This is a genomic window from Clostridium sp. 2218st1_F5_2218SCRN_220325 (genome assembly GCF_039062665.1).
Classification (GTDB): Bacteria; Bacillota; Clostridia; order Peptostreptococcales; family Peptostreptococcaceae; genus Intestinibacter.
Genome location: NZ_JBCLNH010000019.1, coordinates 1 through 57,671, shown reverse-complemented (window position 1 = coordinate 57,671; position 57,671 = coordinate 1). Strand labels below are relative to the sequence as shown.

General features: G+C 28.0%; 53 protein-coding genes and 2 pseudogenes. 34 read left to right on the top strand and 21 right to left on the bottom strand.

Annotated elements, in window-relative coordinates; all coding sequences use genetic code 11:
• Positions 1–65 precede the first annotated feature (65 nt).
• Positions 66–2,660, top strand: coding sequence for an ATP-dependent chaperone ClpB (gene clpB / locus ABCM86_RS11330; RefSeq protein WP_343004035.1), 2,595 nt, complete (start codon positions 66–68; stop codon positions 2,658–2,660).
• Between the two features lie 97 nt (positions 2,661–2,757).
• On the opposite strand, the gene ABCM86_RS11325 is transcribed toward clpB, so the two are convergent.
• A complete protein-coding gene (locus ABCM86_RS11325) occupies positions 2,758–3,081 on the bottom strand; it encodes a thioredoxin family protein (RefSeq protein WP_064774003.1) in 324 nt (107 codons plus the stop codon).
• Between the two features lie 23 nt (positions 3,082–3,104).
• Complete coding sequence (locus ABCM86_RS11320) at positions 3,105–3,407, bottom strand: hypothetical protein (RefSeq protein ID WP_007286995.1); 303 nt, start codon at positions 3,405–3,407, stop codon at positions 3,105–3,107.
• Between the two features lie 298 nt (positions 3,408–3,705).
• Here ABCM86_RS11320 and ABCM86_RS11315 point away from each other — a divergent pair, with 298 nt between their 5' ends.
• From ABCM86_RS11315 to ABCM86_RS11275, 9 genes and pseudogenes are all read left to right on the top strand, one after another.
• Entirely contained in the window at positions 3,706–4,641 is a 936-nt protein-coding gene (locus tag ABCM86_RS11315; RefSeq protein WP_343004034.1) for a hypothetical protein, read from the top strand.
• Positions 4,642–4,669: 28 nt separating this feature from the next.
• Complete coding sequence (locus ABCM86_RS11310; protein WP_343004033.1) at positions 4,670–6,187, top strand: discoidin domain-containing protein; 1,518 nt, start codon at positions 4,670–4,672, stop codon at positions 6,185–6,187.
• A gap of 154 nt (positions 6,188–6,341) precedes the next feature.
• Positions 6,342–6,446 (top strand): annotated as a pseudogene (locus tag ABCM86_RS11305) (MBL fold metallo-hydrolase); the annotation flags it as partial.
• A gap of 194 nt (positions 6,447–6,640) precedes the next feature.
• A complete protein-coding gene (locus ABCM86_RS11300; protein WP_227792496.1) occupies positions 6,641–7,759 on the top strand; it encodes an AI-2E family transporter in 1,119 nt (372 codons plus the stop codon).
• Between the two features lie 121 nt (positions 7,760–7,880).
• Positions 7,881–8,522 (top strand): histidine phosphatase family protein, encoded by a 642-nt coding sequence (locus tag ABCM86_RS11295; protein WP_055087776.1) that lies wholly within the window; start codon positions 7,881–7,883, stop codon positions 8,520–8,522.
• A gap of 6 nt (positions 8,523–8,528) precedes the next feature.
• Complete coding sequence (locus ABCM86_RS11290; RefSeq protein WP_343004032.1) at positions 8,529–9,767, top strand: NAD(P)/FAD-dependent oxidoreductase; 1,239 nt, start codon at positions 8,529–8,531, stop codon at positions 9,765–9,767.
• 27 nt (positions 9,768–9,794) lie between these two features.
• The gene (cmk, locus tag ABCM86_RS11285) at positions 9,795–10,442 is read left to right on the top strand and encodes a (d)CMP kinase (protein WP_343004031.1); all 648 of its coding nucleotides are present in this window, start codon (positions 9,795–9,797) and stop codon (positions 10,440–10,442) included.
• Between the two features lie 18 nt (positions 10,443–10,460).
• Positions 10,461–11,069, top strand: a complete 609-nt coding sequence (locus tag ABCM86_RS11280; RefSeq protein WP_343004030.1) for a lysophospholipid acyltransferase family protein — start codon at positions 10,461–10,463, stop codon at positions 11,067–11,069.
• A gap of 93 nt (positions 11,070–11,162) precedes the next feature.
• On the top strand, positions 11,163–12,002 hold the full coding sequence (locus ABCM86_RS11275; RefSeq protein ID WP_007286989.1) for a 4-hydroxy-3-methylbut-2-enyl diphosphate reductase: 840 nt from the start codon (positions 11,163–11,165) through the stop codon (positions 12,000–12,002).
• Positions 12,003–12,046: 44 nt separating this feature from the next.
• Here ABCM86_RS11275 and ABCM86_RS11270 read toward each other — a convergent pair whose 3' ends face one another.
• A complete protein-coding gene (locus ABCM86_RS11270; protein WP_343004029.1) occupies positions 12,047–12,949 on the bottom strand; it encodes a LysR family transcriptional regulator in 903 nt (300 codons plus the stop codon).
• Between the two features lie 168 nt (positions 12,950–13,117).
• Here ABCM86_RS11270 and aroD point away from each other — a divergent pair, with 168 nt between their 5' ends.
• The 8 genes from aroD to ABCM86_RS11230 all read left to right on the top strand — a co-directional run bounded on the left by aroD (position 13,118) and on the right by ABCM86_RS11230 (position 23,385).
• Positions 13,118–13,882, top strand: a complete 765-nt coding sequence (gene aroD / locus ABCM86_RS11265) for a type I 3-dehydroquinate dehydratase (protein ID WP_343004028.1) — start codon at positions 13,118–13,120, stop codon at positions 13,880–13,882.
• A 146-nt stretch (positions 13,883–14,028) separates the two neighbouring features.
• Positions 14,029–14,901, top strand: a complete 873-nt coding sequence (locus ABCM86_RS11260; RefSeq protein ID WP_195931692.1) for a shikimate dehydrogenase — start codon at positions 14,029–14,031, stop codon at positions 14,899–14,901.
• 233 nt (positions 14,902–15,134) lie between these two features.
• On the top strand, positions 15,135–16,454 hold the full coding sequence (gene brnQ / locus ABCM86_RS11255; protein ID WP_195931693.1) for a branched-chain amino acid transport system II carrier protein: 1,320 nt from the start codon (positions 15,135–15,137) through the stop codon (positions 16,452–16,454).
• 156 nt (positions 16,455–16,610) lie between these two features.
• Complete coding sequence (locus tag ABCM86_RS11250; protein ID WP_343004027.1) at positions 16,611–17,702, top strand: hypothetical protein; 1,092 nt, start codon at positions 16,611–16,613, stop codon at positions 17,700–17,702.
• A gap of 256 nt (positions 17,703–17,958) precedes the next feature.
• On the top strand, positions 17,959–18,666 hold the full coding sequence (locus ABCM86_RS11245; protein ID WP_295734507.1) for a response regulator transcription factor: 708 nt from the start codon (positions 17,959–17,961) through the stop codon (positions 18,664–18,666).
• Positions 18,635–19,888, top strand: coding sequence for a HAMP domain-containing sensor histidine kinase (locus ABCM86_RS11240; protein WP_295734510.1), 1,254 nt, complete (start codon positions 18,635–18,637; stop codon positions 19,886–19,888). Before ABCM86_RS11245 ends, ABCM86_RS11240 begins: the two co-directional genes overlap by 32 nt.
• 239 nt (positions 19,889–20,127) lie before the next feature.
• A complete protein-coding gene (locus ABCM86_RS11235) occupies positions 20,128–20,805 on the top strand; it encodes an ABC transporter ATP-binding protein (RefSeq protein WP_022071555.1) in 678 nt (225 codons plus the stop codon).
• On the top strand, positions 20,806–23,385 hold the full coding sequence (locus tag ABCM86_RS11230; protein WP_343004026.1) for an FtsX-like permease family protein: 2,580 nt from the start codon (positions 20,806–20,808) through the stop codon (positions 23,383–23,385).
• A gap of 728 nt (positions 23,386–24,113) precedes the next feature.
• Here ABCM86_RS11230 and ABCM86_RS11225 read toward each other — a convergent pair.
• Entirely contained in the window at positions 24,114–25,226 is a 1,113-nt protein-coding gene (locus ABCM86_RS11225) for a site-specific integrase (protein WP_337814682.1), read from the bottom strand.
• A 458-nt stretch (positions 25,227–25,684) separates the two neighbouring features.
• Between ABCM86_RS11225 and ABCM86_RS11220 the strand changes: the two genes are divergently transcribed.
• The 5 genes from ABCM86_RS11220 (at position 25,685) to ABCM86_RS11200 (ending at position 28,792) form a co-directional block, all read left to right on the top strand.
• Entirely contained in the window at positions 25,685–25,885 is a 201-nt protein-coding gene (locus ABCM86_RS11220; protein WP_295575915.1) for a hypothetical protein, read from the top strand.
• 120 nt (positions 25,886–26,005) lie between these two features.
• Positions 26,006–26,560, top strand: a complete 555-nt coding sequence (locus tag ABCM86_RS11215; protein WP_343004025.1) for a GNAT family N-acetyltransferase — start codon at positions 26,006–26,008, stop codon at positions 26,558–26,560.
• A gap of 90 nt (positions 26,561–26,650) precedes the next feature.
• A complete protein-coding gene (locus ABCM86_RS11210) occupies positions 26,651–26,989 on the top strand; it encodes a Fe-S cluster assembly protein HesB (RefSeq protein ID WP_195931327.1) in 339 nt (112 codons plus the stop codon).
• A 232-nt stretch (positions 26,990–27,221) separates the two neighbouring features.
• Positions 27,222–27,866 carry a tRNA (guanosine(46)-N7)-methyltransferase TrmB gene (trmB, locus tag ABCM86_RS11205; protein ID WP_195931798.1) on the top strand — a complete coding sequence of 215 codons (645 nt, stop codon included), beginning with the start codon at positions 27,222–27,224 and terminating at the stop codon, positions 27,864–27,866.
• Positions 27,867–28,018: 152 nt separating this feature from the next.
• The gene (locus ABCM86_RS11200; protein ID WP_195931797.1) at positions 28,019–28,792 is read left to right on the top strand and encodes a hypothetical protein; all 774 of its coding nucleotides are present in this window, start codon (positions 28,019–28,021) and stop codon (positions 28,790–28,792) included.
• A 212-nt stretch (positions 28,793–29,004) separates the two neighbouring features.
• Here the strand turns inward: ABCM86_RS11200 and ABCM86_RS11195 are convergent, their stop codons facing one another.
• Entirely contained in the window at positions 29,005–29,286 is a 282-nt protein-coding gene (locus ABCM86_RS11195) for a hypothetical protein (RefSeq protein ID WP_195931796.1), read from the bottom strand.
• A gap of 210 nt (positions 29,287–29,496) precedes the next feature.
• On the opposite strand from ABCM86_RS11195, the gene ABCM86_RS11190 reads away from it, so the two are divergent.
• Complete coding sequence (locus ABCM86_RS11190; RefSeq protein WP_195931795.1) at positions 29,497–30,000, top strand: hypothetical protein; 504 nt, start codon at positions 29,497–29,499, stop codon at positions 29,998–30,000.
• Positions 30,001–30,089: 89 nt separating this feature from the next.
• Here the strand turns inward: ABCM86_RS11190 and ABCM86_RS11185 are convergent, their stop codons facing one another.
• Positions 30,090–30,440 carry a PH domain-containing protein gene (locus ABCM86_RS11185; protein WP_295575903.1) on the bottom strand — a complete coding sequence of 117 codons (351 nt, stop codon included), beginning with the start codon at positions 30,438–30,440 and terminating at the stop codon, positions 30,090–30,092.
• 409 nt (positions 30,441–30,849) lie between these two features.
• On the opposite strand from ABCM86_RS11185, the gene ABCM86_RS11180 reads away from it, so the two are divergent.
• On the top strand, positions 30,850–31,110 hold the full coding sequence (locus ABCM86_RS11180) for a stage V sporulation protein S (RefSeq protein ID WP_195931899.1): 261 nt from the start codon (positions 30,850–30,852) through the stop codon (positions 31,108–31,110).
• Between the two features lie 67 nt (positions 31,111–31,177).
• Here the strand turns inward: ABCM86_RS11180 and ABCM86_RS11175 are convergent, their stop codons facing one another.
• The gene (locus ABCM86_RS11175) at positions 31,178–31,975 is read right to left on the bottom strand and encodes an SDR family oxidoreductase (protein ID WP_343004024.1); all 798 of its coding nucleotides are present in this window, start codon (positions 31,973–31,975) and stop codon (positions 31,178–31,180) included.
• A gap of 246 nt (positions 31,976–32,221) precedes the next feature.
• Here ABCM86_RS11175 and ahpC point away from each other — a divergent pair, with 246 nt between their 5' ends.
• From ahpC to alr, 3 genes are all read left to right on the top strand, one after another.
• Positions 32,222–32,785 (top strand): alkyl hydroperoxide reductase subunit C, encoded by a 564-nt coding sequence (gene ahpC / locus ABCM86_RS11170; protein ID WP_343004022.1) that lies wholly within the window; start codon positions 32,222–32,224, stop codon positions 32,783–32,785.
• A gap of 193 nt (positions 32,786–32,978) precedes the next feature.
• A complete protein-coding gene (locus ABCM86_RS11165; RefSeq protein WP_195931897.1) occupies positions 32,979–33,560 on the top strand; it encodes a thymidine kinase in 582 nt (193 codons plus the stop codon).
• A gap of 1,377 nt (positions 33,561–34,937) precedes the next feature.
• Positions 34,938–36,089, top strand: coding sequence for an alanine racemase (gene alr / locus ABCM86_RS11160; RefSeq protein WP_343004021.1), 1,152 nt, complete (start codon positions 34,938–34,940; stop codon positions 36,087–36,089).
• Between the two features lie 455 nt (positions 36,090–36,544).
• On the opposite strand, the gene ABCM86_RS11155 is transcribed toward alr, so the two are convergent.
• Positions 36,545–36,907, bottom strand: coding sequence for a C-GCAxxG-C-C family (seleno)protein (locus tag ABCM86_RS11155; protein ID WP_195930901.1), 363 nt, complete (start codon positions 36,905–36,907; stop codon positions 36,545–36,547).
• 202 nt (positions 36,908–37,109) lie between these two features.
• On the opposite strand from ABCM86_RS11155, the gene ABCM86_RS11150 reads away from it, so the two are divergent.
• Positions 37,110–38,375 (top strand): tyrosine-type recombinase/integrase, encoded by a 1,266-nt coding sequence (locus tag ABCM86_RS11150; RefSeq protein WP_343004020.1) that lies wholly within the window; start codon positions 37,110–37,112, stop codon positions 38,373–38,375.
• A 202-nt stretch (positions 38,376–38,577) separates the two neighbouring features.
• Positions 38,578–39,219: a transcriptional repressor LexA gene (lexA, locus tag ABCM86_RS11145; protein WP_195930902.1), complete on the top strand. Its 642-nt coding sequence runs from the start codon at positions 38,578–38,580 to the stop codon at positions 39,217–39,219.
• A 361-nt stretch (positions 39,220–39,580) separates the two neighbouring features.
• Here lexA and ABCM86_RS11140 read toward each other — a convergent pair whose 3' ends face one another.
• The 6 genes and pseudogenes from ABCM86_RS11140 to ABCM86_RS11115 form a co-directional block, all read right to left on the bottom strand.
• On the bottom strand, positions 39,581–39,988 hold the full coding sequence (locus ABCM86_RS11140) for a hypothetical protein (RefSeq protein WP_343004019.1): 408 nt from the start codon (positions 39,986–39,988) through the stop codon (positions 39,581–39,583).
• 504 nt (positions 39,989–40,492) lie between these two features.
• Positions 40,493–41,212 carry a purine-nucleoside phosphorylase gene (gene deoD, locus ABCM86_RS11135; protein ID WP_195930903.1) on the bottom strand — a complete coding sequence of 240 codons (720 nt, stop codon included), beginning with the start codon at positions 41,210–41,212 and terminating at the stop codon, positions 40,493–40,495.
• Between the two features lie 341 nt (positions 41,213–41,553).
• Entirely contained in the window at positions 41,554–42,693 is a 1,140-nt protein-coding gene (locus ABCM86_RS11130) for a HAMP domain-containing sensor histidine kinase (RefSeq protein WP_295735284.1), read from the bottom strand.
• The gene (locus ABCM86_RS11125) at positions 42,683–43,378 is read right to left on the bottom strand and encodes a response regulator transcription factor (RefSeq protein ID WP_195930905.1); all 696 of its coding nucleotides are present in this window, start codon (positions 43,376–43,378) and stop codon (positions 42,683–42,685) included. Before ABCM86_RS11125 ends, ABCM86_RS11130 begins: the two co-directional genes overlap by 11 nt.
• Before the next feature lie 279 nt (positions 43,379–43,657).
• Complete coding sequence (locus tag ABCM86_RS11120; protein WP_295677692.1) at positions 43,658–44,083, bottom strand: hypothetical protein; 426 nt, start codon at positions 44,081–44,083, stop codon at positions 43,658–43,660.
• Positions 44,084–44,151: 68 nt separating this feature from the next.
• Positions 44,152–45,043: pseudogene (locus ABCM86_RS11115) on the bottom strand (RtcB family protein).
• 299 nt (positions 45,044–45,342) lie between these two features.
• Here ABCM86_RS11115 and ABCM86_RS11110 point away from each other — a divergent pair.
• Positions 45,343–46,341, top strand: coding sequence for a glycosyltransferase (locus ABCM86_RS11110; RefSeq protein WP_343004017.1), 999 nt, complete (start codon positions 45,343–45,345; stop codon positions 46,339–46,341).
• A gap of 25 nt (positions 46,342–46,366) precedes the next feature.
• On the opposite strand, the gene ABCM86_RS11105 is transcribed toward ABCM86_RS11110, so the two are convergent.
• From ABCM86_RS11105 to ABCM86_RS11095, 3 genes are all read right to left on the bottom strand, one after another.
• A complete protein-coding gene (locus ABCM86_RS11105; protein ID WP_195930909.1) occupies positions 46,367–46,888 on the bottom strand; it encodes a cob(I)yrinic acid a,c-diamide adenosyltransferase in 522 nt (173 codons plus the stop codon).
• 59 nt (positions 46,889–46,947) lie between these two features.
• Positions 46,948–47,880 (bottom strand): alpha/beta hydrolase, encoded by a 933-nt coding sequence (locus ABCM86_RS11100; protein WP_195930910.1) that lies wholly within the window; start codon positions 47,878–47,880, stop codon positions 46,948–46,950.
• Positions 47,881–48,326: 446 nt separating this feature from the next.
• Positions 48,327–48,626, bottom strand: a complete 300-nt coding sequence (locus tag ABCM86_RS11095) for a phage holin family protein (RefSeq protein WP_295572047.1) — start codon at positions 48,624–48,626, stop codon at positions 48,327–48,329.
• A gap of 151 nt (positions 48,627–48,777) precedes the next feature.
• On the opposite strand from ABCM86_RS11095, the gene ABCM86_RS11090 reads away from it, so the two are divergent.
• Together ABCM86_RS11090 and splB are read left to right on the top strand one after the other, a co-directional pair.
• Positions 48,778–49,092: a hypothetical protein gene (locus ABCM86_RS11090; RefSeq protein ID WP_195931229.1), complete on the top strand. Its 315-nt coding sequence runs from the start codon at positions 48,778–48,780 to the stop codon at positions 49,090–49,092.
• Positions 49,093–49,158: 66 nt separating this feature from the next.
• The gene (gene splB / locus ABCM86_RS11085; RefSeq protein ID WP_343004015.1) at positions 49,159–50,181 is read left to right on the top strand and encodes a spore photoproduct lyase; all 1,023 of its coding nucleotides are present in this window, start codon (positions 49,159–49,161) and stop codon (positions 50,179–50,181) included.
• A 263-nt stretch (positions 50,182–50,444) separates the two neighbouring features.
• On the opposite strand, the gene ABCM86_RS11080 is transcribed toward splB, so the two are convergent.
• A complete protein-coding gene (locus ABCM86_RS11080) occupies positions 50,445–52,691 on the bottom strand; it encodes a S8 family serine peptidase (protein WP_343004014.1) in 2,247 nt (748 codons plus the stop codon).
• Positions 52,692–53,169: 478 nt separating this feature from the next.
• Between ABCM86_RS11080 and ABCM86_RS11075 the strand changes: the two genes are divergently transcribed.
• Positions 53,170–54,408, top strand: a complete 1,239-nt coding sequence (locus tag ABCM86_RS11075; RefSeq protein WP_343004013.1) for a PocR ligand-binding domain-containing protein — start codon at positions 53,170–53,172, stop codon at positions 54,406–54,408.
• A 120-nt stretch (positions 54,409–54,528) separates the two neighbouring features.
• Here ABCM86_RS11075 and ABCM86_RS11070 read toward each other — a convergent pair whose 3' ends face one another.
• The 3 genes from ABCM86_RS11070 to ABCM86_RS11060 form a co-directional block, all read right to left on the bottom strand.
• Positions 54,529–55,458: a GTP-binding protein gene (locus ABCM86_RS11070; protein ID WP_343004012.1), complete on the bottom strand. Its 930-nt coding sequence runs from the start codon at positions 55,456–55,458 to the stop codon at positions 54,529–54,531.
• Positions 55,459–55,675: 217 nt separating this feature from the next.
• Positions 55,676–57,052 carry a methyltransferase MtaB domain-containing protein gene (locus tag ABCM86_RS11065; RefSeq protein WP_343004011.1) on the bottom strand — a complete coding sequence of 459 codons (1,377 nt, stop codon included), beginning with the start codon at positions 57,050–57,052 and terminating at the stop codon, positions 55,676–55,678.
• A gap of 53 nt (positions 57,053–57,105) precedes the next feature.
• Positions 57,106–57,671: corrinoid protein (locus ABCM86_RS11060; RefSeq protein ID WP_343004010.1), on the bottom strand; the 566-nt coding region annotated here is incomplete at its 5' end.

Here is a 57,671-nt window from a genome sequence, read left to right as displayed (position 1 = left end):
ATTTTAGGTAAAGCTATATCTATTTCTCTTTATTTAGGACATAATATATAGATGGAGGGATTAATATGGATATAGAAAAAATGACCGTAAGAGTTCAAAAAAGTTTAAACGACGCCTACAATGAGGCAGTTAAACACCACAACCAACAAGTAGATGTTATTCATCTATTTTCTGCATTAGTAAACCAAGAAGATGGTTTAATTCCAAATATTTTTGAAAAAATGAATGTATCTGTAGCAGCATTAAAAAGCACTATAGACGAAGAATTAGGTAAAATACCTCAAATATACGGAGAAGGTATATCATCACAAGGCGTCACTGCTTCTAGAAGAATTGAAGAAGTACTAATTAAGGCCGAAGAAATATCTAAAGATTTCAAAGACTCATATATAAGCGTTGAACACGTAATGCTTGCTATGATGGAAACTGAATCTAAATCTGTTGTAGGAAAAATACTTAAAATGTACGGAATTAACAAAAACGACTTCTTACAAGTTTTATCAAGTGTAAGGGGTAGCCAAAGAGTAGATTCTAACGATCCAGAAGGAACTTATGATGCACTAGCTAAATTCGGTACAAACTTAGTAGATTTAGCTAAAAAACATAAACTAGACCCTGTTATAGGTAGGGACGAAGAAATAAGAAGAATCATAAGAATATTATCAAGAAGAACTAAAAACAATCCAGTTTTAATTGGTGAACCTGGTGTTGGTAAAACTGCTATAGTTGAAGGTTTGGCAGAAAGAATAGTTAGAGGAGATGTTCCAGAAGGATTAAAAGATAAAATAATCTTCTCACTTGATATGGGTGCATTAATCGCTGGTGCTAAATACCGTGGTGAATTCGAAGAACGTCTAAAAGCAGTATTAAAAGAAGTTCAAAATGCTGAAGGTAAGATAATACTATTTATAGACGAAATTCATACAATAGTTGGTGCTGGTAAAACTGAAGGTTCTATGGATGCTGGTAACTTAATTAAACCTATGCTTGCTCGTGGTGAATTAAACTGTATAGGTGCGACTACATTTGATGAATATAGAAAATACATCGAAAAAGATAAAGCACTTGAAAGACGTTTCCAACCAGTAATAGCTGAAGAACCTACTGTAGAAGATACAATATCAATACTTAGAGGTTTAAAAGAACGTTTTGAAATACATCACGGAATAAGAATTCACGACAATGCTATAGTAGCTGCCGCTAAATTATCTGATAGATATATAACTGATAGATTCTTACCAGATAAAGCTATCGACTTAATAGATGAAGCTGGCGCTATGATACGTAGTGAAATAGATTCTTTACCAACAGAACTTGACATAGTAAGAAGAAAATTATTTACTTTAGAAACTGAAAGAGAAGCACTACTTACAGAAGAAGATGAAAAAAGTAAAAAACGTCTTGAAGTACTTGAAAAAGAATTAGCTGAATTAAAATCTAAAGATGACGAAATGACAGCTAAATATGAAAAAGAAAAAAATCAAATACTACAAGTTAGAAACTTAAAAGCACAACTTGATGATTTAAAAGGACAAGTTGAAAAATACGAAAGAGAATACGACTTTAACAAAGTTGCTGAAATAAAATACGGTGAAATTCCAAAACTTGAGGCTCAAATAAAACAATACGAAGAAAAAATAAGCAGTGGATACGATACAGCTTTACTTAAAGAAGAAGTTACTGAAAATGAAATTTCTGAAATAGTATCTAAATGGACTGGTATACCTGTAACTAAATTAGTTGAAGGCGAAAGAGAAAAACTTCTTAAACTTGAAGATGAGCTTCACGAAAGAGTTATAGGACAAAACGAAGCTGTTACAGCAGTATCAAATGCAGTAATTCGTGCAAGAGCAGGACTTAAAGATGAAAACAAACCAATCGGTTCATTTATATTCCTTGGACCAACTGGTGTAGGTAAAACTGAACTTGCAAAAACTTTAGCGCGTTCATTATTTGACAGCGAAGAAAACATAATAAGAATCGATATGTCTGAATACATGGAAAAACACTCAGTATCTAGACTTGTAGGACCACCTCCAGGATATGTAGGATATGAAGAAGGTGGACAATTAACAGAAGCAGTTAGACGTGCTCCATATTCAGTAATATTATTCGATGAAATCGAAAAAGCTCATGAAGATGTATTTAACATGTTCTTACAAATACTAGATGATGGTAGACTTACAGATAACAAAGGTAATACAGTAGATTTTAAAAATACTATAATCATAATGACATCAAATATAGGTAGTAGCTACTTATTACAAGATCAAGGTAAGATAACAGAAGAAACTAAAGGCCTTGTAATGGGCGAAATGAAGAGAAGATTTAAACCAGAATTCTTAAACAGAGTTGACGACATTATAATGTTCAAATCTCTAGACAAAGAAGAAATCAAGAAAATAATAGATATATTTATGAATAGCTTAGCAAACAGATTAAAAGATAAAGACATAAATATGGAAGTTACAGATGCTGCAAAAGATATTATGGTAAGAGAAGGTTATGACCCAGTTTATGGTGCAAGACCACTTAAGAGATATATAGGAAACACTCTTGAAACTATAATAGCTAGAAAATTAATAGCAGGACAAATTAGAAATGGCGATACTATAGTTGTCGATGGAGATGGAGATAATATAGATATAGTTGTTAAATAATATATGTAATCCTTTTAAGGTATATCGCAGATAATTGCGATATACCTTTTTGTTTTGAAATTAAAAAAGCATAAGCTAATTAGCTAGCCTATGCCATTTAATAAATCATATTATAATACCTATCAATACTTCTTTCCAAACTCAATAAATCAACATGTCTTCCAGTCCTAATACTTTCTTTTCCTTCTATAAATAAAAGAAACACAGGCATAGAAAAAACACTATATTTATAAGCTATTTTTGTATTTTCCTCGCCATTTATTTCATATGCTTTTATATTAGGATAGTTTTCTAAAAAATTTTCAATTTTTTCTTTTATAACCTCACAAGCACCACATGAGTTGCCTGTGAAGTAAACTACTGTCATTTTATTTTGATTTATATTATTTTGTACTGATTCAAAAGTATCTAATTTTATCAATATTATCACCCTATTAAGATATTTTAATAATAGAAATTAAAATCAGCTTCTACGCAAAATGCGTTTCTGCTTAATAATCCTCCATATGATATAGTTATGTAGTTCATTTGAGAATCTAATACTTTGTTTATTATTACTTTATATCCATCTACATCATAACAGTTGTCATTTGCATTTGGTTCGTCTAACTCTAAGTCTATTTTAGCCTCAGTTGTCATAGTTATATGTCTTGTAAGAATTCTTATACAAGTTTTATCACTATTTTCTAGAAGCTTATCTAATTCTCTTTTTGCTTCGTTTGTTATTAAAATACTCATCTCTTCCATTTTGTCATTCTCCTTAGTATTGTCTTTATTTTTTTATTTTATCATAAATTGACTATAAATATGTACAAACTTATTGTTTTTTATTATATTATGACTTAACAGTTAAGTTTATATGTCTTTTTTACAGTTTTATTTTATTAAAATATCAAAATACAAAGATTTATTATACTAATTAAGATTTTTTATAAAAATACAACTAAAAACATTTGAAAACTAAATAAAATATGGTAAACTTTGTATAAGTGTAACACTTACAATTTACTATATAAAAATAAAAATTTTATAGAGAGGGAATACAATGAAAATAATAATAATTGAAATTTTATTCGGTTGTTTTGTATTTATACTTAATATATCTCTTCAAATATTAAATCCTTATTTTATTGCAGAAAGTATAATAAGCATGAATGAATCAAACAAACTCAAAGAAAAAAGTATTTTAAGAGTAACAATCAGTATTTTTTTTGCTATTATAAGTATTGTTAGCTTTACTAAATATATTTTTAATTTCATATATACTATAGTCAATATAGTTGTAGTTCAAATTTTTTCTATAATTAATCTATTTTTCAATCTACTTTTAAATAGATTATCTTTTTTGAATATATTGCCATTTGAAATAAAAGCAGAAGATGAATCTTTTTCAACTATGGTAAGTGTATGCTTAGTTATTTTGATATTCTATTTTATATACACAAGTGTATTGTCTATATTTTTGCCAGGCTTTAGCATAGAAAAAACATTTTTAAATGAATTGCCAAATGATATCTCTAAAATTTTAAATAATAATTCAGACTTTTTATATACTGTATTTGCTATAATTGCAGTTACGCTATTGAGATTTCTTCAATTTTTACAACAAATTTTTTCGGGGACATCATTTTTACTGTCACTAGTAGGTTTTATTATTATTAACATAATATACGCTGGTATTATATATCACGGAATATACGAAATTGGACAAATAGAAGATAATAAAAAAGGTATTTTTAGAATTAAATCACTTAATTTTATTAATTTAATGAAAATGATTTTTATAGGGTTAGTTATTTGTTTATTCCTAAAGATAATAATTAAATACAATTTTTTAAAATCGTTTTTTATCATTAAAAATGCATTTGATATAGAACTTAATTTAGGTTCTTTTGCAGTAACAGTAGTACCATTAAAAATTACAGAGGTTGCTGTAGATATATTTTGGGGAAATGGTTATACAAAAAAATTAAAACAATAATAAAATTTTGTAAAGGGGAAAAGAAAATATGAATCTAAAAAAATATTTATCAATTTTAACTATTTTTATAATTTGTTTATCGATGGTGGGTTGTTTTAAAAAAGCAGAAACTAAAAAAACTACTCTATCATCAAGTGTAGAGGAAAAATCACAGCAAGAACAAGATCCTATAAATACACTTGCAACTCAAAAAAATTATATCGTATATTCGGCTGAAGCATCTAATTATTTTAAAAAATCTCAAGTAGATGATTACTCTCCAGCAAATGTTTTAGATAATGACAGCAATAGCAGTTGGGTGTTAAATGATAGTGAAAAAAAGGGCATAGGTGAGTGGATTAAAATAAGTTTTAGTGACAAAATTGAAGTTAATAAATTATATATATTAAATGGCCTAGGATACAATAGCGATAACAAAAAAAGTTATCATAAGGACAATAGAGTAAAGAATTTAGAAGTAGAGTTTTCTAATGGTCAAAAACAAGAAATAGATTTAGAAGATGATAATATTGAAGAACAAGAAATTGTTTTAAATAAACCAGTAGAAACAGACTATGTTAAATTTACAATAAAAGATATATACGATGGCAATGAAAGACCAAATTTAACTTGCATTGGTTCAATTGGAATAAACTACCCTAGAGTCAATAGTAATGAAGGAAAAACAAATAATTTTAAAATCAATGGTAATAAAGAAAAAACAAATAATGTTGTTGGATTTTATGGGAATTATGGCAGAAAAGATGAAAAAATTAAAAATAATAAAAAAGTTAACCTATCTCAAATTACAAAATACATAGATTTTAAAGAAGGTTTACCTATTGAACAAAAGGTTCAATATTTAGCTAATATGTTGGTTTCTTCAGATGAAAGTATAAAAATTTTAAAAGATGACAATAATAAACTAACTGCTAAATTAGAAGGAGAATATTTAATAAGTTTATTTAGAGATGCAGCCTGTGATGGTGTAATTGAAAAGGCCTTTATTGAGGGCAATTTACTTCAATATTTTTATGAAGGTGACGATTGGATTGACAGTATTCAAATTGATTGTGGTGAGGAGACTTTCAATATCGATAAATCTGATTTTAAAAAGGATTTTTTAGATAATAAGGAGAATTATAATTATTTAATTACTCCAAAAACTGATGAAGAAGTAACTTCTCAACCTTATAATAGAAATAATGAATTAGAAAAAGAATTTGATGATTTTTTAGAATCTGAAGAATATTTAAATGATGAAAATCTACCTATTGAATGCAATGAGAATGATTGCTATAACATAAATTATGATATAAATAAAGCAGTAAAAAAAATAGAATCAGTTTTTGAAAATATAGCACTTGTTGAACCTTATAATTCTAATTTAATGAAATATTATTATTTTAAAGATTCTACTTATAAAATAGGCTATAGTTTTATAATTAGAATTAAAGGAGAAAGTAATACTGCTGTAGCAAGACAATGTTTTGTAGATGCTTATACAGGAAAAGTATATGCTATGGACCTTTTTTATAATTATATAGGTTATCCTTTATCTGAATAAATTTTCAATCTTCGAAAAATAAAGTTAGATAGATAATTTTCTATTTAACTTTATTTTTTATATACTTTAATAAAATATTTATAACTAAACAAAATGATTGTTTTTTACATTATAATGACTTAATATTAAAGTTATAAGAATGGAGGGAATTAACTTGAAAATAACAGTTTTGATGGCTAACAATACATATATAGATAAATAGTATTTAGGAGAACCTGCAGTAAGTTATTATATAGAAGTCGATAATAAGAAAATTCTATCCATGCCACTGCGTATCATTAAAAGCCAAATCTGAGATGATGAAAAAGTTAGGTGTAGAAGAAGTAGATTTTGAACTCGAAATAAATATGTAACATATAATTCATAAACTTAGTATATATTTCATAAATCTGGTATATGATTATAGATACAGATATTTGTTTAATAAATTTTCACATATTGGGAGGTACTATTGTGCACGAAAAACAAATAAGAAAAATATTTGAAGGAATTATATTTTTAATATTCCTCGTTTTTATTTTATATCGAATTGGAGATATATTTGGCATTTTTACAAATATACTTTCTATAGTAGAACCATTTTTAGTAGGTGCTGCAATTGCATTTATTCTGAGCATACCTATGAACTTTTTAGAAAGAAAATTTCCAAGGCTAAAAAGACCGCTTAGCCTGTTGCTTACATTTTTAATATTTATATTAGTAATATTAGTTTTAGTATTTTTAATTGGGCCAAAACTAATAGATACTATTACAAATATAGTAAATACTGTTCCAGAGTCAGTAGAAAGCTTACGCAAACTGCTACAAGATACAAATATAAACTGGGACTGGGTTCAAGATTATCTTGCAAGTGTTGAAATAGACTGGCAAAGCATTAGCAACAAAGTGTTAAGCTTCTTCAAAGACTCTTTTAGTAGTTTATTTACTTCTACATTTGGAGTAGTTACAGGCGTAGTTTCAACAATTATAAGTACAATAATAAGCTTTATATTTGCAGCTTACATACTTATTTCAAAAGAAAAATTAAGCGTTCAATTAAAAAAATTACTATATGCATTTTTACCTGAAAAAATAGTAGATAAAATGGTTGAAGTGGGCAAATTAACACATAAAACATTTACAAACTTCTTTACATATCAATGTATTGAATGTCTTATACTTGGAAGTATGTTCTTTGTAACTATGGTAATACTAAAAATTCCATATGCACTTTTAATAAGTGTTATGATTACAATAATGGCTTTAATACCTATTTTCGGTCTTTGTATAGCATTTATTATAGCGTCAATACTTATTGTTATGGTAAACCCTATAAAAGTAATCGTATTTGCAATCTTATTTGCAGTATTACAACAAATAGAAGGAAACTTAATATACCCTCGAGTTGTGGGTAAATCAATAGGACTTCCACCTATATGGGTTATATTTGTAATAACTTTAGGTTCAAAACTTATGGGTATTGTCGGTATGATATTATTTATTCCTCTAAGCTCTGTAATTTACACACTTCTTAGAAAATCAGTGTATAAGAGAATTCAAAATAGAAAAATACCAAATGATAAATGGCTTTAAATTCAAAAACTATCTCATTTATATAAGTGAGATAGTTTTTATGCTTTATAATACATATGAAATTATATTTATTTATGATATAATTAAAATTTGAGAGAAACAAACAAAGGAGTGGAAATAGTTGACAAATACAATATATATAGTTAGACATGGACAGACTGAATGGAACTTACTTGGCAAAACACAAGGACATGGAAATTCAGATTTAACACCAAAAGGTATAGAACAAGCTGAACTTTTAGCAGATAGTATGACTAAATATCCAATAGATTATATCTACAGTAGTGATTTAGGAAGAGCTTATCAAACTGCCGAAATTATCGGAAACAAATTAAGTATAGAAGTTGAAAAAACTGAAGCTTTAAGAGAAATGAATTTTGGGACTTGGGAAGGAAGAATTATAAAAGATATAATTGAAGAAGATCCTGAGTTATATAAAATGTGGAGAAATGAACCACATCTAGCAAAAATTCCTCAAGGAGAAACACTTTCTCAAATAAAAGAAAGAACAGATGCTTTTATAAAAGAAATAAATGAAAAATACGATGGAAAACACATAGTTTTAGTAACTCACTCTCTATGTGCAAGAATTATGCTTTTATCATTCTTAGATTCAGATGTTAAAAACATATACAGAATAAATCAAGCAAATACTGCTCTAAACATAATCGAACTTAGAGATTATGGTCCTGTAGTTATGAAAATGAACGATACTACACATATTATAAATGATACAAAATTAGAAAACAGTGCATTGGAGTAGGATATAATGGCTAAAGTAATAGTTGTAGGAGGCGGACCTTCTGGAATAATGGCAGCTATAAGTGCTGCAAAACAAAACCACAGTGTAACTTTAATCGAAAGAAACGAATTTTTAGGAAAGAAGCTTAAACTTACTGGTGGTGGAAGATGTAATATAACTAATAATAGATATATAGAAGACTTTTTTGATAAAGTTGTAAACAACAATAAATTTTTATACAGCAGCTTCTATTCATTTACTAATGAAGATTTATTAAACTATTTAAGCAGTATAGGTGTAGAATATAAAATCGAAGAAGAAAACGACTTAAAAGTATACACTAAAAACGACAAGGCTTTAGATTTAATAAAATCGCTAGAAGATGATTTAAAAAGAAAAAACGTAGAAATTATATACAATAAAAAAGTAACTGATTTAATAATAGAAGATAATGAAGTTAAAGGTGTTTTAATAAGTGATAATGAAGAAGAAAACACAATATCACAACCTATATATGCTGATAAAGTAATATTATCTACTGGTGGTAAGAGCTACGCTCATACAGGCTCTGATGGAAATATCTATCAAGTTTTAGAAAAATATGGGCATACTATAACTAAGACATTACCAGCTCTATGTCCATTAAAAACAGCAGAGACTTGGGTTAAAAATCTTCAAGGTATATCTATGAAGAATGTAAAAATCTCTACAAAGCTTAAAAAGAAAAAAATAAGCAAATGTGGCGATATGATATTTACTCATTTTGGAATAAGCGGTCCTGTAGTACTTATAATAGACTCATATATAAACAAAGTACTAGCAGGAGAACATGTAGAGATATTTATCGACTTTATGCAAGATACATCAAAAGAAGAAATAGTAAGCTTAATTAGAAATAACCCAAATAAAAATATATCTACTAACTTAAAGACAATTCTTCCTGATGGATTTGTAAAAGAGCTTCTAAACATCTTAAATTTAAGCGATGTCAAAGGAAACTCACTTACAAAAGAAGATGAAAACTCTATAGTAGAATATATTAAAAATATGAAGCTTACAATAACATCATCACTAGGATTTAAAGGTGCAATGGTGACATGTGGCGGTGTAAGCACAAAAGAAGTAGATGCATCTACTTTAGAATCTAAAAAAATAGAAAACTTATTTATAACTGGTGAATTACTTGATTTAGATGCTGAAACAGGAGGATACAATCTTCAAATAGCATTTTCAACAGGATATTTAGCAGGACTTAGTTTAAACTAATATTTATTTAAAAATAGGAGAAACACAATGGAAAATATAATAATAGCAGTAGATGGACCTGCAGGAGCAGGTAAAAGTACAATAGCTAAAATAATAGCTAAAAGATTAAACATAAATTACATAGACACAGGAGCAATGTATAGAGCTGTAACTTTAAAATGCCTTCAAAATAACTTAGATGTTAAAGATGAAAATGCAGTAATCGAAATGGCTAAAAAAACATCAATAGATTTTAGAGATAACAATATATATCTAGATTCAAAAATAGTAAACGATGAAATAAGAACTTTAGAAGTGAGCAAAAACGTATCAGATGTTGCAAAAATAAAAGAAGTTAGATACTTAATGGTAGATTTACAAAGAGAAATCGGGAAAAACAATGCAGTAATACTAGACGGTAGAGATATCGGTTCTTATGTATTCCCAAATGCAGATTATAAATTCTTCTTAGTAGCAACTCCAGAAGAAAGAGGCAAAAGACGTTATATCGAGTTAAAAGAAAAAGGATATGACGGAACTTTAGAAGATATAATAAACGATATAATAAGAAGAGACGAAATCGATTCAAACAGAGAATTCGCTCCACTTGTAAAAGCAGAAGGCGCTATAGAAATAGACACAACAGGAAAAGACATTGACCAAGTTGTAGATTTAGTACTACAAAAAATTAAATAGATTAAAGGGGAGATAAATTTGAGTTTTTATAATTTTATGCTAAAGCTTTTTAGTATATTTAGCAAGACTTTCTTTAAATTTGAAGTAATCGGTACAGAAAATATCCCAAGCGAGGGTAATTTGATTATAGCTGCAAATCACAAATCAAACTTAGATCCTATATTTGTAGCAAGTGCCGTAGATAAAAAAAGAAAGATGACGGCAATAGCAAAAGAGGAATTATTTAAGAATAAGATTTTATCAAAAATATTAAATAAAGTAGAAATTATACCTATTAATAGACAAAACCCAGGTCTTGGGACTATAAAGAGAATTCTTAAATACATAAAAAATGATTATGCCCTTGTAATGTTCCCAGAAGGAACAAGAAGTAAAACTGATGATTTTAACAATGCAAAAGCTGGGCTTTCATTATTTGCAACAAAAGCAAAAGCAGAAATTGTACCATGTACAATATACTCTAGCTATAAATTATTTAAACCTGCTAAAATATACTTTGGTAAACCTATATCACTTGAAGAATACTATAAACAAAAATTAACTAGTGAAGATCACGAACGTATATCAGGCGAGGTTATGGATATCATAAAACAAAATTACTATAAGCTTGAAAAAGGCGAAATCTAGAAAATAAGTCTTCATCATTGATGATGGAGGCTTTTTTGATATAATGAATTTAATAAAATAAAAATAGATATAAAATATAATAGGAGGACTTATATGGAAATTAAAATTGCTAAAAATGCTGGATTTTGTTTCGGTGTAAAAAGAGCTATGCAAATGGCAAGTGATGAACTTGACGATAAAAGCACAGAAGTTTACTCACTTGGTCCATTAATACACAATAAACAAGCCGTAAGCAAATATGAAGAAAAAGGACTTAAAGTAGTAGAAGAAATAGAAAATATACCATCTAACGAAAGAGTTATTATAAGATCACACGGAGTTGGAGAAATTGTATACAACGAAGCTGAAAACAAAAGTGTAAAAATAGTAGACACAACATGTCCTTATGTGAAAAAAATTCATAAAATAGTAAATGATTTTTATAAAAAAGGATATAAAATCATAATAATAGGAAATAAAATACACCCAGAAGTTGTTGGAATAAATGGATGGTGCGAAAACTCTGCTATAGTAATAAAAAATGTAGACGATATAGACAATATAGAATTTGATAAAGATGCAAAATACTGTGTAGTAAGCCAAACTACTGTAGATATAGATAATTACGAAAAAATAGTAGAAAAACTAAATTCTATTTTAAAAGATACAGTAATGAAAAACACAATATGCTCTGCAACAAAAGAAAGACAACTTTCAGCTAAAAATCTAGCAAAAGAAGTTGATTGCATGATAGTAATAGGGGGCAAACACAGCTCTAACACACAAAAGCTAGTTAATATATGCAAAGATTTAACAAATACATTTGCAATAGAGACAAAAGACGAACTTAATAAAGAAGAACTTAAAAACTATAAATCTATAGGTATAACAGCAGGAGCTTCAACTCCAGATTGGATTATATCTGAGGTTATAGAGTTTTTAGAATCTATATAGTAAAAGGTAAGCAAGGAATTATAGTACTTGCTTACCTTTTTATTTTATTTATCATTTATAAAAATATCCTTAGAAGTATCATTTATATATTTAATAAACTTCTTCACAGCAGGTACTTGATATGTATTTTTCTTATACGCCATATATATACATCTATCACAGGCAGAATTATTTATTTTAATCTTCTTTATATTAAAATTATCATAATTTACAATATCGGCGACAACAGCTACCCCAAATCCTTCTGATACAAGCCCATATATTCCATTTTCATCTTCACCTTCACAAATTACTTTTGGATTTATACCAACTTTTTTGAAAATATCTTTAGTTATTTTGCCAAGAGCTGTATTTTTATCATATACTACGACAGGATAAGAAGCTATATCCTTTAAATCTATACTTTCAACTTTGCTAAGTGGATGACCTATTGGAACTATTAATATAAGTTCATCTTTAAATAGCAAATCAAATACTATATCTTCTTCATTTTCTACATAAGAGCAAAAGACTACATCGTATTTTGAATCTTTAAGCCCTTTTATCAAATCAGATGTTATCCCCTGTCTAAATGAGAAGGTTATATCTTTATTTTTTTCTAATTCTAAAAATGATCTTACTTTTTTAGGTATAAAATAAGGTGCAAGTGGGTATATATAAGCGATATCGATATGGCCTTCTGTCTCACTTGTTATTTGTCTTAATTTCTTTTCTCCGACTTCGAGTATCGATAAAGCTTCTTCAACATATTCTAAATAAAGCTTGCCGTATTTTGTAAGTGTTACATTTCGTCCCTGTCTTTCAAATAAATAGGTCCCCAAATCTTTTTCCAAATTTGAAATTGCAAGGCTTAAACTAGGCTGCGATACATTCAATTCATTTGCTGCTTGTCTAAAATGTTGAAGTTTTGCGACTGTTTTAAAATAATAAAGCTGATTTAAATTCATTTTCTCACGTCCTATATCTTATTTGACTTTAGTATAACATAATTGATAGTTAAAACCTATCAATATTGATGAAAAATAATATTAGAATTATCATGATTGGCGTATTATAATAGAAGTATAACAAACGACAAAAAATTAACGAAGTTTAAATAGATAAGGGGAAATAAAATGGCAAACATAGTTGAAGTAAGAAATTTAAAATTAGGTGAAGGTATCCCAAAAATATGTGTACCTTTAGTAGGAAAAACAAATGAAGAAATTCTAGAAGAAGCTAAATTCTTAAAAAATGTGAAATTCGACTTAATCGAATGGAGAGTTGATCACTATAAAGATGTAGAAGATATAGAAAAAGTCAAAGAAATAGTTAAAGCTCTTAGAGATGAAGTTAAAGACGTTGTTATATTATTCACCTTCAGAAGCAAAAAAGAAGGTGGAGAGCTAGAAGTAAGTACTGAATATTATTCAGAGCTTAATAAAACAATAGCACAAACTAAATTAGTCGACTTAATAGATGTAGAATTATTTACAGGAGATGAAATAGTAAAAGATATAGTCGAAACAGCTCACAAAAACAATGTAAAAGTCGTAATGTCAAATCACGATTTTTATAAAACTCCAGCAAAAGACGAAATAATAAACAGACTTTGTAAAATGCAGGACTTAGGTGCTGACTTACCTAAAATAGCAGTTATGCCTAATACTTCAGAAGACGTAGTAACATTATTAGCTGCTACAGAAGAGATGCACACTAAATACGCAAAACAACCTATAATAACAATGTCTATGGGTGCACTTGGTCTTGTAAGTAGATTATCTGGAGAAACTTTCGGTTCAGCACTTACTTTCGGAGCTGCAAAAGCTGCTTCAGCACCAGGTCAAATATCAGTAGACAAATTAGCTTTAATACTTGATGTAATGCATCAAAGTAAATAAAAAAACATAATAATCAGATAGTACACAAATTTTAAACATATATAAAATACAAAAACATAATTAAAATAAAAATTTCCTATGTTATATAAAAACTACAAATAAAAATCATATACATACACAAATAAATAAATTGGAGGAATATTAAAATGGCAGAGAGAATAACAGGTCATACTGAATTAATAGGATTAATAGCTACACCAATAAGACATTCATCATCACCAAGAATGCACAATGAAGCATTTGCAAAATTAGGACTAGATTATGCATATCTTGCATTTGAAGTAGGCACAGAAGATTTAGAAGATACCATAAAAGGATTTAGAGCTATGAAAGTTAGAGGTTCTAACGTATCAATGCCTAATAAAACAGTAGTTCATAAATACTTAGATAAATTATCAGATGCAGCTGAGATGTGTGGTGCTGTAAATACTATAGTTAATGACAACGGTGTATTAACTGGTCATATAACAGATGGTATAGGATATATGAGTGGATTAAAAGATGCTGGTATAGATATAATAGGTAAAAAAATGACTATAGTAGGTGCTGGTGGAGCTGCAACAGCTATACAAGTACAAGCTGCTCTTGATGGAGTAAAAGAAATATCTATATTTAATAGAAAAGATGCTTTTTATGAAAGAGCTCAAAAAACAGTTAAAGATATAAATGAAAAAACAAATTGTAAAGCTACTTTATACGATCTAGATGATTTAGATAAATTAAAAGAAGAAATAGCTTCAAGTTATATATTTACAAATGCTACAGGAATGGGTATGAAACCTCTTGAAGGACAAACTTATATACCTGATAAATCATTTTTAAGAAAAGATTTAATAGTTACTGATGTTGTATACGCACCAGCTGAAACAGCACTTCTTAAAATGGCTAAGGAAGTTGGTTGTAAAACATTAAATGGTTTCCCAATGATGTTATTCCAAGGTGCAGCTGCATTTAAACTTTGGACTAACCAAGATATGCCTATAGAACATGTTAAAGAAGTAATGGGTATACAATATTAATAATAAACTTATTACAAAACCTCATTATTGTTGTTAGTTTAATAAAAGGACTGCTAATGCAGTTCTTTTATTATGTTATTTAGTGCGAATTTTAATATTTTAACACTATTTTTGAGATTTATTTGAAAATTTCAACATATTTAGTAAAAACTTTTCCTATTTTAACCAATTTGTATTATAATATATATTATAATTTTTAAATTAATTATATTATTAAATCATAGGAGGATAAGATGAATAACAAAAAAGCATTAGACGTATTAGTAGTCGGATTTGCGCTTTTCTCGATGTTTTTCGGCGCAGGAAATCTGCTATTTCCACCGTATTTAGGGTTAGTATCAGGAGATAGCTGGATAATTTCATTATCAGGATTTATATTAACAGATATAATTCTAGCACTTGTAGTAGTTATGGCTGCTGTTAAATTTGATGGGGATCTAGATTTAACTTTAAGCAGAGCGGGCAAAAAGTTTGCCAGAGCAATTATAATAGCATCTATATTATGTATAGGACCATTACTTGCAATACCGAGAAATGGTGCAACAACTTATGAAATGGGTATAGCGCCTATACTTGGATTTGAATCACCAATAGCAAAATTAATTGTTTCAATAGTTTTCTTTGGACTTACATTATTACTTACGATAAGACCATCAAAAGTTGTAGATATAATAGGTAAATTCTTAACACCAGCACTTTTATTATGTTTAGGTCTACTTATAGTAATGGGGATATTTACTCCTATAGGAGATGTAAGTAATACTCAGCTTATAGAAAACAACTTATTTGCTGAAGGGGTAGAACAAGGTTACCAAACTTTAGACACATTAGCAGCTGTTGCATTTTCAACAGTAGCAATAACAGCTATAGCTCAAAGAGGATACACTGATTCTAAAGAAAAAATCAAACTAACTCTTCAAGCTGGAGTAATATCAGGAATATTCTTAGCAGTAGTTTATGCAGGACTTACATATTTAGGTTCTATGTTATCTACTACTTATGGTGCTGATACACCGCAAGCTACTTTAATGGTTATTATAACTAATGCTATATTAGGAAAACCAGGTAAGATAGTATTAGGAATAATCGTTTCTCTAGCATGTTTAACTACATCTATAGGGCTTACTTCTTCAACAGCAACTTACTTCTCGACTATAAGTAATGGCAAAGTTAAATATGAATCTATAGTAATAGGTGTATCTGTATTTAGTTTAGTATTAGCTAACTTCGGTGTAAGTACAATAATCCAATTCTCTGCACCAATACTACAAATTGTTTGTCCAGTATTAGTTGCTATAATAGCTACAACTTTCTTAGATAAATATATTTCAAATGACAATGTATTTAAAGGAGTAGCTTATACTACATTATTAGTAAGTATATTATCAGTAGGAAGCAGCTTATTTACACTAACTCAAATATCTAATTTACTTTCAAAATTACCGCTAGCTCAATATGGATTTAACTGGGTGTTGCCGGCAATTTTAGGTGGAGTTGTTGGAGCTTTTATAAAAACTAAAAGCAATGTTAAAGTTAATAAAAAAATAGGATAGAATTTAAATTAAACTTATTAAAAGGGTGGACATAACGTGTTCACCCTTTTTTGAATTAAATTATTAATAAATATTACTATTTTTTCAAAACAAATACTATTCTTTATATATAAATACTGGTACAATAGGTATGAGTATTAAAATAGGGGGTCAAAAATGAACAAGACAACATTAAGTGAAAAAATAAAGCAACTAGGGCTTAGATTGTTTGAAGATAAAACAGCTTCAGAGCTTGAATATATAATAAAAGAAATTTTCCCAAATGCAAAAATACTGACAGATTTTCTAAGTTATAAAGATAATTTAGGCAAAATCACTTTTAAAGTCAATGAAGATTATAAAGATAAATTTGGAAAAACAGAATTATGGACAGAAGTCAAAACTATAGAAGAATATCTAAGAATATACGATCTTTATATAGATATAGAAAAAAATATAGAAAATAAAGTAATATTAAAAGCATATGTAAGTATAGATTATTTAGATAATGAAAATGAACTTAAATATTTCAACTCAAACATAGAGACAATATACGCTGTAAAAGAAGATAATAGAGTTTTAAATCACTATATCGATGCTGTTACAGCTCAAAAAGAAGAAAATGAAGAGTATATAGAGCATTATAAAAATTACTCTACACAAACTATAGATGAAGTTGAATTAAAATCGAAAATAAAATCTCTAGGAAAGTTACTTCTCGACACACAAGATTTAAAACATCCAAATTACAGAGAAATCAAAAGCAGTATAATGGAGATTTTCCCAAGTGCCAAGTATAAAGGTTGTGTAGATATTTATGAGGTAGATGCTAATGTAAATACAGTATGTTTTTCTATATTAGAAGAATACACTGGTAAAATAACACATAACCATCTAGGCTCAAAATCTATAAAAGAAGCTAAGGCAAAAACTGAATTTATAAATATATGTATCGAAATAAACGAAGAATCTGGTTGTGCATCGATTGAATCTAAATTATGCGATGCTTATGTCGGAAATAATAAAATTATAGATATAAACGAAAGAACAATTTCTATAACTAATTTAGAACATACTATATTTGAAAATATAAAATCTGAAATAGAAAATATAAATAAATCACTTTATTTAAAAGGTAAAAAAACTGCTAAAGAATGTGAAATGCTGATAATGAACTTATTAGAAAAAGATGAACATAAAAACGAATATGTAAGAGATCTTCTATTAAAAGCTAGAAATAAATATTCTAGATTAGGAAGTATCGAATAAAAAGATGGCTTATGGCCATCTTTTTTAATTTCCAACATATTAACTAATGCAACGGAATCTCCAATTCGTTGGAGCCATAATTAAAATGAATTTTATAAAATAAACATATTAAATTACGTATTTGAAATATTTATATAATAAATTAAATATTTACTAACTTTATAAAATATTATAATATATAAACAACTAAGAATAGTATTATAAAACATATTTTAATACTATTAATTAAAATAAATTATATAAAGAAGGAATAAATATGAGAAATATACTTATGGTAGAAGATGACAGCACAATTGCATTTGCTGTAAAATATGCAGTCGAACAAGAAAGCTTTAATTTAGATATTGCTTCAGACTTAAATCAAGCTAGAGAAATAGTAAGCACAAAAGTATACGACTTAATATTGCTTGATGTAATGCTTCCAGACGGAAATGGATACGAATTTCTAAAAGACTTGCGTAAACATGATGAAGATACTCCTGTAATATTTTTAAGTGCCTGTGATGAAGAAGTTAATATAGTTATGGGGCTAGACATAGGAGCCGACGACTATATAACAAAACCATTTAGGATAAGAGAGCTTATCTCTAGAATAAATGCAATTCTCAGAAGAAAGGGTAAAATACAAGACAACAAAAAAATTATAAAGTTTAAAAATATATCTATACATACATTAGAAGCTAGAGTATTTAAAAATGATGAAGAAATAATATTAACTTCAGCTGAATATAAGCTTCTTTTAATATTAATTCAAAATAAAAATGTAGTACTTACAAGAGCTCAAATATTAGAAAAACTTTGGGATGTTACATATGACTTTGTAAACGATAATACACTTAGTGTATATATAAAAAGACTTCGCGAAAAAATAGAAGAAGATTCATCAAAACCTGAATATATCTTAACAGTAAGAGGTGTTGGGTATAAGTGGAATGGAAGTGATACAAATGAGAATACTATCTAATCCAGAAATTAAAAAATACAATATAAGTATTATTGCTTTATTTCTAATAACAATAATATTATCTATATTTGTAAATACATTAAATTTAAATATAATTAAAGCTGATGTAATACAAAACAACCAAGCGATAGTAGGAAATATAGTTTCAAAATATCCAGAATTAGAAAAAGATATAGTGTCTGTAATAACACAAGCTAAAAATAAAGAAAATATTGATCTTGGAGCCAAAGTATTACAAAAATATAATTATGATAGCTCAACTAATTTATCTCAAGAACCTATTGTGCAAAATAACATTTATAAAATGCTAAAAATAAATATACTATTTATAACTTTTGTTTTTATATGTTTAATAACAATTTCATTTTATTTCTTTATAAAAATCTATAGAGATATAAAAGATATGACTGATTATGTATATCATAGCTCAGAAGGACGAGAATATGAAATGAAAAACAAAAACCAAGAAGGTCAAATAGGAATTTTAAAAACAGAGATTATGAAGATGACAACTGTATTAAAAGAAAAAGTAGCTCTTTTACACAGCGAAAAAATCTTTTTAAACGATACAATATCGGATATATCTCATCAGCTAAAAACACCAATGACATCACTTATGTTATTGACTGACTTAATGTATAATGATTTAGATAAAGAAAAGAAAATCGAATTTTTAGATAGAACAAATGCTCAGCTATCTCGTATGGATTGGCTGATAAAAAGCATGTTAAAACTTTCAAAGCTAGAAGCTAAAGTTATAGATTTTAAAACAGATAAAGTAAATATAAATGAACTGATAAAAAGATCAATTAGTCCTTTGCTCGTGCCTATAGAACTTAGAAATATAAGTTTAAATATAAATGGAGATAAAGAAGCTTCTTATACTGGAGATATAGAATGGTCGTCAGAAGCTTTAAGTAATATAATCAAAAACTGTATAGAACATACAAAAGAAGGTGGAACCTTAGATATAACTTATGAAGAAAACCCTATATACTCAGAAATAATAATAAAAGACAATGGGGAGGGTATAGATAAAGACGATATACAAAATATATTTAAACGTTTTTATAAAGGTAAAAATAGCAAAAGTGACAGTGTTGGAATAGGTCTTGCTATGGCAAAATCGATTATAGAAAGCCAAAACGGAGATATATATGTAAAAAGTAAAAAAAATAGGGGTTCTGAGTTTCATATTACATTTCATAAAAGATACAATTAATTAAAAATAATAATCCAGTAGATATCTTAAGCCTACTGGATTTTTTAATTGAAAGGAAATTATATATTATCTGGTTTGTGGCTAATTTATAATTTCCAACCCAAGTGACTAAATTGTAATTTTCAAATTCACTTGACTGTAAGATAATAAATATAGAATATAAGTATAATAATTAAAACATAAAGAAATCATTACTGAAAAGTTAATTTAAATTATGATTATATTTTAGGGAGGATAAAATGGAATTACTAAGAGTAGAAAATCTATCAAAAAGTTATGGGAAAGGCGAGGCTAAAGTAGATGCGCTTAAAAATATAAATTTAAGTATTAAAAAAGGAGAATTTATCGCTATAGTCGGCCCAAGTGGAAGTGGTAAAAGTACACTTCTTCACTTACTAGGTGGTGTAGACAAACCGACTAGCGGAAATGTATTTATAAACGATATAAATATATACGACTTAAAAGAAAAAGACTTAGCTATATTCAGAAGAAGAAATGTAGGACTTATATATCAATTTTACAACTTAATACCAGTTCTTACAGTAAAAGAAAATATACTTCTTCCAGCAGAATTAGACAATAGAAAAATAGATAAAGAATATCTAGAAGATTTATTAAAAACACTAGATTTAAAAGAAAGAGAAAATCACCTTCCAAGTGAGCTTTCAGGTGGACAACAACAAAGAACATCGATAGGAAGGGCATTAATAAACAGACCATCTATAGTACTTGCTGATGAACCAACAGGTAACTTAGATAGCAAAAACTCAAAAGAGATAGTTGAGCTTCTAAAAGTATCTGTTAAAAAATACAACCAAACTTTAATAATGATAACTCACGACACAAATATAGCATTACAAGCTGACAGAGTTATAACTATTGAAGATGGAATAATAAAAAGTGACGAGGTGATATAGATGAATTTATACACTTCACTTACACTAAGATATTTAAAACAAAATAAAAGAAGAACATTAGTAACAATAATCGGTATAATACTTGCAACTGCACTTATATGCGGTATAGGCAATATATGTACAAGCTTTATGGATTATCAAATGAGAGATCAAATAAAAACTTCCGGAAGTTTTTATGCTACATTCACTGATATAGACAAAGAAAAAGCATCAGTTATAACAAAATCATCAGGAGTTAGTGAATATGGTTATAAAAAAGATTTGGGAAGTATTATATTAGACAAAAAAGACTCAACTTCACTAGATATAAATGTTTTTGATAAAAATACAATAAACAGCTTCCAAATCACCTTAAAAAATGGAAATTACCCTAAAAATCAAAGTGAAATAGTTGTTACACAAGCTTTATTAAACAAGTGGAATAAAAAAATAGGAGATAAAATAACTTTAAACTTAGGCGAATTAATTTATGATGATATGGGAATGATAAGTAAATTAAAAAATTCTCAAAAAACTACTTTTAAAATTGTAGGAACACTAGATAAAGCCCCATATAATTCAAAATTATTTGCAATAGCAGGGTTTGATATAAACACTGTAGATAAAAATGAAAATTTCGATGTTTCTATATGCACAAAAAATCCCAAAGATATATATAAGACAGCTATATCAATAGGAGAAAATATAGGATTAGTTCAAAAAGATGATCCACAAGATGAAAGTTATAATTATGATGAACAAGCCAATCTATATTTCAAAGATATAGAGTATAACGAAGGATTACTTAGATTATTGGGTGCAAGTTCATATAGTAATATAAATATAACTTTATTACTTATAGTAGGTCTAGTAGCTTCACTTGTTATAATAGCTACTATAGCAACTATATACAATTCATTTAGTATAGCTATAAGTGAACGTAAAAAACAATTCGCTATATTAAATTCTATAGGTGCTACAAAATCTCAAATTATGAAGTTTGTATTTTTAGAAGGATTTTTAGTAAGTATAGTTGGAATACCTATTGGACTTTTAAGTGGTACAGTAGCTATCGATATAGTATTTAAAGTTATAAAAACATTCTTTAAAACTTCTATGTTTGGTGAATTAGATTTAAGAGTAGTATTTAGCCCAATCGTATTAATTTTAAGTACACTTGTAATACTGCTTACTATATTTATATCAGCTTTAATACCAGCTATAAATGCAGCTAAGATATCACCACTTGAAGCTATAAAAAATAGCTCTAATTTAAAGGTTGGAAAAATCAAAAGTTCTAAACTTATCAAAAAGATATTTAAAACAGAAGGCGAACTTGCATATAAAAATTTAAGAAGAAACAAAGGCAAATTTAGAATCACTTTATTTTCACTTGTTATAAGTATAGTAATCTTTATATCATTTAATGGATTTGTAGATATGTTTATAGAAGCTAATCAAATTAACTACGGAAGTATTACAAATGATTTGACATTATATGAAAATAACTTGCTTACCAAAGAAGAAGTTCAAAAAACTATAGATGAACTTAAAAAAATAAATGGTCTAAAAGATGTAGCAATTGATAAAGGCTATAATTTAAATGTTCATGTTGATGAAAAAAATATAAATAAAGATTTAAGAGAAAGTTTAAAACAAAGCCGTTATGTAGATATGGATAATTCTAATTATAATTTTATAAATAGTAGATTATACATTCCTGGATATTTTAGTATATCAAATATAAAATTATCAGAAGGTAAATTTGATAGAAAAACTGCTAAAGCTGAAAATGGTGTGATTTTAGTAAGATATAGTTATCAAGAATCACTAGCTAAAAAAGGTAAAGTAGTTCTTTCAAATTATAAAGTTGGAGATACTTTAAACTGTACAATAACTTCATATGATTCTGATGGAAAGGAAAGTGCAAAAGAAGTAAAATTAAAAATACTAGCTATAACAGATGAAATCTTAACAGGAAATAATCAATACCCAGAAACATCATTTGGAGTAGTAGCATATGATGATTTAATACCTTCACTTGGTATAACAGATGATAAATCAAGCTCAATATATTACGTAGCTACAAATAGGGAAAAGTCTACTAGAGACGAGGTCAAAAAAGTAGCAGAAGAAAACAACTTAAGCGTAATAGATTCAATAGATGAAGCTCAAAAACTTGAGCAAACTATGAATGTTATGAAAATATTCGTATATGGATTTATAGTAGTTATATCTCTAGTTAGTGTAACCAACATAATAAATACAATAAGTACTAATATAAATCTTAGAAAAAGAGAATTTGCAGTAATTAAATCTATAGGTGTAACGCCTCAAGGATTTAAAAAGATGATTTATATGGAAAGTATATTATACGGAATACTTTCACTGCTTTACGGTATTCCAATAGGAATCTGTATGAATGTGCTTATGAATAAAATATTAGAAGGTATGATTACAGTTCAAACACTGATACCATACAAAGCGATACTTATATGTGTAGTAGCTATATTTGTTATAACTTTTATAGCTTCATATATACCACTTAAGAAAATGAGCAAAGAAAATATTATAGATAATATAAGACAAGAGAGTATATAGTTTTAAAAGTATCTAGATTTATCTTTTGATAGATTTAGATACTTTTTATTTTTTATAAAAATTTATTATGTAATATGTATATGGGTGTAAATACAATAGAAATTTGTATGAATGTGATTATGAATTTAATTTTAAAGAATGTATAGTGTGCCATAATATAATTATGTAAACTAAAATTCGTTTTTTGTGCTATTTTTATAAAAGACGCTATAAAAGGCTTTGTAATGGTTTTTAAACTTACAGACAAGTAAATATATTAATTGTATTTTTAAAACGCCTTAAAATCGATTTAAAAAGGTTCGATTTTTGCGTTTTTAAAAAAGTTGCACTGTGTAATTTGGCTAATAAAAAATTTATCGCAACTTTTTTATTTTGCGTTACTATCTAAACTTTTGAATTTATCGTTTTATTAATAGTTTCTAATAATCCTTTTTATAATTAAGTACTTTTCTTTTATTTGTATATTTTTTCTATCTACCTTATTTTAAAACTATTTTATTATATTGAAATTTTCGACAAACCTAGTGATTTAATAGTTGTAGTTTACATAATTTCATTATAGGTAACTATTTTATATTTTTAAAATAGAATTTTGAATAAAAGGCTTTAAAATAAAATTTTAAGGCGTTAAAGTGTATATATAATAATAAATATAAAAGCCACTAGTAAAACCCCTTAAAAAGGCGTATACGAAGTGGCTTTTTTCTGACTTTTGATTCGATTTTTAATTAACCTAATTTAAATATACTTTCTGAAATTTTTTCTGAAGCTTCTTGATCCATTTCTTTAAGAGTGTGAGAATATATATTTAGAGTTGTATTTACATTTGAATGACCAACTCTCTCTGAAATAACTTTTATAGGTACTTTTGCATTTATAAGTAAAGTTACATGTGAATGTCTTAAATCGTGGAAGCGTATATGCTTTAAGTTGTGTTTCTTTAAAAAGCGACTAAACTTCTTGCTCAATACATCTTCGGCTATAGGATTTTCATTTTTATCAAAAAATAATAAATTACAATCCTTTATTTTACCTTGAAGTTTATCTTGCAGATACTTTCTTTTATAATCTTTAAGCATAGCCATAACTTCTCTCGGCGTGGAGATAGTCCTTCTAGAAGACTCTGTTTTTGGCTCTTTTAATATAACTTTGCCGCTTTCTCTAGCTGTGATTTTATCTATTGTTATAGTATTTTCCACAAAATCTATATCGCTCCAGCTAAGTCCTAGAACTTCTGATATACGAAGTCCAAGCCCGATAGCTAAATTTATAGGCAATTCTAAGTCTGTATTTTTTATGGTTTCTAATAATTTTGCTATATCTTTTTGGTCGTAAACTTCACTTTTAAACTTAGTGTTCTTTGGTACTTCGATGCAATCTACTATATCGTATTTTACAAGTTTTAATTTATAAGCTCTTTTTAAAGCTAAATTAAGTATATTTATATGTATTTTTATCGTCTGTGGACTCAAAATTCCGACTAAATCATCTACGTAATTTTGTATATGAATAGGTCTTAAATCGTTTAATTTTATACTTCCAAGTATAGGATTTATATATTTTTTGCATATCCTAACGTAACAATTATATGTAGTAATCGATAAATTTGCTTTGTATTTTTCCAAGAAATCCATTAGATATTTTTCTAATTTTACGTTTGTCGGAATAGCTAAATCGTCGTTATAAATCTCTTCTTTAAGTTCGTTTAATCTCTTAGATGCATCTCTTTTTAGGGGATAAGATCCCATATTTTTTTGTTTCTTTTTGCCTGTTGTCTCGTCTGTATATTCTAAATATACGATGTAATTTTTGCTTCTTTTTCGTATAAAAGCATAACTCATATTATCCCCTCCCATAGTAATTTTTATGTTTAAAAACTTGTATAAAGTCTAAAAAAATAAAAATAATTCTATAAATATTTTATCATAAAACCATAAAAAAATCAGTAAAAAAGCTGACATTTTACTGACATAAGTTGTTTTTGATATGTAATAAATGTTGGAATTTAGCCAATTTCTCAAAAACGGCATAAAAGTATATATTTTATGCCACAAAGCATATAACTTATAAAAAGTGAGTCGAAAACTTCCATACACTTTACTTCAAAATCCACCTCCAAAAGTCCCATCCACCAAAATAACTCGAGAAAATCCATCAAAGAAAATCCCTAAAATAAAGAAAGTAATTTATCACAAAAAGAGGAAATATAAAAGACAAAGTCGAAAATATATTTAAGTAAGAATAGCATATAATTTATCTTACAAAATCATAAAAACAATAAATTCAAGGGGGATAAAAAATGGATTTTAATCAATACTTAGGCAAAACAATCAGGGTAGAATTAGATGAAGGAAAAGCAATTTCAGGTGTATGTTCTAAAGTAATAGAAGCTTCTAAAAGTCCCGTAAATGAAAATATAATTTCCATAACTATAATGGATACTATGGATATAGATATACTAGAAAGCGAGATTAAAAAAATAGATTTATTTACATGGTAAAGTCAACAAAACTTTAACTACACTATATGTTTTTTCATAGATTATATTATGAACTCCTTACTCTAGATAATACTAAGAGATTATATAAGGTTTCAAATATTTATAGAGGGAGAGCTTTATATGTATCCTCAAATGGAAATTTTAGAAACTATACACTGTATATTAAGACCAATTACTTTAGACGATACACAAGATCTATTCGAATATTATAGTATACCTGCTGTAGTTAAATATTTACCCATCAAAGTACACAAAAGTATATCTGACACTCGCAGATTTATAAAGTCATATTTTATAAACAACTACCAAAAAGGCAAGGTAAGTCATTATGCAGTTGTTTTAAAAACACAAAACAAAGTTATAGGAAATGTAGGATTTAATAATATATATCCAACTGACAAAAATGGAGAAATAGGCATATGTATAAATCCAGATTATTGGGGCCATAATCTTTCTTTTGAACTTGCACAAGTATTGGTAGATTATGCTTTTAAAAAATTAAATTTAGATTATGTATACGCGATAACTTACGACGATAACATTTATTCAAAAAGCGCCTTAGTTCAACTACGCTTTATTTACGAATCTAATTTTAAGAAAAGAATAAAAAATTTAAATAATAAAATTGTAAAATGCAATAAGTTCGTATTATATAAAGAAAACTACACAAAATAAAATGAAAAGTGAATTTCTAAAAAATATACCGAAAATCATCAAAGTATTGTATACTTAATATATGTAATAATTATAGAAAGGAATGATAACATGAAAGTTCAAGCACCAGAAAGTGCATTAAATGTACTAAGAGACATATTAGCAAATAATCAAGACAAACCACAAAACGTAAGAGTTTACTTTGCAGGTTTCGCTTGTTCAGGAGCAGTATTTTCACTTGCTTTAGATGAAGAATTAATGTCAGATACATCTTATGACTTAGACGGAATACATTTTATAATGGATGACAACGAATACTTAACTTACGGTAACGTTACAATATCTGAAATACCACCACAAGGATTCGTTGTATCAGTAGACAATCCACCACAAAGAGATGACGGATACTCTGAGTGCGGTAGCGGTTGCAGTGGTTGCAGCGGTTGCTAATAAATAGTTAAATTTTAAAATAGAAGCTCGCCTTTGGCGGGCTTTTATTTATGTGTAAATTTTATCCAGCAAGTTATTTTTTAAATAAATATTTTAATATATTAAAAAACTATGATAAAATTAATAAGCATAAAATAAGCATTTCTATATACATAATAAATAATATAATTATAGAAATACAAAATTATTATTAAGGAGGAAATGCCGCTTAAACTAAGCGACAGGAATTAATTTGAGAAGAAGAAGAAAAAAAGGTGCAGATATAAAACTATTAAGTTACACTGATTATGTAATAAGAGAAAATATAGAAGATTTAAAAGGGAAGTGGAGCGAAAAGTTCCAAAACAACAACCCAATCCATGTAGAGTTCGGTACAGGTCGTGGTAAATTCATAACAACTTTAGCAAAACAAAACCCAGATATAAACTATATAGCTATGGAAATAAAAGAAGAAGTTTTATTAAAAGGTGTTGAAAAAGCAGCTGAAGCTAATTTAAATAATATTGTATTTTTATGGTCAGATGTTTCAAATATATTAGACTACTTCGATAAAGGCGAAATATCTAGAATATACATCAACTTCTGTGATCCATGGCCTAAGAAAAGATGGGCTAAAAGAAGATTACTTCATAGAAGCTTCTTAGATAAATACGCTACTATATTAGAAGATAAAGGCGAAATACACTTCAAAACTGATAACGTAGGTTTATTTGAGTTCTCATTAAACGAAGTAGCAGATTGCAATTGGAAATTAAAAAACATATCATTAGACTTAGCTAATAATGATGAGTTTGAAAATGTGACTACAGAGTACGAAGATAAATTTATGTCACAAAATATAAAAATACATCGTTTAGAAGCAGTAAAACCTCTATAATTATTGAATCCTATATAAAATAGTAGAAATTATTGTTACGAAAGTGCCGGCTATTTACAAGGATTGTTGATAATAACAATAGAAAATAATTAATATATTTTAACTGAAAGGAGGAAACTGTCATATAGAGTTTATTATGGCAGTGAATTAGTATGAAATATATTAAACTTTGTTCTATTATATTATTATCGATAATTCTAAGTATAGCCGGCACTTTTTATATACCTTCTGCTTTAAACCAAGTATGCGCTATAAATAAAAATAAAGCTTTATCAGACAAAGAGCTTCAAAAGTTATTTCCAGATGCCAACTTTAGAAATACGATAACTAGAAACTTTAAGCACCAAGAAATAACATTAAACAAAATAGCTTCTTTATCCGGTGAATTAAATGCAAACAACGAAAATATAGAAGATTTAACAGGAATATCATATCTCGAAAATATAGATAGCTTTATATTTTGGAATAATAATATAAAACAAGTCCCAGAAGAAATACTAAAACTAAAAAAAATAAAATCCATCAACCTAGCCAACAACTACATAACAGATTCTACTGTAATAAATCAACTAATACAAAATAACGTAGATGTAAACTCCGACTTAAACTTTATAAAACAAGGTCAAAATCAATATATGCTTTGTCCAAAATACAATAAACTCACACTAAAGCAAGGTGACACTATATCAGTCAACAAACTAATATATAAATACATAGACTCATACGAAAAGTATTGGGAGGTAACTAAGGAAATCTCCACAAATGCATCATTTATGGTATCAATAGACGATAGTAAAGTAGTAAACCTAGAAAAAGATACAGTTCTAAAAGCTCAATCTAAAGGAAACTGTACTATAAAAATATCAATAGACGACAATTACTATCCAAGATCCACAACAACTATAAATATAGAAGTAAAAAAATAAATAAAAATTCGCTTCGCTCATATCGCCAACGACTTCGTCCGTTGCTTAAAATTCGCTTCGCTTATGGCGCCAACGACTTCGTCCGTTGCTTAAAATTCACTTCGCTCATGGCGCCAACGAGTCGTAGATTACGTTACTTAAGTTAATAAGTTAGAAAATAAAAAGACTAATCATTTGTATTTAACTAATGATTAGTCTTTTTTTATAGTAATTTATCTCTTTTTTAATTTACCTTTTTTCCCTCTTGTAAGTGTAGTTCCAACCAAGATAACTACATAGTAAAAAATATATAAAAACATCTTTACATTATCTGCTTCAAAGCCAAACACTTCTTTGGCGTCATTTGGCATAACTATTATAAGTGAGGCTATCAATATAAGTAGGGGATTTATTAGAATTTGCCTCTCTGAAGTCAGTAATAATATGTTGCCAATCCACCCTATAGAAAGACAAAGAAATACTATCTTAAAAATAAATTCAAAATTGTCAAACATAAATTCATCCTTTCAAGTCTCAATTATTCTAAATAATAAATTATATTATTTTTTCATATCACACTAATATATAGTTTATAATAAATTATATAACGTTTTAAATAAAATATAAATATTTTTAAGATAAATTTAATACATATATATATTACAAATTCAGCATATATTTAATTATAACAGATAGGTTTCTTTCTTAAAGGAGGTGAGATTTATATGTATGCACAAGCTTTTGGAGCTATTTTAGGACTTATTATATGTTTATATGAGTATGTTTATGGCGACTTTGTTGTAATGGGCAATATACCTACTTCAAATTTAAACATATTGAGTTTGATTTGTGGTTATACATTATACCCACTATGTATAACATTATTTTTTATGAGTTTTGCACTGAATATATATAAAGAAAAACAAAGTACATATCAAAAATTAGATAAGATAAATAAGATAGTAGCCCATTTTGCAGCAGGTATAGGTCTTTTAGGATGCAAATACTACTTTATTATTCCATGTCTCTTAATACTACATAAGTATTATATGGAGGTTTTGTTTGAAGGGGATTTAAATAAAAAGACAGAAGCTCAAAAGCAACAAGAGATAATCTGGCTTTTAAACAACAACTTCGGAAAACATATAATCGTCAAATTATTAAATGTATCATATGAAGAAGTAGAGATATTAAATCTTATGTATTGTAAAAAGAAAAAATATTTATAATTTTAAAAAGCCTTCATATAGAGTTAAATATCTATTTAAAGGCTTTTAGTTTGTATATATACTTAAATACTTCTATATAAGTATAATATTTATAAAATTCTTTGCTTTTTAGACATTATATAAGCTACTTCTAATATATCCCCACCTGTTATATTAGTAATCTTGACTCTATCTCCATTATATTTAAATATAATATATTTATTTTTATAATCATCTTCTTTAACATTAAAAGATGTGATTAGTTTATATTCAAAATCGTGTACTACAGATAAATCCCTTCCTTTATATTTACAAAATAAAACTCTTTTATTCGTCACTAATAAAACCCCGTCTTGATCTACTATAGTAAAATCAATAAAGCTCTTTAAGTTGCAATTTAAAGAAGCTAATATATCTTCATCTTCCTCAAGAACAGATATTGTAAAATCTAAATTCCCCATCTTTTTCCTCCCTAGTATACTAAATAATTTTATATTTTTTATATTATTAATTATAGATGATATTTTTTAAAAAATCTTGAATTTAATACATAAATATATAGACCTTAATTTTTTAATATTTATAAGTATAATTTGAAACAATGTATTTGTTTTTAAAATCAATATAAAGTCCTTTCGACATAAAACACACTAAAATTTTATTAATTTCAATAAAATATAGCATTAGATTTATTTTTTTAGTCAAAATGCAATTTAATTGTAAAAACACAAAATAAATTAAATATATTTGTTGTTTTTATTTTGATTTATTTTAAAAGGATTTTAATAAATCTTATAGAAATATATAATAAATCGAATATTTAGATTTAGTACTTAAAAAATAATTAAAAATTTGGAGGGGGACATGAGAGTGGAAGTATTAAAAGTTTCATCAAAATCTAATCCTAATTCTGTAGCTGGGGCTTTAGCAGGAGTACTAAGAGAAAGAGGTAATGCTGAGATACAAGCAATAGGAGCAGGAGCTTTAAATCAAGCTATAAAAGCCATAGCAATTGCAAGAGGTTTTGTTGCACCTAGTGGTATGGATCTTGTATGTGTACCAGCATTTACTGATATAGACATAGATGGAGATCAAAAGACTGCTATAAAATTGATTATAGAACCTAGATAATGGTTTTATAAAAAATTGTGGGATTAAAAATAAATAAGAAAGCAGCTCAAGTAAATGAGCTGCTTTTTTATTCTTGCATCTTTCTTCCCACATAGTCGGCGTATTGTGGAGTTCCAAGGTGGTATCCACCAGAAACCTCAAGTATTGAACCTGTTATGTATGAAGAGTTTTCGCTAGCGAAGAAGAATACAGCATTTGCGATATCTTCTGGAGTTCCCATTCTATTTAGTGGAACATGTGATAAAAATGATTTTTGGAATTGTTCATCCATCGAGCGACTTACAGCATCTGTAGCTGTCATACCTGGAAGAACAGCATTACATCTTATATTGTATTTTGCATATTCCATAGCTATTTGTTGAGTTATGTTGTTTACTGCTGATTTTGATACTCCATATCCAATTCTAGATATATCTGGCACAGTACCGCTTATAGAAGATATATTTACTATACTGCCGCCTCTGTTGTTTTCAATCATATAAGGTATAACTAATTTAGATATTCTAAATACGCTACCTACATTTAATTCTAATAATCTGAAGAATGATTCTTCATCCGTATTTATTAAATCATGGTCCTTTTCTGGATTACCAGTACCATAATTATTTACTAATATGTCGATTTTACCTTCTTTTTGTATAACTTCATCAACCATTGATTTGTAGCTATCTACATTAAATGCATCAAAAAATACAGGTTTCATATTTAAATCAGCATAATTATCGCATATCTCTTGAGTTGCGTCTAATCTTCTTACTCCCATATAGACTGTTGCACCTTCTCGTGCTAATTTTAGCGCGCATGCAAGACCTATCCCTCTAGTTGCAGATGTTACTATGGCAACTTTATTATTTAAAGCTTTCATGTCAAACCTCCTGAAGTCCGTTTTATATTATATTATTAGATATACTATATTATTAATAAGTTTATCTATATTTTTTCAATAATATCTATTTTACCCAATTTTATATGTTTTTAAATAATAATTAATATTTCTAAAAATAATTTTTGAATTTATGTTTAAAATATAAATCATGAGGTATATATAATTGTATAACGAAAATGATTTTCAATATCATTTATTTATATTAAAATTAAGGAGGACACATAAATGTCATTAATAAACAAAAAAGTTTCAGATTTTAATGTTCAAGCATATCAAGATGGTAGTTTTAAAGAAGTTACATTAGAAGATGTAAAAGGTCATTGGTCAGTATTTGTATTTTATCCAGCAGACTTCACATTCGTTTGCCCAACTGAATTAGGTGATTTAGCAGATAACTACGAAAAATTCAAAGAAATAAACTGTGAAATTTATTCAGTATCTACAGATAGTCACTTTGTACATAAAGCATGGGCTGATGCTTCAGATACAATAGGTAAAATTAAATATCCAATGTTAGCAGACCCAACAGGAAAATTAACTAGAGATTTTGATGTAATGATAGAAGAAGATGGCATGGCTCTTAGAGGTACTTTTGTAATAAATCCAGAAGGCGAAATAAAAGCTTATGAAGTTCACGATAACGGAATAGGTAGAAACGCTGCTGAATTACTTAGAAAAGTGCACGCAGCTCAATTTGTAGCAGAACACGGAGATCAAGTTTGCCCTGCGAGATGGACTCCAGGAGCTGAAACTTTATCACCGAGTTTAGATTTAGTAGGTAAATTATAATAGATAAATTTAAACATTTAAGTATAGATACTTATCTATATTACTATCTATATAAGTTTATATATAAATCCAACAATTTAAATATACTATAAAATCCAAAGGATTTAATCCCTTGGATTTTATTTTGTCTAAATTAATGTTATAATAATTATCTTGGGATTAATAAAATGGATATATACCACGAGGAGGATTTATGACTAAATTGATATTTTGCTACGGAGCAATGAATTCAGGCAAAAGTATGCAACTTCTTACATGGAAATACAATTATGAAGAAGCTGGATATAAAGTACTTTTATATAAACCTGCAATGGATACTAGAGGGAGTTTTAAAGATAGTAACAACAAAGGCGTAATATCTTCAAGAGTAGGCCTAGAAGCTGATTGTACTCTTGTTTGTGAAGATGAAGCTTTTTATAAATATTTAGACGAAATAAACGACTCTAAAACTATAATAATGGTCGACGAAGCTCAATTTTTAACACAAAAACAAGTAAGAGAATTATACGAAATCTCTCTTAAATATACAGTAGTTTGCTTCGGATTAAAAACAGACTTTAGACAATGCTTCTTTGAAGGAAGTAAAGCATTATTTGAATTAGCTGACGATATTAGAGAGTTAAAAACAGTTTGTGCATGTGGCAAAAAGGCAACAATAAACGCACGCATAAACGAAAACGGAGAAATACTTCTAGACGGAGAACAAATCGAAATAGGCGGTAATGAAAGATATAAGTCTATGTGTAAACATTGCTTTGAGACAAATAAAAAGTAGGGTAGAGAGGTAAGGTTGTAAATCTCTTTAAAATACAGAAAAATAACCACAGGTTTTTGCTTGTGGTTATTTTAGTTTATATAATTTTACGAGGGTGATTTTTTATAGTTTTATAGAATGTAGATTTAATTGACAAAATTTTAATTGGTATTATAGAAGCTCAACTTAACTTATATTTTCGTTAGATAACTAACAATATATTTTTTTTGAAAATAGAGAAGTGGTATATATTTAGGGATCTAAAACAAAATAGACTATATAATGCTATCTTTTATTTTGAATTATTTAATATTAATTTTTATATTATTTCTATCTTGTGTCTTGAAATATTAAATATAAAAGATGTTTTTAGGTGTTTTTAAATTTATATAGAATTTATAGCTTTTAAAAATACTTAAAAACTCTAGAGACAATCTCAAAAAATTGATTAACTTAAAAATACATCGAAAATGGTATTTTCGATGATTATCAGTTATCTATAACTATTCCTCAAATGTAGATTTAGGGAATAATTAGATATGATTTATATCCTCCTCTGTGTTTATATCAAACTGTATATTCTATCTATAAATGAGTCCTTTTTTCTAGTTGTAAAAGAATCCCTAATAACAATTTCATTACTATTTGAATTCAATTGAAATTTATGTTTTTTTCTTTATCATGTGTTAATATTTCTTCAATTCTACTAATTATTTGCTGACTACTTTCTAAAATAGATTCCACAATAATCACTCCTTTTAATTTATACAATGAAAAATATTATCTACTTTCACTGTAATCACTCCTTTTAATTTATACAATGAAAAATATTATCTACTTTCACTGTATTATAAAAAAGATATATTTTCTTACTTTTTAATCTATTTACTCTATTTATATAAAAAAATCTTTCATTATAAATCCATATTTACTATAATAAATATCTAAAATAAAACAAAGGAGATTATCATGTTATTTATATTTTACTTAATATCAATAAACACACTTCTCTTCTGTCTAATGTGTATAGACAAAAAAAGAGCCATCAAAAATCAATTTAGAATTTCAGAAAAAACGCTTTTAACCTTAGCCTTTATGGGAGGTTCATTCAGCATTCTCTTATCTATGAGATTAATTCACCACAAGGGCAAAAAGTTTAAAAACCTAATACCTATTTTGACTATAGAGAACTTCTTTTTATTATTTTTAACATATAAGATCTTATTTTCATAAATATTTATAATTCTACCATTCTTTTGTGAAATTTTATTTGAAGTAAACACTTATGAATGATAAAATAAAAAAATATATAATATAAAATATAAACTTAAATAAATTTTATTTAAATATTTAAAAATCAACATCAAATATTAAAATATGAAAGAAGGTATTTTAAATATGAAAAGAGGAACTTGGGCAGAAATCAATTTAAATAATATAAAACACAACTTCCACTCGCTAAAAAACACATTAGAACCTGATACAAGGGTTTGTTGCGTTGTAAAGGCAGATGCTTATGGCCATGGAGCTGTTGAAGTTGCAAAAATGTTACAACAAGAAAAAGTAGATTATTTTTCAGTAGCTAGGTTTGAAGAATCTATCGAACTTAGAAACAACAACATCCATACTCCTATTCTTTGTATGGGTTATATATCTGAATGTGATATAGAAGAAGCTATACATAGATATATTGGGATAACTGTGTATTCTTATGAAATGGCTAAAATGATAAACGAAAAGGCCGAAAAGTTAGGCAAAAAAGCTAGTATACATATAAAATTAGATACTGGTATGAGCAGACTTGGATTTGTAACAGATGAAAATAATATAGAAACTACTATAGAAGATATTTTAAAACTTAGTGAGATGAAAAACTTAAATTTAGACGGTATATACACTCATTTCGCTACTGCTGATGAAACTGACAAAAAAGAAACTTATTTACAATTAGAAAGATATAAAAAAGTTATATCTGCTTTAGATAAAGCTAATGTAAATATAATCTTTAAACATGTATCAAACACAGCTGCTATCATAGATTTAAAAGAACTAGGATTTAATATGGTACGTCTTGGTATAGGTTTGTATGGATGCTATCCATCTGATGAAGTTTCTAAAAATACGAAGCTAAAACCTGCTATGGCACTTAAGACTATAATAACAAACATAAAAACAGTATCTCCTGGCACAAAAGTAAGCTATGGATATACTTATGAGTTTAAAGAAGAGTCTAAATTAGCTACACTTGCTATAGGATATGCTGATGGATTTGATAGAACACAAAATAGCCCTAAAGTAATGATAAACGGCGTTTTATGTGATGTTGTCGGAAGAATATGCATGGATCAATGTATGGTTAAAATCCCAGAAAATTTATCTGTAAATATAGAAGACGAAGTTTTAATAATGGGAGATGAAGCTGAAGTTACACCAGAGGACTTAGCTTCTAGACGTGGAACTATTAATTATGAAGTATTATGCAGCGTTTCTAGAAGGGTTTCTAGAGATTATATCTTAGGTGATAATACTTATAGTAAATGTTATTTATAAAATATGAGTTATTAAATAAACAAATTAAAGTATATTAAATTTTAAAGGCAGTTAATGTATAATGTTAACTGCCTTTAAATATTTTTAAGATAAACCACAATCACAAACAAACCCTTCATCTCATTTTAACGGAGTTGAAGAATATGCACTAATAACATCTGGCGAGCTAACTTTACTTATGGATGGAAATGAATATAGCGCAAAAGAAGGCGAGGTAATACACTTTAAAGGCAATAAGCTTCATAGTTATATAAATAATACTGACTCTACTTCAAAAGCCTTTATTTTAATGTTCTATTAATTAAATAATAAACTAATTAATAGCCTAATATCAAATACATATACATCTATATAATATCTATATTTTGAAAGAAATATTAAAGGTCTATATATTAACTTAATAAATTAATATATAGACCTCTTATTTCGTAAATTTATATTTGAGCTTACAATATCTATTTACTTAATAACTCTTTTAAAGCTTCATATGAATGATCAATTATCTCTTCACAACTCACTTTATTTTGTTTAAGCTCTAGACAAATTTCAGAGTCGAAGTTCTCTCTTATATTCTTCATTAACTCTCTTGAATAAGCTCTAGCTACATTGATATCTTGGTTGCTTTCTCTCCCCTTTACATATCCAATTATCATTGCTGCAGCATTTACAGCACCACATAAGCTTCCTACAGACATCCCAGTACCCATTGCACTCCCAAGTGCTATCGGTATATCTGTATTATGTTCCTCGTTATATGATTTTATTAATGCTTCAGCACAATTATATCCTTGACTATGATAAACTGATGGTTCTGTCATTTTACTCTCCTTTATATAATTATTATTATGCAAAATATATTATACACCTATAATTTATTTTGTCTATGACTTTATCACATTTCATAATTTTATTTACACAATATTTATATTTGAAGTAAACTATTTTCAATGATAGAATAATAGAAAATATAAATACATATATTTAATTCAAATTAAAACATTACTTATTGGAGGTAGTAAATTGAGTGATAAAAAAGAATTAAAAATAAGCAACAAATCAGATAAGCCGGATAATATCGTACTTAGAGACCATTTGCTAATCGAAAAGGCTATAAAATACGAAAAGAGACTGCCTTCTTTTATGAAAGATTACTTTGTATATTTAAAAGGTTCTGTTGCAGTTTCGACAAGAGCAGCTTATTTAGAAGATATTATATTCTTCTGCGACTATATAGTAAGTGAAAGCGGACTTACAGATAAAGATGATATAAAAGACTTGACTATAGAAGACTTTAAAAATATAAAATCAAGAGATATAAATTTATTCTTAGGCGATTTCTGCCCTAGATACTATAAAGAAAGAGAAGATCACACATTTGTATATGAAAACAACAATAGAGCTTTAGCTAGAAAAAAATCATCTCTCTCTACCCTATTTAAATTCTTATATAGAAATGAGCAGCTACCTACTAACATAACAGATGGATTTAATCCTATAAAGCTTCCTAAACCCCAACCAGACGCTATAAAGAGACTTGACATTGATGAAGTTATGATAATGTTAGAAGCTGTTGAAAGCGGCAAGGGCTTAACAGATAAAGAAAAAGTATATTGGGAAAAGACAAAACTGCGTGACAAGGCTATACTCGCTTTATTTGTCACATATGGACTTAGATTAAACGAGCTTCGTGAGCTAAATATATCTTCGTTTAATTTTTCAAGGGGCGAATTTAAAATATATAGAAAACGTGGCAAAGAAGTTTTAATGCCGATAAATAAGACTTGTGAAACTGTAGTAATAGATTATATAAATTGTGAAAGACCAAAGTCAGACGATTTAGATGAAGAAGTTAAAGATGCGTTATTTTTATCATTACAGAAAAAACGACTTACATCGAGGGCAATAAGACAGCTTGTTAAGAAGTATACTTCTATTTGTATGAATACATCTCGTGACAAGGGCTATTCCCCTCACAAGCTGAGAGCAACAGCCGCTACTTCTCTAATTCAATCTGGATTTTCTATATACGATGTAAAGGCGTTATTAGACCACGACAACGTGACAACGACCCAACTATACGCTGCACACAAGAAAAACATAAAACGCGATATAGTTAATAATTTTGAGTGGTTAGACGAAGAACCTCAAGATATTACTTTAGAAGATATTCAAGTTGATAATGATTTAGGACACATTGGAAATTCTCTAGATGATAAAGCTTATGATAAATCATATGACCAAGATAATAGCAATCAGGATAATAGCGATAAAGATAAATCCGAATAAATAATATATATCTATATATACGATATTATTTAGATCATCTGATGAGCAACTTATAGATAATACTTATAGATAATTTAGATTATAAAAATTGTTAAAAATCAGAACAAATGTTTGTATAAAAAAAAACATTATGGTACAATATAATAAAGTAAAGTCAAAGTATAGATAACTTTACAAATAAACAAGGAAATGAGTGATTTTAATGAGTTCAAGTGAATTATCTAACAAGCAACTCATGATTCTAGAGTTTATTAAGGAACAACTTCTAGCCAAAGGTTATCCGCCTTCAGTTAGAGAAATATGTCAAGCAGTAGGACTTAAGTCTACTTCTACAGTACATTCTCACTTAAATAAACTTGAAAAATTAGGATATATAAGACGTGACCCTACAAAACCTAGAGCTATAGAAATACTAGACGGTGGTAATGTATTTGCAAACAATAACAATACTGTAATGCAAGAGATGATCAATTTACCTCTAGTAGGTCAAGTAACCGCTGGAGAACCAATCCTTGCTCAACAAAACATCCAAGAATATATACCATTACCAGCACAACTTATCAAAGGTACTGACACATTCTTACTAAAAGTAAAAGGTGAAAGTATGATAAATGCCGGTATTTTAGATAACGACTATGTAGTAGTAGATAAAGGCGCTACAGCTTCTAACTCACAAATAGTAGTAGCTTTAGTAAATAAAGAATCTGCTACTGTAAAGAGATTTTTCAAAGAAGGCAACAACGTTAGACTTCAACCTGAAAATGACTTTATGGACCCTATCATTTTAAACGAAAGAGATGTTGAAATTGTTGGAACTGTTACAGGAGTATTTAGAGTATTTTAATGCGAAATGAGATAAAGCTTACTTAATATATTTAGTAGGCTTTATTTTTATATTGTCTATATTTATGCCCCTATATTAAGGTAAACAATGTAATATATAGTCTATTTTCACAAACTTTCCAATGCGTTTTTATAAAAAAATTCGTCGAAGTGTTAAAAATTCCCGGGATTATAATTTTACACCTTACAAAAACATTCACACATCAACGAACAATATAAAATATCATTTTAGTGATTTATATAATTAAAACAATAAAATAAGTGACTTCTAAATTACAACGAACTTATTAACCACTTTAAATATTAATTTTTATAAAATAAAACTTTTAATTCATGCATTGTATTTTTACTTGCTATTCATTTTATATATCATCTGTATCTATAAATTCATTGTTATACTGATCTGTAACTATTATATGAACTTTTGTACTATATCCACTATTTTTTAGCAAAGATTCGATTCCTTTTTGCTCTTCATCTATTATTTTAACGATTTCATCATAATCTTCTTTCATATCTAAAACACTTTCCTTTGGATTATTTATATATATAACTAAAGTATTAGTATTTCTATTTAAGCTAACATTTGTTTTAGTATAATCATTTTCCTTTTCTTTGAAGTGTTGTGTTATACTATCTATAATATTCTGACTTGGCATTTCTTCACTTTGTTTTTTAAAATTATATGAACTAGTTGCTGCAATACCAACTACTATTCCTATTACTAAAACACTAATTATAATTATAAATAATTTTTTATTTACTTTCATTTATATGCCCCCTTATAATCTTATGATTAAGCTGAATTTATACAATGCATATTAATACTCATACTATAGCTCATAACATGGCCATATCTATATAAAGTAGGTGAAGATTTACACGTATGTTTTATTAAAACTACTGAAATAAACTCCATATGAATAAATAGTATAGCAAGAGGTTAAAATATGCAACAAATTAATCCACAATACTTTCATGCACTAATTGTTTTTATTATATAACAGAAATATACAAACTTGGATAATAGGATTAGCCATTTAAATCATATATTAGTAAAAAGGAAAGTTTATATTGTAAGTAGTACAAGAATTTTATAAAGTTAGCAACTAGCTTTGTATCAATGAATATGGTAAGCCATACACAAAAACTAAAACTGTAGATATATTTAGAATAGAAAAATAGTGTGTACCTAAAAATAAATTTAGGTACACACTTGTCATAAAAACATTTTTATATTGTTGAAATTTAAACGTTTTATAAGCTATTTATTATTAAGCTAAGCTTAAAGCTATTTTCATCATGTTAGTGAAAGCAGTTTGTCTTTCAGCTGATGTAGTTTCTTCTCCTCTTAATGGGCAGTCAGATATAGTTACTATACAAAGAGCATTAACTCCTGCTCTAGCTGCATTCATGTAAAGAGCTGCTGCTTCCATTTCTACACAAAGAGCGCCCATTTTTTGCCATGATTTAAATCCTTCAAGCCCATTATCTCCGTAGAATACATCACTTGATACTATGTTTCCTACAGTTGTTTCTATATTTAATTCGCGACCTGCATTTACAGCTTTTTCTAATAATTCGAAACTTGCTGTAGGTGCATATGTACCTGGTAAGTTGTATTGAGATGAATAGTTTGAATCAGTAGAAGCTGACATACCTATTACTACGTCATGTAAGTTTAATTTATCGCTTATAGCTCCTGCAGAACCTATTCTTATAAGGTTTTTAACACCGTAGAAGTGTATTAACTCATAAGAGTATATTCCCATTGATGGCATACCCATTCCTGAACCTTGAACAGATACTCTTTTACCATTGTAGTATCCTGTGTATCCGTACATACCTCTTACAGTGTTGTATTGAACAACATCTTCTAAGAAAGTTTCAGCTATAAATTTAGCTCTTAGTGGATCTCCTGGTAATAATACTGTTTCTGCTATGTCTCCAACTTTAGCTTCTAAATGCGGAGTTGGCACTGGTGATTTACTCATTTCGATTTCCTCCTAGAATGTAAATTACTTTAATATGTTCATAGTAGTTATTTTTATAACTTTACTACAATATTATATTATATATTATATCTTAAATTAGATGTATATATAATATACAAATAACACCTGTTAATTTTTTCTAGTTTCATTTAATCAGCTTTATTTATTGTATTTGTAGACTAAATAACTACATTATATACAAAAAAATATACCAAAAAGGTGATTTTTAGTATAACTATCATTTTCCAATCCACATAGCTGGTGTTTTATTAAGTATGTAAGTGAGTGTGTAAATATAGTCAGACTAATATCTATAATAAAAAGAGTTGTAAAATATCATTTTACAACTCTTTTTTAATCTTGATTTTATCTTTTAATAACGGCAACATAACTTTAAATATAGTTTTTTCTCCATCACTTTGAGCAGTTATAATCCCTCCATGAAGCGATACTATACTCTTTGTTATCGCAAGGCCTAGCCCTGAGCCACCGTCATTTTTATTTCTAGATTTATCTACTCTATAAAATTTATCAAATATATACGGAAGCTCAACTGCTGGTATTGGATTACCATAGCTTATTACATCCACTACTGCATAATCATTCTTTTTATATGCGTATATATCGAGAAATTCTCCTGTTCCGTATTTAATTCCGTTATTTATTAGATTTTGGAATGCTCTAACTAATTTATTTGGATCTGCAGAGATAATCAGTTTATCTTCTGAAAAGAAGCTTCTTTCTTTTATTTTTTCACTTTCAAATTGGTACCCAAATTGGAATATAATTTGATTTAATAATTCGACTAAGTCTATATCTATCTTATCTAATGTAATAGAGTTATTTTGGACTTTTGTAAGTTCAAACAAGTCATTTATAAGTACTTCAAGTTCTTTAGACTTTTCATATGCTATATCTACATAATATCTAAGTTGAACTTCATCTCTATAATTATCTCCATTTATAAGTCCTAAATAGCCTTTTATAGAAGTTAGAGGCGTTCTTAAATCGTGTGATACATTAGTTATAAGGTCGGCTTTTGTCTGTTGTGCTTTTCTCTCTTGTATAGTGACATCTTTTAAAAGGCTTGAGATTATATTTATATTATCTCCTAATTTTTTTGTATCTCCTTTACAATCTATCTCTATAACCTTGTCCAAGTCTCCAGCTGCCATTTGGTTTGTAGCATTTACAATTTTGGCTAAACCGACATATGTCTTTCTCATAAATAAGTAGTATACTATTAATGTGCATATTGCGATTATAACGTAATTTAAATTGCGGTCTAATCCACTTTGCGCTTTAAAAAGCATAAAGAATTTTATTGCATCGATTAAAGTTCCACCATATTGACTATTATATCTGTAGTATATATCTAAAATTATCTTTAAAACTACAAAAGTAATAGATACACAAGTAAGGCTTAAAATAAAATAAGCTATAGGTAATATGGCGTAGTAAAGCGCCTTTTTATTTTTCAATTTTATAACCAACTCCCCATACTGTATGAATTATTTTTTCACCATTTAAACATTTATCAAGTTTATCTCTAAGTCTACTAATATGGACCATAACAGTATTATTTGATTGGAAGTATTTTTCTTTCCATACTTTTTCAAATATTTCTTCAGATGAGAATACTCTACCTTTGTTACTAGCCATTAGATATAGTATATCAAATTCTCTAGCTGTAAGAGATATCTCTTCCCCCGCTGCCACTACTCTATGTCTAGTTTTGTCTATTGTAAGCGAACCTACATTTATTAAATCCGATTCTTCAGAAGAGCTATTGTTGTTTAAGTAATAACTTCTTCTAAGAAGTGCTTTGACCCTTACTGTAAATTCTAATGGATTAAAAGGTTTTGTCATATAATCATCTGCACCTGTCATAAGACCTTGTATTTTGTCCATATCCTCAGATTTTGCACTTAACATTAATATAGGTATATTCTTTGTTTCTCTTATTTTTTTACATACTTCTATACCGTTAACTCTAGGCATCATTATATCTAAAACTAATAAATCTATTTCTTCTTTATCTATTATATCTAAAGCTTCTTGTCCATCTTGCGCTTTTATAACTTTATAGCCTTCATTTATAAGATATATCTCAAGTAAGTCTCTTATTTCCTTTTCATCATCCGCAACTAAAATTTTATTATTCAAATTATACCATCCTTCCTCCTCAATATATAATAACCCATATATTGAGTTAATATAATAAATATCTATAATATATTCTTACATAATTATAAATTATTTTTACAAAATATTAAATTACATTTTTGTCATTTCAAATATAAAGGGAATAAGTTCACTGTAATTAAATTATGTAAACCTATCCCCTTTATATTTACTAAACTATTTTATATTATATTGTAAGCTTATCTTAATCAATTAACTAATAAGTTATTAATAATTAAATAACAATATATCAATAACTTACTAATGATATAAGTCTTCTAAAATATCTTTTGCAAAGTGATTTACTATTACTAAATCGTCTTTTATCTTGTTTTTATCGATTAACCCTGTAAATATATTTGAATTTCTGACTTCAAGTAACATAAAGCTATTTATCTTACATAAAGACAGTATATATGAATAATCATCGTCTATTATAAAGGCATTTTCAAAGTCGTAATCTTTTTTGATTATTTCAAAATCGTCTCCGTATGTCCCCTTTTCTGTATGCACTATTGGTAGATTTTTATGAAATTTGCTTATAGCATGTGATTTTTCATATCTGATTTTTAGCCTTTCGTCTTGTGATAAATCAAAATAATTCTCTCCAAATATTGAAGCCACTAAATTATTTAGATTTTTAAGTTTAAATTGTCTACCTTGTATTATTACTACTAATGGTTCCATATTATCCCCCCTAAATAAAACCAAATTGTATTTTATATATTTTTACCCAGAATTAAGCATATTTACACTTAATTACTTTTAAAATTATATATTGGTTTTATGATTTTTTTGATATCTACTGTGTCTGTTATATTGTTTATTATCTCTTCAATCGGCTTATACGCCTGTGGAGCTTCATCTAGTGTAGATACATTTACACAAGTTGTAAAAATATCTTTCATAGAAGCTTTATAATCATTCATATGGATTTTATTTTTAGCTTCTGCCCTCGAAAGTATTCTCCCTGCTCCATGTGGTGCAGAATAATTCCAATTTGGGTTGCCCTTGCCCTTTCCGATAATAACCCCATCTCTCATATTTATCGGAATAAGAACATCTTCTCCTTCATATGCAGAAATAGCACCTTTTCTAAGCATATACTTGTCTACTTCTATATAATTATGTATACTTTCAAATTTATTTAGACTTTCGTAATCAAGTCCTATAAATTCTACAATTTTCTCTGCCATAAGCTCTCTATTTTTAGATGCATATCTTTGAACTATGTCCATATCGTGAAGATAATCATCTAGGTCTTGTCCTTGTACATAACATAAGTCTTTTGGTATTTTGCTTTCTATTTTAAGAGATTCTTTTAACTTTTTAAGCTCTTTTTCAATTTTCTTTTTCTTGCCTGATTTTTTATAGCTTTCTATTATTTCTTTTGATTTTTCTTCATATTCACCATTATTATACTCCACATCCTATATCGACTCCAACTAAATTAGGTACGATTTTATCTTTTATAGTCATTGTTGTACCTATAACACATCCTGCTCCTTTGTGACAGTCTGGCATAACCCTAATATTTGAGCTTTTAACAAATTCTTGATCTAAAAGCTGTTTTATTTGAGATATTGTCTCTTTATCTATATTCTCTGTAAATACTTCAGCTTCATTAAAATCGCCTTTTATAATCATTAAAACACCCCTTTAATTTTTAAAAATTAAGTTATATATTAATATTATTATAACAAATTTAAATTTCATCTATTTAAACTTATTACAAATATTTAAGTTTTTTACAAGCATTAAATCCACCTATTATCTTAGTTTTATAGCCTTAAAATATATTTATTCATCCATTATGTAAGTAAAACTGTCAATTTTATTACGTATTTGTAATAAAACTGTAAGATTAGATATAAGGGTTGTATGATATACTTTATTAAAAGGTTGGTATTATATACTTTATTAAAATATTATTAAGGCGGTGACTTATGAATACTATAAATCCAAAAATTAGTGTTATTGTACCTGTTTACAATACAGCACAATACTTACCTCGCTGTCTAGATTCTATATTAAATCAGGACTTTGAAGCTTATGAGGTTATATGTGTAAACGACGGGTCTAGTGACAACTCAATTGAGATTTTAAGGGAATATGAAAATAAATCTTCAAAAATAAAAGTAATAAATCAAGCAAACAGCGGTGTTGCAACAACTCGTAATACTGCACTAAAGCACGCAAAAGGTGAATACCTAGCTTTTTTAGATAGTGATGACTTTGTAAGAGAACACTACTTAAGCAGATTATATGACGCAGCTATAGATACTAGAAGCGATATAGTAATTTGCAATTTTTATAGATATTACGAACAAATAAATCTAGCTAAACCTGTGCTTTACAAGTTTAGAAGGGGTGTATTTGATAAACATGAAATATTAAAGGGATTAATTCCAGATAACTTAATTCATTCTTATTTATGGAATAAATTATGGAAAAGAGAAATATTTGAAAACTACAGCACATTTCCAAATATGAAATTTGAAGATTTTGCTGTTATGTCACAATTAATGTATAAAGCTGATAAAATAGCCGTTATAAACGACGCACTATATTACTACAGAATTAGAAAGACAAGCATAGTTAGAAGTATATCTCTACAAACACAAAATGATTATATGAAGGCTTATGCTCTTATTCGTCTATTTTTACAAGAATCTGGCGAATATAATAAATTTAAACGCCACTTTTTCTATTTATCGCTTAAAGTCTATATAGTTATGTTGGCTGTGATTTTAATGTTATTTAAAGAACATCCTTCACTAAAACTATTAGCTCAAAACATCTACTCTACAAAAGTGTTTATAAGAGCGTGTAGAGAAGATAACTTCTTAATGACACAAGAAGAGATATTAAATTACAATGTGCTTTCTTCAAGCGTTAAAGTACCAATACTTAATAGGAAGCTAAATACAAAAACTCCAAAGTAAATAAACTTTGGAGTTTTCTTATATTTTAAAATTTTATCGGTATTATATCGTCTTCGCTATATCTAGCTAGTATATATAAAAAGTCGGATAATCGATTTATATATTTTAGAAGCTCAGGATTTATTTCATCTTGTTTTGATAAAGTAGTTATCCTTCTTTCTGCCCTTCTACATATTGTTCTCGCTATATGTAAATTAGCTGAGCAAAGAGATGTTCCTGGTATTATAAATTCGTTTATTTTTTCTACTTTTGATGTATAATAATCTACTAAATTTTCTAATTCTTCTACATCTTCACTTGTTAAAATGGTTTTTAGTCTTTTATAATTTAAAGATGAAAGCTCTGCCCCCACATCAAATAATTTAGTTTGGATTTTTCTCAAAGCATCTCTATCTTCATTTTTTAAATAATGATAACAAAGACCTATATAAGAGTTTAATTCGTCTATTGTTCCATAAGCCTCTACTCTTATGCTGTCTTTTTCTATTCTGTTTCCTCCTATTAAGGAAGTTGTCCCTTTGTCCCCGCTTTTAGTGTATATTTTCATCTATTAACCCCTTTCTCAATTTATTAAGTATAAATCATATTTTAGATGTAGTTTATACTCTATATATATTTATTTATAAATGCGTCGACTTCCTTCCAATACTTTTCAGGATTTTCGTCTTCTGAGTGTGCGTGGCTCGCCCCATGTATAACTAATTTTTGCTTTTCGCTGCTACATGCTTCATAAAGCTCGTCTAACATATAAAATGGTACAAACTTATCATCATCTCCATGTATAAACATAATAGGAACTTTAGCTTCTTTTACTGCTTCTATTGGAGATGCATCATTTAAGAAGTATCCTGATTTTATTTTTACCATTAAATTTGCTATATTTAATATTGGAAATGACGGCATATTAAATAATTTTTTTAATTGATATTTAAATTGTTCCAAAGCTGTCGTATATCCGCAGTCTTCTATTATTACTTTTACATTTTGAGGTAGATTATCTAGTGAAGATGCTATCATAACAGTTGCAGCTCCCATAGATACACCGTGTATTAATATTTCAGCTTCTTTGTCTTTTGAAATTATATATTCAAGCCACTTTATAAGATCTTTTGCATCGTGATATCCCATTCCTATATAATTTCCCTTGCTTTTTCCATGCCCTCTTAAATCCATAGCTAATACATTATATCCCTCGTTATAGTAGTGAAAAGCCTTTGTACTAAGACTAAATGCATCTGCCATATATCCATGAACAGTCACCGCCCATTTATGTGTGTCTTTGTTTAGTACTTGGTAACCATGTAATTTAAGATCGTCAAATGAAGTTGCAAATACTTCTTCAAATTTAGATGATTTTTCAAGCCATTCTTCTTCTGGTGTTAGCTCGTGGTGACTTAGCCCATCATTGCTAAAAATCATTTTCTTTGAGGAATTTGGATTTATAGCTAAGTTGTAAAAAAAGTTTCCGACAAAAATTGATGCAATTATTAATACAAGTAATAATGTTATAATTACTGCCAAACAAATTTTTAAAGTCATTGTATTCCCTATCCTTTCAATTAATTCACTTTGTCTATAGCTATTGACTTTGTCTTCTTCTTAAAAATTTTATATATTTGTGTAGACTCTGTCTTTTGCTTAGGCTTATATTGATTAAATATATTTAAATTTTATCCATATTCTTGATATTTTACAACTATAACAAAAAAATCTTTATTTAAAAAATAAAGATTTTTTAATTTAGCAACGTACAAAGTCGTTGTCGCTATATTTTTCTAAAATACTGTATAGGCATTTAAACAATGGAGTAATATTTTAAAAATTTGCCTTCTAAGATATTCATTTTCCATTTAATATACTTGTTAAGAAGAACCTACACCATTTAGTGCTCTTATATCAGATCATACAATGTAGGCCCTAAATTTATTTTTTATAGTAATAATAGTAATCGAATTTGGATTAATTACTACATATTACTTCATTTGTCAATTTTTAAGATCTTCATCTTGTTTCTTTTGTATGTCTTTTTTATCTGCTTTGTTTTCATTGCAGCCTTCTCTTCGGCGATTCAAACATTTACATGTTTGATGCGTACCAATGCTCGCCAGACCACTTAATGCTCCTGCAATTACGATTTCTGCTGTAATCTTCTCATTTAGTGATACATTTATAACTACCCCAACCATTAGCATAATCAAAGGAATATACTTGTTGGGAATAAAATCTAAACTTGTTTTAATTACATAACCTATGCACATACAAAAACCAATAACCAATGGAACCATATATTGAGTATATTGACTCAAATCCATAAATATCACCCCATTTATTATATTCTATTCAAAAAAAATAATAATGCTCCACATTATTTGAAAATTTGACAAAAAATACATAAAACTGCCATAATTAACTTATATAATAATTAGGAGGGGTATTATGTACGAAGAAAACTATGAATTTCCAGCAATAATAATAAATCACAGTAGTGATGACTACGAAATTAGAATATACGACTTTGAAGAAGTTACAGTCTATGACGATAACTTAGACGATTGTTATACATCAATAAAAGAGGCATTAGAAGGAGAAATTTACAAATATATCTGTCTAAATAAAGACATTCCAAAAGCAACATCAAAAGAAAACATAATTTTAGATTACAACCAAACCTTATTTCATATAAAAGTAAATACACAAGAAGCCATAAAAAACTCCAAAAGATTGGGCGTTATAGTACCTAAAGATTTATAATTTTTATCTGTATGTAAAATTCAAATAAACAAACAATAAAAGAAAAACGTATTAAGAGGTGATATAATGTTTATTCCTAAAAGGGTTATATTTGAAAAAGGTTCATTAGATACTGAAATAGGTCAAAATATCTTCAATAAAGTAAAAGACATTCCAAATATTGAAATTATAAATACAAGTTCTAACAGAATCAAAAGCAATATCCCTGGAGACAACTTATATGAACAATACAGATCCGGAAAAGAGACATTAGTCGTCGGTTATCGTAAAAGTCTAAAGTTTCAAACATGTAAGCCATCTGCAAATTATCAACTGCCTTTAGTCAGCGGCTGTATGGGAAGATGTGAATACTGCTATCTAAATACTCAATTAGGCGATAAGCCTTATATAAGGGTGTTTGTCAATATAGACGATATCTTAAAAAAAGCAAAAGAATATATAGACGAAAGATCGCCTGCTGTAACTATATTTGAAGGTGCGGCGACATCCGACCCTATACCACTTGAACCCTATACTCATTCTTTGAGAAAAACGATAGAATTTATGGGAGCAGAAGAAAAAGCTCGCTTTAGATTTGTGACTAAATACAATGATGTAGATAGTTTATTAGATGCAAACCACAACAACCACACAGAAATTAGATTTAGCATAAATACACCAAAAATAATCGACATTTACGAACATTATACAGCTTCTGCCAGCAAGCGAATTGAAGCTGCTGTAAAAGTAGCTAATGCAGGATACCAAATAGGTTTTATAATCGCACCCGTATTTCTTTATGAAAATTGGAAAGATGAATACAGAGATTTAATTAAAAGTATAAAAGAAAAACTCCCAAAAGATTTTAATCAAAGCATTATATTTGAAGTGATATCTCATAGATACACTACAAAAGCAAAAAATAGAATAAACGAAATATATCCAGAGACTACATTGCCTATGAATGATGATGATAGAAAATTTAAATACGGTCAATTTGGATACGGCAAATACGTATATTCTAAAGAAGAATTAGATGATATGAAGGATTTCTTTAAAAAAGAGATTAAAGAGATTTTTCCAGATAGCTTTATAAAATATGTGATTTAAAATTCGCTTCGCTCATGACGCCAACGAATCAAAGATTCCGTTGCTTAGAATTCGCTTCGCTCATAGCACCAACAAATCGAAGATACTGTTGCTTTAAATTTGCTTCGCTTATGGCGAGGGCGATTTTGTATATTTCTTTAAATTAGCTTTCATTAGAAATAAAAATCCCCCTATATAGTAGAACACTCTATATAGGGGGATTTTTATTATTTTTATGTCATTTAATAATTTTAAGTAAAGATCTATTTACATTTTAAAATTATTTATTTTACAGTCCTATTAATACTCTTCGTAACATATCCTGATTTAGACATCTGAATAGTTATCACAGTATTTTTCTTTTGTTTTGGAATAAACACCTTGTATTTTCCTTTAGAATTTACTGTAGTCTGTTTTCCCACTTGCTTTTTATTTACATAAACTTTTATAGTGGCGTTTTTTGTTCCTGTTCCACTTATACTCGTGCTAGTTTTATATATATTGTTACATGTTAAAGAGCCAAATTGTTTTAATACTGTAGTTGTAGCGCTCTTTGAGTTGTAATTAGTCTTAGAAGCTACTACTTTTATAGTAGAGCCGCCAGGCTGCTTAGGTATTTTAATACTGTATTTATTATTTGAAGCTTTGCCAGAAGCTATAATCTTGCCTTTTGAGTTATATACTTTAATAGTAGCGGAGCTTAGCGCCTTACCGCTTATATATGTACTAGATGAATTTAAAGTATTTATCGTAAGTGTAGCCATATTCTTTTTAGCTACCGTATTATTTTTATTAGTTGTGGCATTGTTTTTGTTTACAGTTGTATTATTTTTATTAGCTATATTATTATTTTTGTCGACAGTGGTGTTATTCTTATTATTTGTAGTGTTATTTTTATTAGGTACAGATGTATTGTTTTTGTTGTCTGTACTTGTATTTTGTTTATTTATAAGTGTTCCACCGCCTATAGCTTTTACTGCTTTTAAGGCATTTACCTTGCCGTATCCCGTATAACTGTCTTTTCCCGGTCTACCTATATCGTCAGCTGTAGAATATAGAGCTGATTTTATTTCGTCTACTGTAGCGTTTGGATTTTTAGACTTCATCATAGCCACAATACCAGAGACTATTGGCGCAGACATAGATGTTCCGCTGTCATACATATATCTTTGTCCATTGGTATAAGGAATTGTGCTGTATATATCTACTCCATATGCAGATATATCCTTTTTAGTTCCGTAATTTGAATCAGCCGCCTTTTGGTCGTTTTGATCTATATTTATTACAGATATACAAGAGTCAAAATCAGCAGGATAAAACTTCATAGTGCTGTTGTTGTTACCTGCTGAACAAACAGTGACAATTCCCTTTGCTTTGGCGTTATTTATAGCCTTCTCTAATAATTTATCTTGTTCTTTATCTGCATCTTCATAAAAATTATCGTCTACCAATCTACCAAGACTCATATTTATAACTTGTGCGCCCTTTTTAACGGCGTAATTATATCCGTTTAAAATATCACTTGTAAAAGCTTCTGCGCTGTTTTTGTTTCCCCAAAATACATTTATATTCATAAGCTCTATATTGTTGTTTCCAATACCTGAAATACCGATAGCATTATTAGTTGTAGCTGCCAATATTCCAGATACATGCGTCCCATGATAGTTTTTATCTTTAGTAAGTTGAGAATAGTTGTTTTCAGCATCTACTGCAAGATATAAATTGCTTTTTAAGTCAGGGTGATTTACATCCATACCAGTATCTAGTACTGCTACTTTTACTTTAGATGTTTTGTAGTCTTTTAAGTAGTCCCAAGCTTCGTATATTTTTAAACTTTTTAAATAGTATTGTGCCTTGCTGTACTCATCATTAGTACTAGTTGTAGCTTTATATGTACTAGAGCTAGACGTAGTTTTATATGAGAAATTAGGCTGTACTGATTTTATAAAACTACTGTCTTCGTAGTTTTCTATCGCCTTATCTACAGTTTCAGAGTTTGATATATCGACTACACCTATATTTTTTCCCATAAGCTGTTCTATTTCACCGTCTAGATTGTCTACAACAGCTTCTTTTAACTCTTTATTTACATCATTTTCAAATTCAACAATGACTTCACCAGGTTTATAACCTAACTCTTCATCACTTTGTTTTTCTTCTGATGCATCTTCATAATCTTTTATTAAATCATCTGCCCTAGAGTCTATAACTGCTTTAAATTGATTTATCTTTTTACTTTGATCTTTGTCATAATAATAATTTAAAACTTCTTTTACAGCATACTCAAAGTTTTCTTTAGAGTTGTATTTATTTATGTGTTTTGCCACATAACTTCCTGATACTTTTTCTAAATCAAACTTATCTTCTAGTTGATTTGAGACTCTTTGTTTTTGATTGTTTTCTGTTTCAATCTTTTTTTGTTCCTTCTTAAAAGTTGCCTTTACTTCAGCATAAGAATAAATAGGTCCTATATTAGGAAGTACTAGTGATAAAGATAAAAACAGTGGTATAAATTTTTTGTTTAATATCATCTCTATCCCCCTTATCATTTAGTCATTATAGATAATATACATCTTATATTGTATAAAATCTATAAATTTTTCCTTACATTATATCACGAAATCATAACATTTTTAAGATTTATAAATATTTTACTAAAGAGTTATCTTTAACTTTATTAAAAATATAATTTGAATTAAGAAGGGATTTAGATTGCAAAAATCGAATTGTATAATAATATGTTTATTTATAGGATATATAAAATGAAATTCACTTAAAAATTTATACATAGTAAGAAGATAACTTTTTTAATTCTAGCGAATTTTAAGCAACGGACGAAGTCGTTGGCGTCATGAGCAAAGCGATTTTTAAGCAACGTAATCTCCGATTCGTTGGCGTCATGAGCAAAGCGATTTTTAAGCAACGGACGAAGTCCTTGGCGATATGAACGTAGTGAATTTTTTATATAAATTAAAGTAATTAAAATATGAAGTTGTGGTGATAAGTGTAATGAAAGAAAAATTTTTAGAAAGTTTAAAAGAGGCACTAACTACATATTCTTATTCTACTAATATTCCACTTGTCTTACTAGATGAAAACGGAAGTTCTGTGTATTCAATTGGGAATGAAGAACCTTTTTGCAAATTTTTCAAAGAGTTTACAGGAGATATGAACCCCTGTTCTCAAACTCATATATATGCAGCTAAACAATCAGAAGCGTTAGGAGAAGCTTATACATTCTTTTGTCCTGCTGGGCTTATTCACTATACTGTTCCAGTTATAAAAAAAGGTGTATTTAGAGGTTCTGTGCTAGCTGGTCCTATACTTATGGATTTTTCTGATGAACTTATGATTTCTGAAATTATGCAAAAATTCAATATAGATTTAAAATATCTTGGGATGGTGGAATCTAAAATAAGAAGTATTCAAGTTATAGACCCTACAAGAGTTAGGCATCTAGGCAACTTGTTGTTTATTGTAGTTTATAGTCTTTTAAGTGATGAGAAAAAAGAGCTTGAAAGAAAGAGATTAATAGCTTCTCATCAATCTGATTTAAATGAAAAAATACAGACTATTAAAGATGAGCAAAATGTAGAATTTTACTCTTATGAAACAGAAAAGGAATTATTATTAAAAGTTAGAAATGGGGATGTTATAGGAGCTAAAAATATCCTAAACGATATGATAGGTCGTATTTTATTTGCCTCAGGAAACAATATAAATGTAATAAAATCAAAGACATTAGAGCTTTGCACATTGTTGTCTAGGGCGTCTATAGACGGCGGAGCCGACTCAAATACGATAATAGACTTAAATAGCAAGTTTTTATATAAAATATCAAATATAAAAAATATCGAAGATTTATCTTATTGGGTTGTTCACATGCTAGATAGCTTTACTCAAAACGTATTTAACTTTAACGAGTCTAAAAACCCTGTATTAATCCAAAAATGTATATCATATATAAATGAACATTACAACGAAGATATAAATTTAGAAAAAGTCGCTAATATAGTACATCTAAACCCATCTTATTTTTCAAGTGTATTCAAAAAAGAAGTGGGCGTAAGCTTTTCAAATTATTTAAATAAAATAAGAATCGAGCAAAGCAAACTGCTACTTAAAAATACTGATTTTTCTATAGTAGAAATAGCTATGGAAGTCGGCTTTGAAGATCAAAGCTATTTTTCAAAAGTATTTAAAAACTTGACGAAAATGACTCCTAAACAATATCGTCAAAATGGATAATATAAAATAGACTTTCCTTATAACTTATTTGATAAGAAAAGTCTATTTTAAAAAGATATAAATAAAATTAAAATAAATAAATTTAAATTATTTAAAAGCTATATCTGTTTTTAACTTATTTTATTCAAATAAATTTAAAATATTTTTCTTGTTTAATTTGTATCCTATAATACAAATCGCTCCACTTTCTTCTTTATAATAGCTTTCTTCATTTATTTCATTTTCAACATAATCAAATTTGTACCAATTTTTATCTCTATTTTGCAAAATCCCTTTTCCTCTTACGATTTTGCCATAAGTATCCTCATCTTCAAAACACTTAAAGATGAGCTTTATATCGCTATAATCTATAGATTTCTTTGTTTTAAATTCCAATGTAGAAAAATGATATGGATTTCTAGTCTCGTCCTTATCTAGTTTATCTAATATTTTTAACATGTCGTAGTCTTGTATTTTATTTTCAATAGCTTCAATCAAATTTCGCCCACTTATATTGTAAATATCTTCGTTTATAATATTTGCATTTATATTTATATTTTTGATATACGAATACATCCCTTCAATATATTTTATATCAACACCTGTATTTTTGCTTAAAACAATAGTTTTTGATACTGCAATTTGATCGTCTACAAATACCTTGGAGTATGAAGATACAAAGTCAAATCGCTTTACATCTAATACAGAGATAATATTATTGATTTTAAATAGATTTTTAAATTTAAAATCTTTACACGCTCTTAATATCTCGCTTAATTTTGCGACACCTGTAGGTTCTACAATTATCCTATCAGGATTAAATTTATTTATTATATCTTCTATTGAAGAGAGAAAATCCCCCGACGAACTACAGCAAATACATCCTGCTGTTATTTCCTCTACTTCGACACCAGTATTTTTTAGTATGTCAGTATCAATTCCTACTTTTCCAAATTCATTTTCTAAGACGACGATTTTTTCGTCCCTATAACCTTCAGTCACAAGTTTTTTTATAAGAGTAGTCTTTCCTGCTCCTAAAAATCCCGATACAATATCTAATTTTACCTTCATAAGCCATACCACCCTTATTTTAAAAGATTTAACCACCCTAAAACATTTTTTATAATCTAAACGCCTATCCTGTAATTTAAAAATATTTTTCCTGTAATATATAGAGAAACTGTCCCAAAATTTGAGATGGTTACTTTGGGACAGCTTAAGTTTATTTAGTTTAAAATTATAAGCTTTTTATTTATAAGATTTATTTTAATTTATATTAGATTAAAATTTATAAGCCGTATTCAGCTGGTATAAATTTATCCATATCTAATTCATCTTGCATATCGTCATAAAATTCTAATTCATCATCTGCTATATCTTCAATTTGATTTCCTATGATATCTAGCCATTTCTTTTCTCTTTCTTCTACATAAACTTCACCGCTATTTACAGCTTCAGTTATCTTATCAAGAGCAAGTTTAGCACCTAACTTAGTCATTTCAAATGAATTTTCAGCTTTGACTAATTCGCCAGCTATATCAAATACAACTTGTGGTTTTAATACGTAAGCTTGAGGATCAAGTCGTGCATCAGATTCAGCAAGTAAATCTCTAAATTCTCTTCTAAATCCTTTCTTAGTAGCAGTATTCATAAGTCTTGTATCGTAAATTAATTGTTCTATAGATACAACTGGTGCCATTTCAGCTAATAATTTAACTTGTTGGACAGATTCATTAGACCATAAATCAGTTACAGCAGCTGCTATATTACCTATTGGAGATAAGTGAGCACAAGCAGCTGATTTACCTTCACAAGATATAGGAGAGCCTGTAATTGCTTTTAGATAAATACCTTCATAAGCACAGTCTTTAGATGGGCCTACAGCTCCTTCTTCAAAAGCAGCTAAAGCTCTAGCAACTGTAGCAACTCTCACTACTGCTGCAAATACTTTTGGTATCATACCTCTTTCAGCAAGTACCATAGCAGTATTACCAAATCCACAAGCAGAATCCCCTGCTGGAAGTGAGCCATTAGCTTTACAAATATCAGCTATGTTTTTCCATAAGAATTTCATATCTCTACATCCACAAACTCCAAGTGCAAATATAACTTGTTTAATATCTGCATTTACTAAAGCTTCGTCGTTTAATTCTTTACCACCAGTAGATTCAACAGAGATAAAGTCAGCGCCAGCTTGTGAGCAACCAGCGAAGCTTTCAATCATAGCTTCCCAATACTTACCGCTTCTCATAATTGGAGGTCTATTCATCTCTCTTAAGTCGTTTGGAGTAGCTCTATAAGCAGATTTTAGACCGTATTTAGCTTCGTATTCTTTCATAGTATCTACTATGATCTTACTTACTTCAATACCCCATTTAGGATTTTCAGTAAATTCAGGAAGAGTTTCATATTCTATAACTACTCCTGGAGCATATAATTCTCTAGCTCTATTTAATATACCATTAGTCATATCTTTATATATTTGATATGCATCTTTTATACTATCTTCATTAACTATCATTGATGGCAATGTGAAGTTTAATTCTGGATAAACTTCGTCACCACCTATTATTAAACCGCTTTTAGTTGTTACTGGTTTCTTACAAGAACCATAAACAAAATCATCAACTGAATCGTATGCCAATTTATTAAATTTTATACTCATAACCGTTCCTCCCAATATAATTATTTATTTTTCAGATTGTTTAAACGCCTATATTATTTTTTAGCTTTAAGTACATTTTTAGCTACATCTGCTGCAGCTGCTGCATCAGTAGTATAGTAATCTGCATGTACTTGTTTTGCGTATTCTTCTGAAACTGGAGCACCGCCTATCATGAATATATATTTATCTTTAATTCCTTTTTCTTCAAATGCTTTTATAGTAGTTTCGATTGCCGGCATTGTAGTTGTAAGTAAAGCTGATAAGCAAATTATATCTGCTCCTATTTCTTCAGCTTTTTCAACAAATTTTTCTTCTGGAACGTCAACACCTAAGTCGACCATTTCTATACCAGCGCCATCCATCATCATCTTAACTAAGTTTTTACCTATATCGTGTAAATCCCCTTTTACAGTACCTATAACTGCTTTTCCTATTGGTTCAACACCTTCAGCTTTTAGAGATGGAGCCAAAACTTTAAGTCCAGCTTGCATTGCTTTAGCTGCGATTAACATTTCTGGAACATATATTTGTCCTTCTTTAAATTTATCGCCTATTTCACCCATTGCAGAAATCAAACCATCGTTTAATATATCAGCAGGTTTTATACCTTGTTCTAAAG

Excerpts from the sequence above, each read along its gene's own strand:
- clpB (WP_343004035.1), top strand. The coding sequence starts at position 66 with ATGGATATAGAAAAAATGACCGTAAGAGTTCAAAAAAGTTTAAACGAC.
- ABCM86_RS11320 (WP_007286995.1), bottom strand. The coding sequence starts at position 3,407 with ATGGAAGAGATGAGTATTTTAATAACAAACGAAGCAAAAAGAGAATTA.
- ABCM86_RS11315 (WP_343004034.1), top strand. The coding sequence starts at position 3,706 with ATGAAAATAATAATAATTGAAATTTTATTCGGTTGTTTTGTATTTATA.
- ABCM86_RS11310 (WP_343004033.1), top strand. The coding sequence starts at position 4,670 with ATGAATCTAAAAAAATATTTATCAATTTTAACTATTTTTATAATTTGT.
- ABCM86_RS11290 (WP_343004032.1), top strand. The coding sequence starts at position 8,529 with ATGGCTAAAGTAATAGTTGTAGGAGGCGGACCTTCTGGAATAATGGCA.
- cmk (WP_343004031.1), top strand. The coding sequence starts at position 9,795 with ATGGAAAATATAATAATAGCAGTAGATGGACCTGCAGGAGCAGGTAAA.
- ABCM86_RS11275 (WP_007286989.1), top strand. The coding sequence starts at position 11,163 with ATGGAAATTAAAATTGCTAAAAATGCTGGATTTTGTTTCGGTGTAAAA.
- ABCM86_RS11270 (WP_343004029.1), bottom strand. The coding sequence starts at position 12,949 with ATGAATTTAAATCAGCTTTATTATTTTAAAACAGTCGCAAAACTTCAA.
- aroD (WP_343004028.1), top strand. The coding sequence starts at position 13,118 with ATGGCAAACATAGTTGAAGTAAGAAATTTAAAATTAGGTGAAGGTATC.
- ABCM86_RS11260 (WP_195931692.1), top strand. The coding sequence starts at position 14,029 with ATGGCAGAGAGAATAACAGGTCATACTGAATTAATAGGATTAATAGCT.
- brnQ (WP_195931693.1), top strand. The coding sequence starts at position 15,135 with ATGAATAACAAAAAAGCATTAGACGTATTAGTAGTCGGATTTGCGCTT.
- ABCM86_RS11250 (WP_343004027.1), top strand. The coding sequence starts at position 16,611 with ATGAACAAGACAACATTAAGTGAAAAAATAAAGCAACTAGGGCTTAGA.
- ABCM86_RS11245 (WP_295734507.1), top strand. The coding sequence starts at position 17,959 with ATGAGAAATATACTTATGGTAGAAGATGACAGCACAATTGCATTTGCT.
- ABCM86_RS11240 (WP_295734510.1), top strand. The coding sequence starts at position 18,635 with ATGGAAGTGATACAAATGAGAATACTATCTAATCCAGAAATTAAAAAA.
- ABCM86_RS11235 (WP_022071555.1), top strand. The coding sequence starts at position 20,128 with ATGGAATTACTAAGAGTAGAAAATCTATCAAAAAGTTATGGGAAAGGC.
- ABCM86_RS11230 (WP_343004026.1), top strand. The coding sequence starts at position 20,806 with ATGAATTTATACACTTCACTTACACTAAGATATTTAAAACAAAATAAA.
- ABCM86_RS11225 (WP_337814682.1), bottom strand. The coding sequence starts at position 25,226 with ATGAGTTATGCTTTTATACGAAAAAGAAGCAAAAATTACATCGTATAT.
- ABCM86_RS11220 (WP_295575915.1), top strand. The coding sequence starts at position 25,685 with ATGGATTTTAATCAATACTTAGGCAAAACAATCAGGGTAGAATTAGAT.
- ABCM86_RS11215 (WP_343004025.1), top strand. The coding sequence starts at position 26,006 with ATGTATCCTCAAATGGAAATTTTAGAAACTATACACTGTATATTAAGA.
- ABCM86_RS11210 (WP_195931327.1), top strand. The coding sequence starts at position 26,651 with ATGAAAGTTCAAGCACCAGAAAGTGCATTAAATGTACTAAGAGACATA.
- ABCM86_RS11200 (WP_195931797.1), top strand. The coding sequence starts at position 28,019 with ATGAAATATATTAAACTTTGTTCTATTATATTATTATCGATAATTCTA.
- ABCM86_RS11195 (WP_195931796.1), bottom strand. The coding sequence starts at position 29,286 with ATGTTTGACAATTTTGAATTTATTTTTAAGATAGTATTTCTTTGTCTT.
- ABCM86_RS11190 (WP_195931795.1), top strand. The coding sequence starts at position 29,497 with ATGTATGCACAAGCTTTTGGAGCTATTTTAGGACTTATTATATGTTTA.
- ABCM86_RS11185 (WP_295575903.1), bottom strand. The coding sequence starts at position 30,440 with ATGGGGAATTTAGATTTTACAATATCTGTTCTTGAGGAAGATGAAGAT.
- ABCM86_RS11175 (WP_343004024.1), bottom strand. The coding sequence starts at position 31,975 with ATGAAAGCTTTAAATAATAAAGTTGCCATAGTAACATCTGCAACTAGA.
- ahpC (WP_343004022.1), top strand. The coding sequence starts at position 32,222 with ATGTCATTAATAAACAAAAAAGTTTCAGATTTTAATGTTCAAGCATAT.
- ABCM86_RS11165 (WP_195931897.1), top strand. The coding sequence starts at position 32,979 with ATGACTAAATTGATATTTTGCTACGGAGCAATGAATTCAGGCAAAAGT.
- alr (WP_343004021.1), top strand. The coding sequence starts at position 34,938 with ATGAAAAGAGGAACTTGGGCAGAAATCAATTTAAATAATATAAAACAC.
- ABCM86_RS11155 (WP_195930901.1), bottom strand. The coding sequence starts at position 36,907 with ATGACAGAACCATCAGTTTATCATAGTCAAGGATATAATTGTGCTGAA.
- lexA (WP_195930902.1), top strand. The coding sequence starts at position 38,578 with ATGAGTTCAAGTGAATTATCTAACAAGCAACTCATGATTCTAGAGTTT.
- ABCM86_RS11140 (WP_343004019.1), bottom strand. The coding sequence starts at position 39,988 with ATGAAAGTAAATAAAAAATTATTTATAATTATAATTAGTGTTTTAGTA.
- deoD (WP_195930903.1), bottom strand. The coding sequence starts at position 41,212 with ATGAGTAAATCACCAGTGCCAACTCCGCATTTAGAAGCTAAAGTTGGA.
- ABCM86_RS11120 (WP_295677692.1), bottom strand. The coding sequence starts at position 44,083 with ATGGAACCATTAGTAGTAATAATACAAGGTAGACAATTTAAACTTAAA.
- ABCM86_RS11110 (WP_343004017.1), top strand. The coding sequence starts at position 45,343 with ATGAATACTATAAATCCAAAAATTAGTGTTATTGTACCTGTTTACAAT.
- ABCM86_RS11105 (WP_195930909.1), bottom strand. The coding sequence starts at position 46,888 with ATGAAAATATACACTAAAAGCGGGGACAAAGGGACAACTTCCTTAATA.
- ABCM86_RS11100 (WP_195930910.1), bottom strand. The coding sequence starts at position 47,880 with ATGACTTTAAAAATTTGTTTGGCAGTAATTATAACATTATTACTTGTA.
- ABCM86_RS11095 (WP_295572047.1), bottom strand. The coding sequence starts at position 48,626 with ATGGTTCCATTGGTTATTGGTTTTTGTATGTGCATAGGTTATGTAATT.
- ABCM86_RS11090 (WP_195931229.1), top strand. The coding sequence starts at position 48,778 with ATGTACGAAGAAAACTATGAATTTCCAGCAATAATAATAAATCACAGT.
- splB (WP_343004015.1), top strand. The coding sequence starts at position 49,159 with ATGTTTATTCCTAAAAGGGTTATATTTGAAAAAGGTTCATTAGATACT.
- ABCM86_RS11080 (WP_343004014.1), bottom strand. The coding sequence starts at position 52,691 with ATGATATTAAACAAAAAATTTATACCACTGTTTTTATCTTTATCACTA.
- ABCM86_RS11075 (WP_343004013.1), top strand. The coding sequence starts at position 53,170 with ATGAAAGAAAAATTTTTAGAAAGTTTAAAAGAGGCACTAACTACATAT.
- ABCM86_RS11070 (WP_343004012.1), bottom strand. The coding sequence starts at position 55,458 with ATGAAGGTAAAATTAGATATTGTATCGGGATTTTTAGGAGCAGGAAAG.
- ABCM86_RS11065 (WP_343004011.1), bottom strand. The coding sequence starts at position 57,052 with ATGAGTATAAAATTTAATAAATTGGCATACGATTCAGTTGATGATTTT.